Origin of the sequence: Bowmanella sp. JS7-9, from assembly GCF_004329715.1 — a bacterium.
In the GTDB taxonomy this organism is placed as follows: Bacteria; Pseudomonadota; Gammaproteobacteria; order Enterobacterales; family Alteromonadaceae; genus Pseudobowmanella; species Pseudobowmanella zhangzhouensis.
In genome coordinates this window covers 1-57331 of record NZ_JXSY01000021.1, presented here as the reverse complement: position 1 = coordinate 57331, position 57331 = coordinate 1, and the positions used below count along the sequence as shown (strand labels likewise).

Here is a 57331-nt window from a genome sequence, read left to right as displayed (position 1 = left end):
ATAAACAGCATGGCGTGCTGTTAGAGTTTTTTGACCACCACTGGACTCCTGCGCCTGATGGTAAGGGCCAGTTAATCGAACCGGGACATATGTTTGAATGGGTCTGGTTACTCCGTCGTTATCAGCGCCATACAGGTACAGAAACCGGCCATTACTGCGAACAACTGATTGAGCACGGCTTACACTACGGGCTAGATGCGCAGTCAGGCCTGATTTTTGATGAAGTAAGCCTCAGCGGTGAGATCACCAAGCCGACCAAACGAAACTGGCCGGTGATTGAAATGATTAAAGCCTATCTGGCTCAGGCCGAATTTGGTGTTGCCGGTGCAGAGCAACATGCGGCCGAAGCCATTGCCTTGTTATTCCGCTATTTTATCGAGCCTGCTAATCAGGGGTTATTTTTCGATCAACTGGACAGTCACAATCGGGTGGCCAATGACAGCGCCCCTGCCAGCATTCTGTACCACCTGATGCTTGCAGCCGTCGAAGCAACCCTGTATTGCAACAACGCCAACTAGCGAGCGCAGATTATTAAAGACCGGCGCTTTATTGCGCCGGATCAATACGGTTTTTTATCCCTTGATTACACTCACTGGCATTATGAACCTCAATATGACAACGCCATGCCAGCCAAAGAGTATTTCGACCCGACGTTATTAAATAAATACAATACCCAGGGACCACGATATACCTCGTATCCAACCGCGTTGGAATTTCATGACGGCTTCTATCAGCAGGATTGGTTACACGCGTTACAATCGTCACCCAATCGCGATCTGTCGTTGTATGTGCATATCCCGTTTTGTCACAGCCTTTGCTACTACTGCGGCTGCAATAAAGTGGTTACGCGGCACAGCCACAAAGCGGATGAGTACCTGGATGCATTGCAGCGCGAAATGCAAAATCGCAGCCGCTTTTTTGGTGCCTATAAAGTGCGTCAGTTGCATTTAGGCGGTGGTACACCGAGCTTTTTGTCACAAAAACAGATGCAGCGCCTGATGGATAGTCTGCGGGATTATTTTGATTTTGCCGCCGATGCAGAAATCAGCATCGAGGTCGATCCGCGCCGCGTACCAGAAGACTATCCCACACAATTAGCGGCCCATGGCTTTAATCGAATCAGTATCGGTGTACAGGACACGAATAGCGTCGTACAGGAGGCCATCAACCGCTTGCAGGATACCGCGTTTATCGCCCGACTTGTTGGCAGTGCCCGTCAGGCAGGTATGCGCTCGGTTAATCTCGATCTGGTCTATGGTTTGCCTCATCAAACACCAGAGCGATTCGCGCAAACCCTGCAAGACGTGCTTGCGATGGATCCGGATCGAATCTCGCTATTTAGTTACGCCCATATGCCACAACGCTTTGCCGCGCAACGTAAGATCAAGGATGAGTGGTTACCGGATATCAATGCCAAATTCGCCCTGATGCGTCAGGCCATCGAAACCCTGTGTGACGCGGGTTATCAATTTATCGGCATGGATCATTTCGCCAAGCCAAACGATGAACTGGCAATCGCCCAGCGCGAAGGCCGCCTGAACCGCAATTTTCAGGGCTACACCACCACATTTAATTGCGATTTGCTTGGCCTTGGCGTATCTGCCATTAGCCAGATTGGCGGCAGTCTTAGTCAGAACCACAAAGAGATGGCGGATTATTACGAAGCCATTGACTGTATTGGACACGCGTTGCACAAAGGTATCGCACTGAGCGCCGACGACATGTTGCGGGCACGGGTCATCAGCCAGTTAATGTGTAATTTCTCGCTGGATGTGCGCGAAATTGAGCGGCAGTTTGCCATTGTGTTTGCCGATTACTTTGCCGATGAGCTTACCCAACTGCACGACTTCGCTGCGGATGGGCTGTTAAGCCTGTCAGAGAATCGCATTGAAATCTTCCCTCGCGGGCGTTTGCTGGTGCGCAACGTGTGCATGCATTTCGATGCCTACCTGCAACGCCACGCCAAACTGCAACGCTTCTCGCGGGTTATTTAACCCGCCAGCCAGTGCTGCAGCGCGTCCCGCGCCGAACAAAACGCTAACTGATTGAGATCTATCTGTTCGCGCGCCACCCAATGGGCGGCGCGGACTTCCGCCACTTGCAGTGTCAACGATGGTTTGCTGGCAAGTGCGACCTCAAAATACACATCCTGAGTGTGATACAACACACCACCGTAAGGATACTGATTCGCCCAGGCACCCACATAATTAAGGGGTTGGGTAACCCGGATTCCGGTTTCTTCACTAATTTCTCTGATCAGCGCCTGCTCTGCAGACTCAAACGGGTCAACAAAACCACCAGGCAACCCAAGCTGCCCTTTGCCCGGCTCCTTACCACGTTCCAGCAATAACACCTCGTCACCACACACAATGATGGCGCCGACCGCCGTAGCCACGTTGTGAAAATAGGTGAATCCACAGGCGCTGCAGCGCAGTGCTTTGTGATTTTCCAGTAAAACCGACTGGGCACCGCAGCGCATGCAATAAAAATCAGAAAAATTTTCCATCCATTTAACCCCACAACGCTCCACTCCACCGTTATGGCTATGAGTGTAACGAAAAAGGAGCGCCACATGCACAGCTTAGCGATAGAACACACATTTCCGGCTAAACGGTTAATCAGCAGCATGGCAATGGCAGGTTTGGTGACCTTCTCGTTATTTGCCTTAATGCAGCAACTGATTAAACAGGACAATCCGCCACCGCCGGCACCCGATCCGTCTGTTTTCATCGATCCGGTGAATACCCCGCGAGACACACCAGTTGCGCCGCGTCCCGCGTTAAAAGCACCACCACCAGCCATCAAGGCACCGGCGACACCCCAGATGATTACCCCCTCATCAACCGAAGGGCCAACCATCGCCGTACACATCCCTGCACCGGGCATTAACCCGCCCGCAATTGAACCGGGTATCGGCGTCGGGGAGCGGGAAGCAACCCCTTTGGTCAGATATCAGCCCGATTATCCTGCCGATGCAGTACGCAATCATATTGAAGGCTGGGTAAAACTCAGTTTTGATATCAGCCCGGATGGGAGGGTAACCAATATTCAGGTCATGGATGCTGAGCCCAAGCGGGTATTCGACCGCAGTGCCCGCAAAGCGCTGGCACGCTGGAAATATCAGCCTAAAAAGGCCGATGGCGTCTTTGTTAGCCAGCCGAATCAGCAGATTGTTATAAGCTTTAGCTTAGATGATGTGGCACACTGAGTTCAGGAACAAGGAGCGCCTATGACATTGAGTATCGCCCTGCGCTCCCCATGGAGTGCCCAATTGAGTCCGGAAGACTTAATGACCGAATATGCCCAATCGGGCAATCCCCGCAGTCTGGCGCGTCTGTATGATGCGCTGGCTGATGATTTATTTCACTATTTGTGCAGCCTGACCGATTACCACTGCGCCAAAGATCTGGCACAACGCACCTGGTTACGGGTTATCGATAAACGGCATCTGTATCGTACTGGCGGACCGGTCAAAGGTTGGTTATTCCGCATAGCGCGTAACTTGCTGATCGATGAAATCCGCAGTCAGGCCAAGTGGATCGCAGAATTGCCTGAACAGGCTGCTGATAGCCCTGATTTGGCCAACGTGCTCGACGCCGAAGCCGCATTTGATATCGCCATGCAGGCATTACCCTTTCATCAGCGTGAGGCAATCATTCTGCAACAGGAGGGATTTAGCCTGAGTGAAATTGCGGATATGTGCGGCGAACAACAAGAAACCATCAAAAGCCGCTTACGTTACGCGCGAAATAAACTGCAGCAGGTACTGGAGGCCTACCGTGACTAATCATGATCCCATTAATCAGGCCTATCAGGCGCGTAAACGCCGTCATCGCGCACCGGCAAGCTCTAAGTCACTGCTGATGGCACGGGCGCAGAAACACGCGAACGCGGCGAACAGCGGGTCTAATCTGTGGAACTGGAGCTTAGGTGCCGTGGCCGCCAGCGGTCTGGTGATCCTTTATCAGCTGGTCAGTTGGCCACAGGGGCTGATTGAACACGATCAGGTAGTATCAAATATGATCGAAATACACCAGATCGCGGATGAGAACGTCTCTTTGCAAGAGCCGCTGCTGGCACGCCAGCAGGCGATAGCCCTGGAATATCAGGCAGTACAGCAGGAATTCAGCGAACGCCAGCAAACCCTCGTCGCCCACCATATGCGCGAAGCGATCCTGCTGAGTACTGAGCACGGACTGCGTCTGCAAACCTGTGACAATACGTTATTAGTAATCAGTCCAGCGTTAACTCAAGCATTACAGCAACAATATCGTCTGGAGTTCGGTGAACAAGATAAGCATGTTGCGATTTCATTTGATCAATCGGGACGCATCATCAGCATTTATCCGTCAGATCATCGTTGTACATAGGTCTTTTCACCTCGCAGAGGCGGCTATTTTAAGCAACCGCCTCAAAATTATTCGAGTTTGTTTTATCCTGCCGTAGTTCCTGATAAATTGAAGACATTATTCGCATATCCAGCTGCGCTATCTGCCACGGAAAGGATTGAACATGAAGAAAATATTGCTTGTTGCTGTACCCACATTGCTCATCGGCTGCACCCAGCCATCGCCCCAGGAACACTTAAATAAAGCGCAGCAATACGCCGCGAACAAAGAAACTGCGGCCGCAGTAATCGAATTAAAAAATGCAATACAACAAAACCCCGAATATGCGGAAGCAAGATTTCTTTTAGGCAAGCTCTATATGGAGCAGAAGGATTACCCTAGTGCGGAAAAGGAATTTTCCCGCGTACTTGAGCTCGGTTATAAAACTGAAGAAGCCTTACCGCTATTAACGGAAGCGCTAAGTTACTCAGGCTCTGACGTGGCCATCGCCAATTTGGATTTCTCCAAGTACAGCGTGCCTTCACAGGAAGCCGTTAAACTCGATTATTTACAGTTAAAGTCGTTACTACGCCTGGATAAAGTCGATGAAGCACAAACGCTTTTTGAAAAAATCGCCGCTTACAATGTCGACTCCATCTACAAATCGTTAGCGCAAGCATATCAATTGGCCATGGATCAGAAGTTAGAAGATGCATTGGTATTAGTCGACAATGCACTTACGACTGCTCCAGGAAATGAATACGCGTTGCAGCAGCAGGCAATTCTGCTTATTCAACTAGACCGCAAAGAAGAAGCAATCGCTGCTTATCAGAAACTATTAGACTACAACCCTGACAACCTGGAAGTAAAATTTGTCCTGACAAAAATGTTGGTGGAAGCTAATAAGCTGGATAGAGCAGAGAAACTGGTAGACGAGCTATTAACGGTCAATAACGAACATGGTCTCCTGAATTACTATAAGTCGTATATTCTGTTCTCGCAGAAATCATTTGATGAGGCTATGTCTCATATTGAAAAAGCGTTACATACCAATACCTCATCGACGCTATACCATCTGCTTGCTGGTTACATCAATTACGCGCAAAAAGATTTCAAAAATGCGCAGGAACATTTCTCTCTGATTGCATCTAACCTGCCCAATGGACATCCAGCGTTAAAATTGATGGCCGCCACTGAATTAAAAGCAGGAAATGTAGCTGCCGCTAGCGATGCGCTGACGCGCATAAGCAATCCGAGTGATGGCGACCTTGAACTTTTTGCATTAACCAGCTTTGAACTAATCAAAGATGGTCATCTTGAAAAAGCAAAAGAGTTGATCAGTCAATCCGAGAGTGTGGCGGGTAATCCCAGTGATTTAGAGCGCCTGGGTATTCTGAAGTTATCAGTTAACGATCTTGCAGGTATCGATACGCTTGAAGAAGCTATTGAGAAGGACCCTACGCTTCAAACTGCCAAGTTAACATTAGCGACGGCTTACCTCAAAACACAGCAATACGATAAAGCTATGTCATTGGCTCAAGATTGGAGAGCAATGGATGCTAACGATAGCCGTCCTTTACTCATTGAAAGTTTAGTTGCAAAAGCTCAGAACGATTTCAATCAGGCACTGGCAAAACTTGATGAAGCCAGAAAGATTGATCAAGCCAATCCGGCAATCAACGTATTGCAGGCAGAAATTAGTGAGCAACAAGGTAATACAGACGCCGCGTTAGCTACTTTGACTAGCACGATGGATGCCTACCCGACTTACTTCCCAGCAATTAGCCGTTTTATTGGTATCAAAATGAAGACGGGAGAATTGACCGATGCAATTCAAACCGTGTCAAAGATACAGAAGGCAAATCCAGACAATCAATATTTGCGCTTACTAACCGCAACAACCCTGACCATGAATCAGCAATTCAAAGAGGTAATCTCATTGTTAGAAGCTGATAAGTCAGAGAATAAGCCTGAATTACTGCAACGCTTATTGGGTAATGCGTACATGAAAAATGGCAATATCCAGAAAGCTGGTGAGCTATATGAACAGTGGTATCTGCAGCAACCTGACAACGAATTCGCCATGTCTGGCAAGCTGACCATCATGCAAATGAAAGGTAATTTTAGCGATGCACTGGATTTATTGAATCATTACGCAGCACAAGTAGGCGAAAGTCAGTACACACACCTCATGCGGTCCGCCCTTAGCTTCCGCACGAATAAAATCGACCGCGCGTTAGCTGAATTGGCTTTATTGAGTGAAAAAAATCTAAACACTCCGGTTGGGCATAGCTTGCAAGCCCAGGCTGCTTTCGTAAACAAGGACTTCGAAAAGGCCTTAAACGAAGGAAAAATCGCCTATCAGACACAGCCTGACCCATTGCATACAAGAATTATCATGGCGAGTCTGGAACGTCTGGGCAAAGCTGATGAGTCTGAACAGTTCTTACAGAACCATCTGAAGCAATTTCCTAATGACCAATCCGCGTTACTCCTTAGCGCAGAACGATCAATCGCAAACTCCACGGATGAAGCGATTACAAAATATGAAAATATTGTAAAAGCGAATCCTAAAAATGCCGTCGCACTGAATAACCTCGCTTATCTATACAAGGAACAAAAGCAATTAGATAAAGCACTTGGATTGGCAGAAAAAGCAGTTGAACTGGTACCTAACAGTCCGGAGATCTTGGATACATACGGTGAGATCCTGCTGCTCAAAGGCAATGCGAAACAAGCCGTTGAGGTGCTGGAAAAAAGCGCATCTTCGCCTTCCGCCAGTGAAACAGTCAAACTCCACTATCTGCAAGCACTGGTGTCAAATGGACAGACGGATATGGCTAAGCGCAAAATCAAGCAATATCAGTTTGTCACACCGGCAATTGTCGAGCAGATAAAAGCGCTCGAGCAAAAACTCTAAACACTAAAAAAGCAGCCGATTGGCTGCTTTTTTGTTTGATGCGTTATCCCGCAAAGGTATCGATATATAACTGGGTCAACGCGGCTTTATCTACGCCCAGTGCGACCTTGGAGTATGGACCGCTATCCCACGGCGGACGGAAGCCTTTATCTTTGTGGCAAAACGCGGTTTGTCCGCGGGTCAGTTCGTCAGTACTGACCACCATCTTGCCCAATTTGATATCGAACAATTCCGGTGCAACCAAATAGGCCAATGGTGTGGCATCATGGAAACAGCAGGCTCGGTCTTCGGTATCCTGCGAATAGAAATCCATATAGAACTGCGACGTTTCATCAATAAACTTGCCAAGCTTGGCATTGCCGTCGGTGAGTTTATCCAAAAACGCCTGATTGAAACGCAGGTTATTGGTGATATCCAGGCCAAACATCACGGTATCCCAGGAAGCTTCGAATACCATCTTGGCCGCGTGGGCATCATTCCAGATATTCGCCTCGGCAACCGGTGTAATATTACCCGGCACGGTGGCAGCACCGCCCATGATCACCACCTGTTTAACTTTATCCACAATGCTGGGATCCAGTTGCAGTGCAATAGCCAGATTCGTGAGTGGGCCAATCGCGGCGATCACCAGTTCACCCGGATACTGATTAGCCATATCAACGATAAACTGGGCAGAATGACGCGGGTCTAACTGACCTTTCGGCTCCATCGCCGCGACCGTGCCAAAGCCTTCTTCGCCGTGCACAAACTTGGCATAACCCGGTTTAGGGTGCAGGAACGGACCTGCCGCACCTTTGCACACAGGGATATTCTGGTTGGCCATTTCCGCCAGCACCAGTGCGTTACGCGCAGTTTTTTCCACTTCCACATTGCCAAACACGCTGGTTAAGCCGATCACATCAATTTGCGGATGCAGGAAGGCGAAAAAGATCGCCATGGTATCGTCGATACCCGGATCGGTATCGATTATGACTTTATGCTTCATTCAGTTACCTCTGCTAAAAAATCGTCTACCTCATCCAGTGAAGGAATAGACGTGCTCGCACCGGCTTTTTGCACAGAAAGTGCGGCCGCGGCGCAAGCTTGTTGAATGGCATCCTGCTCCGATTCATTTCTGCTCAGAGCTGCCAGGAAAAATCCAATAAAGGTATCGCCGGCTGCGGTAGTATCCACCACCTCAGTCTCAAACGCCGATACCTGTAATATACCTTTGTCACAAATCAGTAACGCACCGTCACCGCCTAGGGTGAGCACAACCATGGCGTGGGCCCAATTGGCAGCGAAGTAATCCACCTGTTGTTCCAGATCGCGCAAGCCAGTGATGGCTTCAGCTTCGGTTTGATTCACCACCAGTAAGTCCACATCGGCCGGATTGACCTGCTTTTCGATGCCGCAGGCCGGAGCCGGGTTATAGGCTGTTTTCAAGCCCTGTTTGCGGGCATATGCCAGAGCTTGTGGCACCTGACTGGTCTCATTTTGGGTCAGGAACCAATCTTCGTTACCGGCACCTTGCAGCGCGGCTTCAATATCGCCCATTTCAATTACCTGATTGGCACCACCGAACAGCACGATGGCATTTTCGCCTTCAGGAATCACCTGAATAATGGCATGGCCAGATGGCGTCGTGCCTTTGCGCAGACATTCGCAATCGACACCTGTTTGCTGGATCTGTTGCCAGAAATCCTCATCTGCCGTGTGCATCTGTCCGATGTGTTTCACGCTCGCGCCAGCCTTGGCCAGTGCCAGTGATTGATTTGCGCCTTTACCGCCAAGCACTCTGGCGTAATCCAGAGAGGCCAGCGTCTCGCCAGGGCGCACAAAGTGGGGTACCTGATAGACGTGATCGATGTTTACCGATCCAAGGTTAAAAATCGCCATATTTTTTTGTTCTCAATAATAGCAAGCCGGTCAGTTTAGCAAATTTAGCTGCCAAACCAGAAGCCTTGATTGCACAGATTCTAGTCACACCCTGCAAAGGCTCAAGTTATCTGTGCCAATAAAAAAGTCCGCTGATTTAGCGGACTTTTTAGTTAACTGTCAGGCTAATTCAATCGTGTTACCACGTTATTCGGTGGACTCTAACGGATCCGGCGAACCGGCCGGTTTATCCACCTCGACACTGTCAACACGCTGCAAGCCGCGAGGTAGTTTATTGCCTCGGCGACCCCGTTCGCCCTTAAAGTGCTCCAGATCAGCCGCACTCAGTGACATCGCGCGCTTACCTGAAATCACTTTAATCGCTGCGCCATCCGGCACAACGGTTAAGGTTTTCACATATTCTTCACGTGACTTGGCGCGCGCCGATGGAATACTGATGATCTTATTGCCCTTACCTTTGCCCAGTGATGGCAAATCTTTTAGCGGGAACATCAGCATCCGACCTTCAGTCGAGATCGCCAGACACCAGTCGGTATCCAGATTTTGCACCGGCTGTGGGTGCAACACTTTGGCAGCAGTGGGTAAACTCAGATAGGCTTTACCTTTACGGTTTTTGCTCACCATATCTTCAAACTTACCAACGAAACCGTAGCCGGCATCCGATGCGACCAGATACAACTGTTCATCCTTGCCCATCAACACATGGTCAAAGGTTTCTCCTCCGACAATATCAAAACGGCCGGTCAGCGGTTCACCCTGACTGCGCGCACTGGGCAGACCATGGGCATCACAACTAAACGCACGCCCTGAGGAGTCGAGGAATACCGCCTGCTGATTGCTGCGTCCTTTGGCACTGGCTAAGTACGCATCCCCGGCCTTGTAGCTTAACCCCGCGGCGTCCACATCATGGCCTTTAGCACAACGCACCCAGCCTTTTTGCGAGACCACCACAGTGACCGCTTCCGACGGTACCAGTTCTTTCTCTGACAAGGCTCTGGCTTCGCCACGCTCTACTAGGGGTGAACGACGATCATCCCCATACTTCTCGGCATCAGCGAGGATTTCCTTTTTAATCAGGGTTTTCAGACGCTGGTCGGAGCCGAGTAATAATTGTAATTTGTCACGCTCTTCTGCCAACTCATCCTGCTCTGCGCGGATTTTTTGCTCTTCCAGTTTGGCCAAATGACGTAACTTCAATTCGAGAATGGCTTCGGCCTGACGATCGCTCAGCCCAAAGACTTTCATCAGCTCCTGCTTCGGCTCGTCTTCGTAACGGATGATGCGGATCACCTCGTCAATATTCAGGAAGGCGATCATTAAACCTTCGAGAATATGCAGACGAGCCAGCACTTTATCCAAACGATATTGCAGACGACGGGTCACCGTATCTTTACGGAAAACCAGCCATTCGGTCAGGATGGTACGCAGATCTTTAACCTGTGGACGACCATCCAGGCCAATCATATTCAGGTTAACCCGGAAGTTTTTCTCCAGATCCGTGGTAGCAAACAGGTGTTGCATTAACTGTTCAACATCCACCCGGTTCGAGCGCGGCGTAATCACCAGGCGAGTCGGGTTTTCATGGTCTGACTCATCACGCAGGTCACTGACCATTGGGAGCTTCTTGGCCTGCATCTGCGCGGCAATTTGCTCCATGATCTTTGCACCGGAAGCCTGATGTGGCAGCGCCGTGATAACTATCTCACCCTGCTCTTCGGCAAACACCGCACGCATCTTGATCGAGCCGCGGCCAGTCTCATACAGTTTTTGAATATCCGCTTTCGGGGTAATAATTTCCGCTTCGGTCGGATAATCCGGGCCTTGCACCAACTGCAGAATATCGCTCAGTTCAGCTTTACTGTTATCCAACAACATGGCACAGGCATTAGCAAGTTCACGCACATTGTGGGGTGGAATATCGGTCGCCATCCCCACCGCAATGCCCGTTACCCCGTTGAGCAGAATATGCGGCAAACGGGCTGGCAGCACTTTTGGCTCTTCCAGCGTGCCATCAAAATTCGGCACCCAATCGGCAGTCCCCTGTCCCAACTCACTAAGCAGGACTTCACTGAAACGGGACAAACGCGCTTCGGTATATCGCATTGCCGCGAAGGATTTAGGATCATCCGGGGCGCCCCAGTTACCTTGCCCGTCTACCAGTGGGTAACGGTAGGAGAATGGCTGCGCCATCAATACCATGGCTTCGTAACAGGCGGAGTCGCCATGCGGGTGAAATTTACCCAACACGTCACCGACGGTACGGGCAGATTTTTTGTATTTGGCATTCGCCGACAGGCCCAAATCGGACATGGCGTAGACAATACGACGCTGAACTGGCTTTAATCCGTCTCCGATGTGCGGCAAGGCACGATCCATAATGACGTACATGGAATAATTCAGATAGGCATCTTCGGTAAAGCGGCTTAACGCCAGCTGCTCGGTGCCATCTGCATTAATTACAATATCCTGACTCATAGGCTCTTTTTATTTATCGTTCGACTGTCTCTGCCGGGGAAGTTATCCCACAAAAAGCAGGGCAAATGGAGTAGCGCTACTTTCGCATGATTTAGTCATGACTGTACAGCATCAGTAAAGAGCTCATTACATCAATTCGGCTCTGTTTTATTTGCCTATCTGTCTGTTTTGCGGCCAAAAGTGATTTTATCTGCCTATTTAATTGCGACGCGCAAATTGGTTATAGTAAGCAGATTATGCAAAATGAGTGCTGATATGTCGCTGGTAAGGCTACTGAGCCTGTTGTTGATTTGCCTGGTGTTACCGGTCGTTGCGCAGCAAACGCGCTACGATCTGAGTAATTTGCCCATGCGCTTCGACGTCAACAGCGAACAGGCCAGCGTACAACTCACCAACCTCGATGACACCCTGCGCGTCAATCGGCAGGTTCTGGTTTATCACGAGCCTGGCCAGAATCCCGTGGATATCACGGACATTATTAGTCAGCGCGATGCATTTAGTTACCCCATCGGCAACGACAGTAATTTTGGTTTCAGTGACCGTGCTATCTGGCTGCGATTGACTCTGAGTAATTTTACTCAACAACCGGATTGGGTTCTGAATATTCCATTTGCGCAGCTGGAAAAAGTCGACTTTTATCTGGTTCAAAACGACGCCGTCATTACCCATCAAACTCAGGGCAAAACCGGCCAACAAGCGTTTCGCTATCCCGCCTTTGCCTTTGCGCTGGACAACCCCAGCTTGCATGATGTGTATCTGCGTATTGAAAGCCGCCGCAACGCGCGTATCGTGCCATTGGATCTGCAAAACGACAGCAGTTGGTTTACTGCCACCCTGACCGATACCATTTTATGGGGAGCATTTTACGGCGCCTTAATGATGCTGGCGGTGTACAACATCACCCTTTACCGTGGTACCCAGGAAAGCGCTAGCTTCGCCTATGTATGGTATATGGCGAGCGTTATCGTATGGGAGCTGGTGTGGGGTGGCCACTTGCTGCAACTGGCGAATAACAGCGTAACCCGCTGGTTGAGTGACCACAGCGATATACTGTTCAATCTGGTTGGCATCACTGCCGCCTGGTTTACCTTGCGCTTCCTCAATACGCCCAAAACGGCACCGCGCAGCCACTTTGCTATCAAGGTTATTCTGGTAAGTCAGTGCTTACTGATAGTCTTTTCTTTGGCGGCAATTTTACCCACAGGTACGCAACAGAATCTGGTCTATCTGGTTAATATATTGGGTATTTTGGCCTATCTGCTCGCCGGCTTTGAAAGTTATTCCGCCAATTATCTGCCCGCCCGTTACTTTATTTTCGCCTGGAGCATTCTGCTGACGATGGCGCTGATTGGCCTGTTTAGCCTGATTGGGGTCATGCCATCAAATGCGTTTACCACCTATTGTTTTCAGATTGGCGTGGTCATTGAAGCGGCGCTGTTCTCCATTGCCATCGTCGATAAGTACCGCTTCGAAATGGAAAATGAAATTACCCAGATCACTGATGATATGCGTAACAATCTGGAGCTGATTGAAGAACAAAACGCCCACCTGGATATTGCCCGCAAAGACGCCGTGCGCGCCAGCGAGGTGAAATCGCAGTTTCTGGCCAATGTCAGCCATGAGATCCGCACGCCACTCAATGCGATACTGGGCTTCAGCCGTGAATTGCAATCAGCCGATATTGGCCGTGAGAAACGTGAACACGCGCAGATTATTAATGCCGCCGCTAACAACCTGTTAGGTATCATCAATGACGTGCTGGATTTTTCCAAAATCGAAGCCGGCAAAATCAATATTAACAGCGAACCCTTTTCTCCTGAGCAGATGCTTGAGGAGGTCATTGGCCTGATGAGCAAAACGGCCCATGACAAAGGTCTGCAATTTATTTATCAACCGGTACTATTACCTGCCAAGCTGATTGGCGATGCTTCCCGCATCCGCCAAATCCTGACCAACCTGATCGGCAATGCCATAAAATTCACGCCACAAGGCCATATAAAACTGACTGTTAATGGCGAGTATCGTGAGGGCAGCTACTGGCTGAGTTTTGCCGTACAGGATACCGGTATCGGTATCAGCAGTAATCAGCAAACTGTGCTGTTTAAAGCCTTTAGTCAGGTGGATGACGCTATGAACCGCCAGTTCCAGGGCACCGGTTTGGGACTGGTAATCAGCCGGCAGCTCGCCCGATTGATGAATGGCGACATCACCCTCGAAAGTGAAATGGGCAAAGGTAGTACGTTCACTGCCACAGTGCGAACCCAACTACTTAACAGCCAAACCGGCCAGATGCTCAGTCCCCAATGGGCTAATTCACGCATTCGTCTGATTGAACCGTATGCGCCAGCCAACCATGCCCTGCGCGCATTGTTTGCGCAAATTGGTGCGACGCTGCTGGAGCCTGACTCAACCGAAAATGCTGACTTCCTGTTCTACAGCACCGAAAAACCGCTGAATGACGAGCAATTGGCTGAAGTGGAACACGCCGCAGCCAAACATAAAATTTTGCTGCGCCCAAGCTGCCTGAGTCTGCAACAACATCCCGCCATGCGTGCCCATTTTGAGAGTTGTATGGAGAAACCCGTGTTGTACTCTCGCCTCGATGGACTGTTGCATAGCCATGAACACACTCAGCAGGATCAATATCAGCTGCAACTGGCCGCCCTGCCGCAAATCCGGGTTCTGGCCGTGGATGATATGGAATTAAACCTGCGCCTGATCAGCACCTGGCTGAAAGACACACCTGTGCAGCTATCGACCTGTTTGAGTGGAAAAGATGCGGTCAGTCGCTGTGACATGGAAGAATTCGACCTGATCCTGATGGATGTGCAAATGCCACATATGGATGGCGTGCAAGCCTCTAAACGCATCCGTCAGACGGACCTAAACAGCGGGACGCCCATTATCGCGGTAACCGCCCACGCCATGAAGGATGAACAGGACAGACTGTTATCCTCAGGTATGGATGATTACCTGCCAAAACCGCTGGAACTGGAAGATCTGGTGGATGTCATTCACCGCTGGTGCAGCCCGCCAGAATCCAAACAATCCGACGCGGTTGACTGGCAAAAAGCTTTGCAGGCCAGTAATCACAATGAGCAAATTGCTGCCGAGATGTTACGTGACTTCCTGCTTCAACTACCGGCGATGCAACGGGAAATTGTCGAACTGGCCCACCAGCACCAGTATCAGGCGTTACAGCAAGCTGTACACAGGTTGCATGGTGTGTGCTGCTACACCGGCGTGCCCGCCCTGCAAAATCTGTGTAACGAACTGGAAACCCTGCTAAAGAAAGGCTACCTGCAACATGCCCTGGATCTTATTCCTGAATTTAATGGCGAGTGTCAGGCAGTGCTGATGCAGGGCCATCAGCAATTAAACTCAGCCGGTGCTGCGCATTAAGTAACGCTATCACCCGTTCGGCTGGCATCGCCAAATCCTGTGTTTCGATAAATAAATCATACCCCAACGCCTCGCGCAGCTTACGCTGACGGTGGGCGAACATCGCCTGCAAGCCATGTAACCGACGCCCATTTGGCAACCGGTATTCATCATCTTCCAGCATACTGGCCGAATAACACTGTCCCGTCGGGCAGCTTTGCTCTGCCAGCAATAATAATGGACGTTGCTGCAACATCAGCCGGTTGGCCAGACGAGGCGTAATATGGCCGATAATACTGTGTGGATCCTTCAGGCGAATGGCTACATAGCTCAACGTCTGGTGCTCCAGGCCCTGCAGGACACGAGGCTGCCCGACACGCTGAATCGCCTGCCATGGCAGCGACCACTGCCCATATTTGTGCACATAGGTGAGCGTTTGCGCCCCCAAACGCAACGCCTGCTCTGGCTCGAATTGTTTCACCAACCCAATCAGCAGAGCGCACAGGCTTGCTATCAACCAGAAATAACCGACCAGCGGTGCCGGGTTGTCCGTCCAGCGCAAATACGCAATCGCCAGAATCCCGGACAACACTGCCAGTACACTCACCGTCAGTGCATTGCGCCGGCCTTTATTTGCAATACACAGGGAATCGTTTAAAACCATACCGTTAGCACCAGCACTAACATCAGTACTGTCCAGATGAACATCGCGCGCAATCGCTTACAACGCTCACATTCTGTGTGCCACCAGCGAGTCAGGCGGCTTTTTTGCGTCTTTTGTTCAGACACTCAGGATCTCCGCAAGCAAATTATTGTGTTATAACAGGTTTTACTCAGGATGCAGTGATCCAAAATACTGGTCATACAGAATAGTTGGATCATTACGACAGATTGGATCGACTATGAGCGAAGCATTAACGCAACACTACAAACATATCATCGGCCTGTTAGGCGAGGATATCAATCGCGAAGGGCTGCAGGACACCCCCAAACGTGCTGCCAAGGCAATGGAATTCCTGACTGGCGGTTATCACGTCGAGTTAAACAAGATTATCAACGGTGCGGTATTTGAGTCTGATACCGATGAAATGGTGATTGTGCAGGACATTGAGTTTTACTCGTTGTGTGAGCACCATGTGTTGCCCTTCATTGGCCGCTGTCACATCGCCTACATCCCTAACGGCAAAGTATTGGGTCTGTCCAAATTCGCGCGGATTGTGGACATGTTTGCCCGCCGTCTGCAGATTCAGGAAAACCTCACCAAGCAAGTGGCCAGTACGGTACAGGAAGTCACCGGCGCGAAGGGCGTGGGGGTAATTATGGAAGCCAAGCACATGTGCATGATGATGCGTGGCGTTCAAAAGCAAAACTCGTCAATGGTGACTTCCGTTATGCTCGGCACCATGCGCGACTCACAGGCTGCCCGCAATGAGTTTTTACGTTTGATTGGGAAGTAACTGTTCAGCCAAATCTTCTGCGCTGAATTGCTCTAACTGACCTGGCAGCAGTGCTGCCAGGTCGCCACTGACCCGAATCAGATCACGTAACATATCGGGTAAGGCCTGCTTCAATCCCCGCAGCTCTGCTTCAGATAAACCCGCGGTCAGATCCTGTTGACGCGCAAACACCTTCAGGCATTTTAGCGCACGCCGCACTCTCGCCTGCCAATCAGCAAACTCTGCGGGGCGTTTATGCTGCGCCATTTGCCAGGCTGATTTCCAACTCTCACTCAGTTGCCCCTGTGCCAGCAATACACCCGCACACCAATGGGCTAATTGCGCGTCGTCTGCCAGATAATCAGGCAAGACAAATGCATCATGCAGCTGCTGATCTAAATAGTCGCGCAATCTCAGCAGTAACTCATCGCCAAGCAACTGCAACTGCTCATCACCTAACTGACCCGGATGGGATGCCAGTGTCCACGGCCACCAGGTGGACGGCAACGGGATCTCGGGTGCAACAGCCACCGCAAAAATAATGCCGTCTATCGCAGCCGGTGGGCGCAAGAAAGGCAGGCTTTCATACAAATTTTGCAAAGGATTTGTCACGCAGATTCCCGTCAGTAAGGGCTGTAGCCTCTTAGCGAACACTATAACAAAGCCACGGTCTGACATAAATTATGACATTTTCAACGGTTGCCTTCGCTTTGAAATGTTATATTATCACATCACACTAATCACTTAATGTTATCCGGGTTGTAATGCGCACTGTCACTCTTATCGCTCTGACCGTTTCCTCCGCCTTTGCTTATGCTCAGCAAAGTACGCAGCGAGATGAAACAGAGGTCGAAAATATTGTCGTCACGTCATCCCCTCTGGGACGTTCCGTGCTGGAGTCGGCCACGCCGATTAGCGTGTTAAGTGGCGATGAATTGCAGCAAAATATGGCTGCCACACTCGGTGACACTCTGAATAATACGGTTGGCGTGCATTCCAGCTATTTTGGCCCGGTAGCCGGCAGCCCGATTATTCGTGGATTAGATGGCCCGCGCATAAAAGTTGTGCGTAATGGGCTGGATGTGTCGGATGCCTCCCGGGTTGGTCCAGACCATGCGGTAACCGGCGATGCCTCGACCGCTACTCAAATCGAGATCCTGCGTGGCCCTGCCACATTACTGTATGGGTCGGGTGCCATTGGCGGTGTGGTCAACGTGGTCGACAGCCGTCTGCCTCAACAACGTCAAACCGGTGTCAGTGGCAGCGTGACCACGCGTTACGCGAGCGCGGCTGATGAAATTAATCTGGCTACTAATCTGGATGGTGGTCAGGGTGAATTTGCCTGGCACCTGGATGGCTTCTATCGTCAGTCCGACGACTATCGCATTCCCGGGTTTGCCTCCAGTGCGCCCGATGAGGATGAGCAACCCGGTCGCCTGGAAAATACCGCAATTGATACCAATGGCTTTACCTTGGGTGCCGGCTGGATTGGCGAGCAAATCACCGCATCACTGGCCGTCGGTCAAATGAATAATCGTTACGGCGTGCCGGGACATCACGGTCACCACGAAGAAGAACAAGCAACCGAATTACCCGAAGAAGAGGGCACCCAGAGCGATCAGCAACAGGACAATCTGCAATTGCTGCTGGATTGGCGCAATCCGGGCTCGGCATTTAAAGCGATACATATGCGTGGCGCGTATACCGACTATGCCCACAGTGAAATCGAAGATGGCCAGATTGGCACGACCTTTATCAATAAAACCCAGGAAGGCCGTTTATGGGCAGAATTGCATGACATCGCGGGATGGCGCAGTGTGATCGGCACCCAATATAAACACACAGATTTTTCTGCCATTGGCGATGAGGCATTTACCCCGCCTACCGTAACCATTGAACAGGGCATTTACCTGCTGGAAGAAAACCAACAGGGTAACATGCTGTGGCAATTGGGCGGACGTATCGATCGGATTAAACACACAGTCGATGCCGCTAATTTCGCCGCCTTCCCTGTCGCGCCGGATAACAGCACATTTACCACCTATAGTGCGTCACTGGGCGGCGTTTATCGCCTCAATCCGGTCAGCACCCTGCATATTAACCTGGCGCATTCCGAGCGCGCACCGGATGCATCCGAATTATATGCATTCGGCCCACATATCGGTGCGGGTACTTATGAAATAGGCAGTAGTTTTACTCTCGGTGAGCAGAATGACATTGTGGTGATCAGTACCACCAATCAGTTTGAGAAAGAAAAATCTCTGAATCTGGATCTGGGGTATCGCGTGTCCGGCGATCACTGGCACCTGAATAGCAGTGTGTTTTATAACAACATTGCCAATTATATTTTTCAGCAGGACACCGGGTTGGTATTTGCCGATGGCGAAATTCAACACGAACATGACGCCCCTACCGATGAGCATGCCCATGAGGAGTTGCCGGTTTTCCAGTTCGCACAGCAAGATGCCACCCTGTATGGGTTTGAAGTCGAGTGGGATTATCACATCAATGACCAGTGGCGTACTCAGTGGTTCAGCGATTACACCCGAGCGAGATTAGCAGACGACGCCAATGTGCCACGTATCCCGCCATTGCGCCTCGGTGCCGAACTCCATTTTGAACAGGGCAATTGGCATGGCGAAATAAGCCTGGTACGCAATTTCTCGCAGAATAAGATTGCCGCCAGCGAAACCAGTACGGACGGTTATACCCTGCTGGATATCAGTGCCAATTATTATATGCCTTTGCAAAGTGTCGATCTGACCTGGTATGTCAAAGGATCCAACTTATTGAATGAAGAAGCACGGGTACATGCCTCCTTTCTTAAAGACAATGCGCCCTTACCCGGCCGCGGAGTTAGTGTAGGCGTTAAAGCCAGTTTCTAATCCAGGGCGCACTATGCGCCCTGTTTTTTATATGCCAGACTGGTGGCATGCAAAGACTCGAATTACTTATTCCGCCGCCGATTGTCGCCCTGCTGTGTGTCGGCATGATGTGGTATATCCATAGGTATCTGCCGGTCATCCCTTTGACCGTATGGTTACCGTTTAGCCTTGTGCTTGGTATCGTTGGAGGGATTTGTGGCGCATGGGCGCTGTGGTTATTTGTGCGTCAGCACACCACCATCAACCCGCACACACCTCACAAAAGCTCCCAATTGGTCACCCGGGGTAGCTATCGCATCACACGCAACCCCATGTATCTGGGAGTATTGTGTTTTTTGCTGGCGCTGACCACGGTCTGGCAAAATCTTGCGACGCTGGCAGGGCCGCTAATCTTTGTGCTGTATCTGAATCGCTTTCAAATCCAGCCGGAGGAACGCATTTTACGGGAACGCTTCGGCCAGGCCTATATGGACTATTGTGAACGGGTCAGACGCTGGTTATAGCCCCAGCGTTAATCCCAATTGATAGAGTTGATTCTTCTTCAGGTCATAATGGGCGGCGACCAATGCGGCCGCTTTCTTCAGAGGTAATTCCCCGCAAAGAGTGCGCAACAGGCGCTCCGCGTCGGCAGGGATCCCCTCCTCGCGAATCTTGGCCGGGCCAATCATCAACACAAATTCGCCTTTCTGATGCACCTCATCGGCGCGCAACCAGTCACTGATGGATGCTGCCGAGCCTGACTGAAAGGTTTCAAAGGCTTTCGTCAGTTCTTTCGCCAGAACGATGTGGCGCTCTTCGCCCAGCACCGCGCTGATCATCTGCATGGTATCCAGCACCCGGCGCGGGGCTTCGTAAAAAATACAGGTTTCCTGGCTATCCGCCAACGCGTTGAGGGCATCCTCACGTGCCTGCTGTTTCACCGGCAAGAAACCACAAAAACGGAATTTATCGGTTGGCAGACCACTGGCGCTAAGTGCCGCAATGGCTGCGCACGCGCCCGGAATCGGCACAACCCGATGCCCCGCCTGGCGGCACTGACTCACCAGACCATAACCAGGATCAGAAATAAGCGGTGTACCTGCATCGGAGATCAACGCGATTTGTTGCCCCTCGTCGAGCAGATCAATCAGCTGACGGGCGCGCTGCTGTTCATTGTGATCATGCAAAGACAACATGCGGGTTGTGATACTAAATTGCTGCAACAAGCGCTGGCTATGGCGGGTGTCTTCCGCGGCAATCAAATCCACCGATGCCAGAGTGTCTATCGCGCGCTGACTGATATCGGTCAGATTTCCAATGGGTGTTGCCACCACAAACAATGTACCTGTTGCTTTCAAACTGTTTAACCTCAGCCACGCATGGCTTACACTAGCCCCAAATGATTGAACTGCAATGGATAAATGGCATGACCCTGACCCGCATAAGCATAGTCAGTATTCTCAGCACTGTGTTGCTCGCTTGTGCCACTGGCCCCAAACCTGTGCCGCGGGTAGAACAACCCAAAGTCGACGACACGCCAGCCACGGCCACGCCCATTGCGCCGCAAGACTACCTGCAACAGGCCAAACAGGCAAACAACGAGAGCGAAAAACTCGAGTTATTACTGGACGCAGCGGACGCCTGGCAGCAAACCGATTGCAATAAAAGCCTGCGAATTATCGAAACCCTGCGTGACAGCCTGACGTTGGCAACACAACAGGGCCGCGCCACGTTAATTGAGGCAGAGTGTTTGTATCAGCACGATATGGGGCAACAAGCGATTGGGTTATTACTGGCCCATGATTTTGACTTGTCGCTGCAACCACGCTTACTGACATTGCGAGCTCATATGGCAGAGCAGGAAAATCGCGCACTGGATGCCGCCCGTCTTTACCAGCAACTGAGTCATTACGATGTCGCGGCAAATCAAAAAATCTGGCCGTTACTCAAACAGTTGTCATTAAAGCAGTTAGAACAGGCTGCCCTGCAACGTGGTGAGTTAAAAGCCTGGTTACAACTGGCGCTGATTACCCGTCACTTTGCTAACGATGCGCTGCTGATGGCCTCGCAATTACAACAATGGCGCGCACAATACCCCAATCACCCAGCCAATCTGACCTTACCGGAAGACCTGGATCAGGCGTTACAGACGCAAGGCTTCAAACCGCAACATGTGGCGGTACTGCTGCCGCTCAGTGGTCGCCTGCAAGCTCAGGGCGAGGCAATTAAACAGGGCCTGTTGGCGGCGTATTTCCCCCAATCTGGTCAGCGCCCGGTGATTCAGTTTTTCGATACCAACCGTCTGCCGATGGCGGAGATTGCGACCCAGCTGAATGAGGTGGATTTTGTCATCGGCCCCTTGTTAAAAGACAACATTGATGCGCTGGCGCCACTGATCGCAGATAAACCCATGCTGGCACTGAATCGTAGCGACGCCGCAAACCATGACGAGCATTATTTTTATGCGCTGGCCCCGGAGGATGAGGGCCAACAACTGGCGCGGTCTTTATTAGAGCGTGGCTTTCAGCATCCGGTATTAGCTATATCCAGTTCGCCGGCATTACAGCGCATGGCCGCCAGTTTTTCACTGCATTGGCAGTTACAAAAAGACAAGTTACCGCCTCAGGTGATCTTCGACTCGAACAAAACCATGCAGCAAGGCATGGAATCACTGCTGGAAGTCGACCAGAGCAACCAACGGATCAAAGCCATCCAAAGCATGTTCCCCGGCGAAGTACACGCGTTTCACCGTAACCGTCAGGATGTGGATGCCATCGTGTTATTTGCCAACCCGGAAGAAACCGAATTACTCGTGCCCATTATCGAGTCGAGCATTAGTCCGTTTTCGGCCATTATTCCGGTCTTCGCATCTTCGCGTAGTTTCAGTCACGACTTAAAAGCCAATTCACTACGCGACTTACACGACCTCAGTTTTATCGATATGCCGTGGATGTTGCCACAGCATGGCTGGGTTGGGGTTGAGCAGCAAAGCGAAGCATTGTGGCCAAATCGGCAGGACAGCCTCAAGCGATTGTTCGCCATGGGCTATGACAGCTGGCAGATGATCCCGCACTTACGTCATATGGCCATCTTGCCTGAGTTACGGGTAAAGGGTATGACGGGTGAGCTGGCGCTGGATGAAAACCAAACCATCCATCGCACTCTGAGCTGGGGTAAGATCCAGCAGGAGAAGGTAATTAAACTTGCCATGGAATAGCCCACGCTGGTCACGTTTGATTGGTCAAAACCATGAAAAACGTGCCTGTCAGTTTTTACAACAGCAAGGGTTGGCACTGGTACAAGCCAATTATCAATGCCGTCAGGGCGAAATCGACCTGATTATGCGCCAGCAGGACATGTTGGTATTTATTGAAGTCAAATACCGGCAATCGGCCAGTCATGGCGCTGCGGCAGAATATTTCCATACAAGCAAACGACAAAAATTTGAGCGGGCAATTGCTCACTACTTACACCAACAGGGCATTAACCCCAGTAGCCAGGCAATGAGGATTGATGTTGTCGCCATGACAGATGACAATATCGACTGGTTACAGGGTGTCTGAATTAGATTGAAATAACACAATGATTGAACATATACGCGCCAGTTTTACCGAAAGTATTCAAACCAAAATTGTGGCTACCGACACATTAGCCGAACCGATCGCCTATGCAGCACAAATGCTGGTCAGTGCACTGGTCAACGGCAATAAGATTCTGTGTTGCGGTAATGGCGGTTCTGCACTTGAGGCACAGCGCTTCAGCGCCACGCTGTTAAACCGTTTTGAACGGGAGCGTCCCAGCTTACCGGCCTTATCCCTGACCGCGGAAGGCGCAGCGCTGACCGCTATTTCCAACGATTATCAATTCGCTGAGGTGTTTTCCAAGCAAGTTCGCGCACTGGGCCAGCCCGGTGACGTGCTGTTAGCGATTTCCACCAGCGGCAACTCACGTAATATTATCCAGGCCATGGAAGCGGCGCTTAGCCGCGATATGACCATTGTGGCGCTGACCGGTAAAGATGGCGGCGAAATGGCCGGGTTGCTTGGCCCGAATGATGTCGAAATCCGCGTGCCATCGGCACGAACCGTGCGCATTCACGAAGTGCATATGTTGGCGATCAATGTCCTGTGTGAGTCCATCGATGATTACTTGTTTCCCGATCACAGTGAGGTGCAGCATGCTTAGAACAGGTTTAGTTTTGTGCGTACTCATGGCCCTGCAGGGCTGTGCAGCCGTATTAGTGGCAGGTGGCGTTGGCGTCGCCGCATCGGCCCATGACCGCCGCTCGCTGGGTACACAAATAGATGACAAGACTGCCACCAGCCGGATTTATCAGGCGATTGCAGCAGAAAAAGATCTGGATGATGCCAGCCATATCGTTGTGAGCGTATTTAACGGCGTGGTATTACTAACCGGCCAGACACCGACCGATGAGTTTAAGCGTCGCGCAGGAGAGTTAGCGGCGGGCGTAGAGAACCTGCGCAAAGTGCATAACCAAATCCGCATCAATCAGCCCACGGCACCAAGTACCCGCGCCTATGACATCTGGCTGGCGTCCAAGGTGAAAACCAAACTGCTGGCCGATGAGCGGGTCGACGGCTTACATATTGAAGTGGTAGTGGAAGACTCAGAAGTCTTTTTACTGGGACTGGTCAATGAAGATGAAGCGGCCATTGCGGTGGATATTGCCCGCAACGCCGATGGCGTCGCGCAAGTGATAAAAGCGTTCGAATACCGCAGCTAAATTTAAGGAAAGCCTGATGCAACAAACCCTACGCCTGATAATCGATTGCCCGGATCAAATTGGTCTGGTGGCCACTGTGAGCCAGTTTCTGGCCACACATCAGGCAAATATCATCGAGGCTAACCATCATACAGATCTGCAAACCGGGCACTTTTTTATGCGCCACGAAATCCGCGCCGACAGCCTGACATTGTCAGAACAGGATTTCGAACGCGCCTTTACGCCCATCGCAGCCAAATACCATATGAACTGGCGTATTACTGCGTCAGCACGCAAAGCCAAAGTGGCCTTATTGGCCAGCCATGAATCCCATTGTCTGGTTGATGTACTACATCGCTGGCACAGTGGAGAGCTGGATTGTGACATTGCCTGTATTATCGCCAACCACCCGCAAATGAAGCAATTTGCCGATTGGTATGGCGTGCCGTTTCATTTTGTTGAATTCAAAGCAGACAACAAACCCCAGGCATTTAATCAGATCGCCCAACTCATCAATGAGTATCAATCCGACCTGACCGTGCTTGCACGCTTTATGCAAATTCTGCCGGATAGCCTGTGCCAACAACTGGCCGGACGGGCGATCAATATTCATCATAGTTTCCTGCCATCCTTTGCCGGTGCCCGTCCTTATCAGCAAGCCTATGAGCGCGGTGTAAAACTGATTGGCGCAACCTGCCATTACGTCACCAGTGACTTAGACGAAGGGCCGATTATCGAACAGGAAGTGGTGCGCATCAGTCATAGTGACAGCGCCGCGGATATGGTGCGAAAAGGTAAAGACTGTGAAAAAACCGCGCTGGCACGCGGCATTCGGTATCATCTGGAAGATCGCGTCATCATCCATGGCAACAAAACTGTGGTGTTTGCCTGAGGCTCAGAATCGGGCGCGATAGGTCAGTTTCAGAGCGTGGTTGGTAAATTCTTGCTGCGGATTTACCAGCGAGTCCTGATCCGCCTGTAAACGGGTAGAGGATAATCTCAGTTCCAGATGGTCATCCCCCCACACATGTGCGGTACGAGCACTGACAAACACGCCTTCGCCCTGCTCCAGCACCAGATTGATGGCATTGCCAACATTTAAATCACCAGACAAATAGCGACGCACGCCGACACCAACCGTGCTGCTGGCTGTTAACTGCATCACTGGCATCATCTCAAGTGCCGCACTATTGAGACGGAACTGACACATGCCGCCTTCCACTTCATGACGACGCATTAGCAGACTCGCGTCCAGTGCAAAGCGGGGACTGAGACGCCAATCCAAATTCAGCTCTCGGCGTTTATCTTCCAGCCCGGCAAAGCTGTACTTTTGACTCGTCAGGGTTAATTTAGCCTGATCGCCCGGATTACCGAACCAGTGGCGTTGTTGGCTTTTCCAGATATCCCAGTCACCGGCATGGCTGGCGAAAGACAACATCGAACAAACAAGTAACAGTATTTTCATAACCGGCCTCTACAACATAATCAGGCGATAACCTGATACTACGAGAAACTGCCGAATTAACCAGTATGCAAACCCATACCCATCATGCCTAAAATATGAGCAAGTCGTTAACCATCTGTTTTTAAACCTCTTGTGTCAGCGATTACTGGTATTCGATTCGCGCTTTTTTTAGACTAGTCGTGATTGTGCTGGGAACTTGCTATGAAATTTTACCTTACTGCCCTATTCATATTGTTCATCTGCGCCTGTTCACCGGCCCCCGAACCCAAAAAGAGCCTGCTTGACTCACCAACCTATTTACAGCAACTACGCTGCGTAGACGCACATCAGCCGCAGCAGGCTGTTTCGCCAGCACCGCAAAGCTGCCAGCAGGACAGCGATTGTCAGGCTTGTGGCGATGGATGGCGCTGTACTGAAAACAGTTGCCATAACCATACGGACAGCCCAGTCGCGCTTATGCCCATGGCAGCGGGCCGGGTTGCTCCTTTGCAGCATCCAGCCAAAGATCTGAACACCAACCTGACGCACCCCGGCTGTTATCCTCAAATAGCCTGCCAGGGCCAGCCGCTTGCTGGAGTCTCCAGTGCAGAAACATGCCGCGCTCAAGGCGGTCACAGTTTTCAAGACACCCATACCTGTGTGAGTCTGCAACCGGCCGGTAACTAATTCCCGGCCGGGGGTAAAATTTGCTTGTTCGCGCGCGCATTCGCGGCTCCAAGCTCTCCCCTAAAATTAACAAATTCCATAAAAATCAAAAACTTAAACAAAATCATCCAATCTGGCACAACAATCGCATTCTCCTAAGCATGGCTGACTACTTCAGCCGCAACCATTCAGGAGGACATCATGTTAGGTTGGGCATTGACGTTTCTGGTTATCGCGCTTGTCGCAGCATTGTTTGGTTTTGGTGGTATTGCAGGTGCAGCAGCCGGAATAGCAAAGATTATCTTTTTCGTATTTTTAGTGTTGTTAGTAATTTCATTAGTCGCGGGTGCATTGCGCGGTAAAGCGCCGCTTTAACAAGGAGAAAGGATCATGAAAGTTTCAGTAACAAAATCGATTAAGCATGCATTGTTTATCGCTGGTTTGTCGTTAGGTATTGCAGCCTGTTCCGATAATGACGCGGAAGAAGCCGGTGAGCAAATTGACCAGATGGTCGATGATGCCGGTGACGCGATGGAAGATGCAGGTGACAGCATCAGTGATGCAGCTACCGATGCGGGCAACGCCATCGAAGACGCCTGTGAAGATGTAAAAGACAGTGTGGATGCAGAAGACAAAGATTGCTAATTGACTTCCCTGCTACCGGCCCTCTGCCGGTCCCTTATTAAGCCAGTCCTGCGACTGGCTTTTTTTTATTTCTCATCTGGCATACCTCGCGTATACAACACTCCGGCGCCAATAAAGGTGGCCATCACCCACAACACGTTTTCCTGCAATACGTCATGCAACCCCGCATAAATAAGCCCGCAGCAGATTAGCGCGAACCCGACCAGCGTATTCGCCGCTGCGACAAACTGTGTCCGGGTTTGCCCTTCGGCGATATCCAGCAGATAGGTTTTACGTCCGGTGCGGATCCCGGCATGGGCAACCGACAGCACAAAAAATCCACTGACTGCCGCCACATCGCCCCATTCGCGCATCAGATAAAATCCAGTACATGCCGATACCGCCAGAAGCCCGGCAATCAACAGCGTGAGCCGGGCACTGCGATCCGCCAGAGCGCCCCACACAGCTGACGATAAAAATGACGCCACAGCGCTTGCCACAATAAACCATGGAAGACTAAACGCATCGCCCTGATTGAGACTAATAAAATAAGGAGCGACCAGCGCCGAGTGCAACATCAACACCCTGCTGACAATAAGGCTTTGTAACGCATCATGGGATTTCACTGTTACCCACAAGGACGGACTGGCTGCGTCTTCATCACTGCGATACTGCATACTCAAGCCAGCCGAAAGCATCGCTGAGAGCGCAAACATACCGCCCGAAACCGCCAGTAACGCCACCAGCAACAGATGGGCAAAACTTTGCTGCCCCAACATCAGCATAACCGCCGTCAACACGGACAATGCGCCGGCCGCCGAACTGGCCCAGCCTACCAATTTCCCGCGTCGGCCTTTTTCAATCAGTGCCCCCTGAATATCTTTCATACTTAATGAGCAGACTGCCCGACCCACGCTCATCATTGCCAGCAATAGCAACACACACCACCCAGCGAACACAGGTGGTAACCACCATCCAGCCGCGGCCATAGCCAGTACCGCACTCGCTTGCGTGAGCATACCGCCGCGCCACAGCAGAATGCGGCGTTCAATCCCGGCACTGAACCGGCCAATCCACCATTGAGGAATCAGTGATCCCGACTCCCGAATGGGAACCAATAACCCCACCATCCATGTCGGTGCAGCAATCGTCTGTAGCAGCCAGGGCAAGGTGGTTTTCGCCGACATCAATAAATCTGCCAGCTTGCTGGCAACACTAATGAGCAGCAGTTGAATGAAGGTGCGACGCGGTTGCTGTTGTTCAGTCATTAGGTGTCCCGCTGCAGATGCCCCTGCGCATAGGTAAAGGTCTTTGTGAGTCCATCGGTATTTTTTTCAAAATTCCGCAACTGTTACCACCAGCATGCCATTTTAGATCACAAAAAGCATTACAAAACAATAACCTGGGCATTGGCACAGATTTGGCAATCTCTCTGCATAACCTTTCATTTCACGTTAATCTGAAGGAGTAACATGATGATTGCCTGGATCTCAATATTCATTGTTTTAGCCAGTGTTGCTGTCATTTTATCGGTTAGTGGCCTTACTCAAGGGAGTTTCCTGACCACATTTTTAGCCTCTGCGGGTATTTTGTTTCTATTGTTATTAATCGCTATGGGGCTGTTGGCACGTAAGTTTAAAAAACAATAAGGAGTTAACTACCGATGGATTCTCCACATCGTATGCCTATCCAGCATTTCTACGCCGCAGGTGCGCTGGGATGCGCGCTGATTGCCGCGACCCTGCCGGTTTATTTCAGCTGGATTCTGCTGTGGGGCGCCTTGTCACTGGCTGCGGTATCTCTGGCATATTATCTGGAGTTACCACATATCTTTCGTAAACGCGCTGATGGCTCGATTCCCTGGACAATTCGCTGGTTGTTTATTCCATTTTTATTCGGCGCACAGCTGTACAACAGTGTGGCACGCCGCCGCGATAGTGTACCTGCGTTACAGGAGATAGAGCCGGGATTATTTCTGGCCTGTCGATTGTTTCCTTCAGACGTGCCACAACTGCACAAACTCAACGTGGGCGCGGTGCTGGACGTCACTGCAGAGTTTGATGCGCTGGACTGGAGTCTGCTGGATACGCCAATCAATTATCTGAATGTCCCGGTACTGGATCATCAGGCGCCCGGGGTGGCAAAGATGCACCGGGCCATCAACTGGGTGGATCATCAACGACGTCAGGGCAAAGGCGTGGTAATCCACTGTGCGCTGGGACGCGGTCGATCGGTACTGATGATGGCGGCCTATTTGCTCGCTCGCCATCCAAAGCGCAGTGTCGATGAAGTCCTGACCCAGATTAATGCCATTCGCCAGACCGCCCGGCTGAACAAGCGTCAGTACAAGCGTCTGGCCGAAGCCCATCACCAGGGCTTGTTACGCTTACAGATCTCAGCCTGGCTGATTGCCAATCCTGTATCCGGGGGCGGCAAATTTGCTCAGTACCGTGCAGATATTGAAACCACCCTGAGTCCTTACTTCGATTTACAAATCTGTACCACCAGTAAGGAGCAAGGCGCTGATTACTACGCCCGACAAGCCCTGCAGCAAGGGGCCAAATTACTGATTGCCTGCGGCGGCGATGGTACCGTTAGCGAAGTTGCCGACACCTTAGTACGCGAACAAAGCGATGCCATTTTAGGCATTATTCCACTGGGTACAACCAATGCACTCAGCCACGCCCTGATGGGGCTGGATGCCAAACTCCTGCCGGTTGCCAGCGCCTGCCAGCACATTATTGATGGTCATGCGCGCAGCATGGACGTGGCCTGGTGCAACGAAAAACTGGCGATGCTGGTGATAGGCGTGGGCTTTGAACAACGCATGATTGAACTGGCGGATCGTGAGCGCAAGAATCAATTGGGTCAATTCGCCTATTTAAGCGGCTTATGGCAGGCTATTGATCAGAATCGTCACCTGACGTTACAGGTACAATTCGATGATGAGGCGCCGAGCGACATCGAGACGGCCAGCCTGACCGTGGCCAATTCCGCGCCGTTTACTACGTTACTGGCGCAGGGTAATGGCGAGCCGCAATGGGATGATGGTTTACTGGATGTGACCTGGCTGGCCAATGATCCAGACGGAGAAGAACGCCTGATCAGTCTGGCGGAGCTGGCGCTGGCCGCCACCAGCAGCATCAAACTCGGCGTCAATGTCCAGCACAGGCTTGCCAAACGGCTGCGTATATCTGCCGGACATCCACTGGATTATGTGATCGATGGCGAAACCTATCAGGCCGACAGTCTGGATATCACCATTCAACCCGGTGCGTTAAAAGTCTGTACCGCGATACCGGCGCATCTTAAGGACTAAGTCCATTGTACCTGTTACACTCCGGCTACTTTTTTATCAGTGAGCAGGTATCAATGAGCTATCCCATCGGCACACCAGGCACAGCCTGGGGAGAAACTGAAAAGCAACAGTGGCTGACCGCCCAGCAGATTAAACGCAGCTATCAGCAGGAGGTCGTCAGCGAGCTTCAAAGCATGCCGGCGCATTTCGAGGTCATTCAATATGGTGCATTGCCCTATGATGCCGCCCGTTACCCGCTGTTTATCCTCAAAAGTCACCCCTGGCACGCAGAGCTCCCCACCGTGCTGGTCACCGGCGGAGTGCATGGTTATGAAACCAGTGGCGTGCACGGCGCACTGGCATTTGCCAGATTGGCAGCGGGCGAATACCTGAGCCATTTCAATCTATTAGTCGCACCCTGTTTGAGCCCTTGGGGCTACGAAACCATCAATCGCTGGAATCCCATGGCGGTCGATCCAAATCGTTCCTTTTACCCGAATAGTCCGGCGCCCGAAGCGGCCTTACTGATGAACACAGTGCAGGCTTTGGGGGTAAGTATCTATGCCCATTTCGACCTGCATGAAACCACCGATACCGACAATTCTGAGTTTCGTCCGGCGCTGGCCGCGCGCGATGGCACCGTGCATGACAACTGGAATATTCCGGATGGGTTTTACGTGGTGGATGACAGTGTAAATCCTCAGCCTGCGTTTCAGGCAGCGGTGATACAAGCCGTCGAGAAGGTCACGCATATTGCCCCGGCTGATGAAAACGGCGAGATTATCGGTTCACCACTGGAGCAAAAAGGTGTGATCAATTACGCCAAAGCACGGCTTGGATTGTGTGGTGGATTTAGCCAGGCGAATTATGTCACGACAACGGAAGTGTATCCTGATAGCGCCAGCGCGACGCCACAAAACTGTATTGATGCGCAGGTCGCCGCCATCCGTGGCGGGCTGGATTATTTACTCAACCTTTAGTCGATTATTGACGCCCTAATTCAGGGCGTCGTCTTTCCAGTATTTGGTGCCTTTTACCGTGGCCTGTAACGCTAAACCGCTTTCGGTTAGCTGGTAAATGGTCATATTGTCGACGGTAAGTTCCCCACCTACCGCAGCACCCTGCTCACCCGCTTTCGCTGCCGCATCAGCCTGGCCACCAAATGCCCAACCCTGATCGACGAAACGTTGCATGGTGTCGCGATTATGGAACACAAACACCAGACGGAAGTCTTTTACGCCGGCACCTAATCCCACGCCCACCTCAGCCATTTTCATGTAGGTTTGCTGACCGCTGGCATTATCCTGTACCACACCGTAACCCCCGCCAAAGCTGGCCAGAATAAGGTTAACATTGGCATTGCTGAATACCGCATAGCCAGGCGCCGACTGAATCTGCGCACGGGTCGATGGTTTCTGCGCGTACAATTCATTAAGCACGTTGCTGCGCATGTCCTGCACCGCTGCACGTTTTTCAGCAACACTGCTGCCAGGGCTGGCACAGCCCGCCAAACCTATCACCAGCAAACTCAACATCATTAAGCGACTTATCATATCGTTCTCCTCATCATTCAATTGTCTCCGTCCACACTGCAGATATCGTGCCTGACAGTAAACGCAGGCCAAATCAGTCCTGAGCATAGTCACCTTTAAATCATCGGGTAAATTTCACCCTCGCAGTGGTAAAATTTACGGATTTTCGCCTCTCCTGCCCCAACTAAATTCAACCAACACCGCCATTTACGTGGTTTTGCTAACTGGCCTGATTTTTGATTCTCCCTGATGCAGTTCATCAAATGATGCGACGTACATGACTGTAATTATCGGAATTAAGGAGAAGATGATGTCGACAAAAACGTATCTGAGTCTCACGGCCGCGCTATTACTGGCCGCGTGCAGCAGTAACCAAGCGCAGGTTTACGCACCGGCCGACGAAGAAGGCGCGCAAGGCTACACAGAGCAGCAACTCACGGATAGTCAGTACCGAATCACCTTCACCGCTGACAAAGACACGGCAAGCAGCCAGATTCGTGACTACGCTATGTTGCGAGCCGCCGAACTGACACTGCAAAAAGGCCATGACTGGTTTATGTTGCAGGACAGCGACACCAGCCAGACCAGCCGTGAAGTGATGGAAGTGAAAGAAACCATCGGCCAGCGTCAGGTAGTCAGAGAGTGCGGTTTACTGGGTTGCAGTAGTTATGTTACGCCGGCTTATCAAGGTACCAGCATCAGCACCCGTAAAGTGGCGGGTAATATTTCCACTACCCTGACCATCAGTATGGGGGATGGCCAACCCACTAATCCTAATCAGGTCTTTGATGCCGCGCAGCTAGCCGATAATCTGCGTGCCAGCATGGATCGCAACGGCGTATAACGCCGAACGGAGTTGCTATGCGCCTGACCATTGCCAGTCTGCTGCTTTCACTTACCCTGCTTGGTGCCTGCAGTCAGACACCGCGGCCAGCAGACACTGACGCAACGGCGCCCGTTACCGTCTCCACACAACAGGGGACGGTCACCGTGCAACCCACCGTGGTCGGTTATCAGATTGATGAGGCTGACGATCCATTGGAAAGCATTAATCGGCCGATTTTTGCATTTAACCACGTGTTATACCGATATTTGCTCAATCCCATCGGCCGCGGTTATCAGGCAATCATGCCAGACCCTGCCAAACAGGGCGTGAGTAATTTCTTTGCTAACCTGCGCGAGCCTCTCAACCTGGTGAATAATTTTGCGCAGGGCGATGGATCCGGTGGCTTTACCAATTTGGGCCGTTTTCTGATCAACACCACGATTGGTCTGGCTGGCTTATTCGACCCTGCGACGGCCTGGTTTGATCTACCGGCGGATAAAGCCAGTCTCAATGAAACACTGCGCCATTATGATGTGGGGCGCGGCGCATTTGTGGTTATCCCCATTCTCGGCCAGTCGGATCTGCGTAACGGCGCATCCAGCTTTACCGAATCCATGTTTCATCCGGTGCACTACACCTTTGAAGATCCCACCGACGACCAGTTACTGGGCTTCAAAGCCCTGCATGACTTTAGTCCTCGGGTAAAAACCTACGATGAGCTTTACGATCAGGCCGAAGACCCCTATGTATTTTTCCGCAATCTCTATCTGCAGGGGCAGATGCGTGACGATGCGGCACAACAACCGGCAGAAGACGAGGTAAACAAGGACGCGACTGATGGCGGCCAGTAACCCCAGCGCGTTTGTGCTGCGTTTTCCGCGCACAGTGATCGTCGCCTTTATCCTGCTGAGCGTTTTGCTGGGCTGGTTTGCCCAGTATTTTCGCATCGATGCCAGTGCCGATACCCTGCTGAGTAAAGGCAATCAGCTTTATATCCAAACCCGTCAGATGGACCAACGCTTTGCTCCGCAGGAGTTTATCCTGCTGGCGTACCAGCCAACGGCACACGCGTTATTCAGCCAGACAACCTTCGATGATCTTGAAAGCCTTAGCCAGCAATTAGGTAAATTGCCAAGAGTGGCCGGCGTCACCCACATACTCAATGTACCGTTACTGTCCACCGCCGGCCAACTGGGCGGTGATATCAACCCGGATCAGTTTACCTGGCAGACAAAGCACTTCAGCCCCGAGCAGATGCAACAGATTTTTACCAACCATCCACTGTTTACTGATTTGCTGGTCAATCAGCAACAGACCGCCACGGCAATCCAAATTCTGTTTCGCGACGACGAGACGTTGCGAAAGATAGACAATCAAATCACCAATATTGAGAGCAAGCGGTTACAGGGTGAACTCAGTGAGCAGGACGAGCAGCAACTGGCCAAATTGAAACAACAGGCGGATCCCCTGCGTCAGGCTCTGGATAAACAACGTCAACAGGAAATCGAACAGATTTACCAGCTGATTAAACCCTATGAGTCACGCGCCCAACTGTATCTGGGCGGCGCCCACGTTTTGGGTTTTGAGCTAATCAATATTATCAGCGCCGATTTGGTTACCTTTGGCAGTGCCATTGCGGGTGCTATCTGCCTGTTGCTGTGGTGGTTCTTTGGCCACTGGCGTTGGGTGATATTGCCGATGCTGTGTTGCGCAGTGAGTGTAGTGGCGACCATTGGGCTGTTCGGGGCGTTTGATCTGCGCACCACCATTATTTCGTCCAATTTTATTGCGCTGCAGCTGATTCTGACATTGGCGATTGTGGTCCACCTTATTGTGCAATATCGCCAGTTAGCCAGTAACGCCGACGATGCCAGTCAGATGGAGCTGGTCAGTCAAACCCTGGCTGACAAGACCCGCCCGTGTCTGTATGCCGGCATTACGACCTCGGTTGGCTTTGCGTCATTGATTTTCAGTGGGATCCAGCCAGTGGTCAGTTTTGGCTATATGATGATTCTGGCCATGGGCATGTCGCTGCTGGTGAGTTTGTTGCTGTTCCCCGCCTGCTTGATGTTATTTAAGCGCGAAGCCCCCAGCAGCGCCAGCCAGCTAAGTCAGGCTTTCCTTGCCGGCGCCTTACGCCTGGTCAATGGCCGTCCGAAATTCATCCTCAGTGTCGGCGCAATGCTGGCGGTTATCAGTGTGGGCGGCTTATTACTGCTGAATGTGGAAAACAGCTTCCTGAACTACTTTGCCAAAGATACCCGCGTCCACCAGCAACTGAAATTTATCGACCAGCAATTTGGTGGTACGACCGCACTGGATGTGGTCGTGGACCTGCCGGATGATACAGCGAAAGACGGCGTGGAACTGAGCGCGCAAAGCGTGCTGACCCTGCAAAAAATTCAGGCAGTCCTGCGCCAGTATCCTGCCAGCGGCAATATCACCTCGGTAGTAAATTTCACCGAACTGGCACGACAGATTAATGATGACAAACCGCTCACTGAATATGAATTGAGCGCCTTATACCATCTGCTGGATAACGACCTGCGTGAACGCCTGCTCGGCGCCTACTATGACCCCGAACACCGTCAACTGCGCATCAGTACCCGGGTCAAAGACAGTACCGAGGGGTTACGCCGCGCCGACTACCTGGCTGGTTTACGCGAAGATTTTAACGCCAACGGCATTGATTCCGAACGCCTGACCCTGACCAACCTGTTTATGTTGTATCAGGACATTTTGCAGCGTTTGTTTGAGTCACAAATTCTGACCCTGGGGATTGTCTACGTTGCCCTGTATCTGATTCTGTGGCTGCTATTCCGTCATCCCAAAGTCGCGCTGATTGCGCTGGTGCCTAATGTGTTATGTACCCTGATGATTCTCGCCTTGATGGGCTATCTGGCAATTCCGCTGGATCTGATGACGATTACCATTTCCGCCATTGCCATGGGCATTGCGGTCGACGATACCATTCATATGGTGCACCACTATCGCCAGCAGAAAGATCAAAACGGCGACGCCATGGCGCACACCTTCGACCATGTGGGTCGCGCCATGCTGTATACCAGCAGCCTGATTGCCGTGGGCTTTTCCCTGTTGGCATTTTCTGATTTTGTGCCCAGTTTGCTGTTTGGCCTGCTCACCGCGGCGGCCATGCTATTCGCCCTGTTGACCGACCTGCTATTGCTACCTGTGATGTTGAAACGTTATCTGGCGTAATCCTTGCGCGGACACGGTAAATTTTACTGTGTCCGAATATCTACATCCGCAAGCTGTCAATTTAATGCCATATAATTCAGATAGTTAAGAACAGAACCAAACTGGCACAGGCATTGCGATAATCTGGATTTGCACGCGGAGGCAGTATGCAGATCCCCTCACTGGACAAAATCTGGCAATTAATCCACGACAAACTCTACAACTGGATGGAACTGGGTGCACAACACGTACCGAATATGGTGGTTGCACTGCTGGTTGCCGTGGTGTTTGCATTTCTGGCGCGCTTTATCGCATCCGGCACACAGCAAATCCTCAAACGTTCCGTCGATTCCCTGCAGATTGCCAGCTTGTTGGCTGCCATCGTTCGCATTCTGATTCTGGGTATCGGCCTGTTTATTGCGCTGGATTTTCTGGGCCTTAAGGGCACCGTCACCTCACTACTGGCGGGTGCCGGGATCGTCGGTCTGGCTATCGGTTTTGCTTTTCAGGATATGACGGAAAACCTGATTGCCGGCGTCGCCATGGGTATTCGTAAGCCGTTTCGGCCCGGTGATGTGATCGAAGCCGACGGCGTATTTGGCACCGTAGACACGATTAATTTGCGCAACACCCTGCTTACCAGTTTTTATGGGCAGCGCCTGATTGTGCCCAATAAAATGCTGTTTCAGAACAAGCTGACCAATTTCAGCGCACTTGGCGTGCGGCGCATTGAAGTGCCTGTCGGCATTTCCTACGCGGATGACCCGGATAAGGCCCGTGAGGTGTTGGTCGAGGCACTGAATCAATGTGATTTTGTTATCCGTCAGGACGAGACTCAGGTGTATTGCGAAGGCTTCGGTGCCAGCAGTATCGACCTGCTGGTATGGTGCTGGATCAGCTACCCGGGGGAAACTGGCTTTATGGAGGCGCGCCACCAAATCGTCAGCGTGATTAAACGTACCCTGGCTGATAATGACATCCTTATCCCATTCCCGATCCGCACGCTGGATTTTGGCATCCGTGGGGGCGTGGCATTACAGGAGCAACTGAGCGCAACGGCGCGCAAAGAGGGATCTGCGGCAAACGATCATGGCGACTGACTACCAATGTGAGTCGGAACGGGTTACTCTGGTTGCCTCTTTTTTGCGCACCATTAACTGGATCCGACATCGCGACATGGACAGTTCCCGAGCAGGCCGAAAACGTATTTATTACTGGTTTACCTTGGCAGCGCTGATTCTGGTGGTGCTGGCGGTCAATGCTGGTCTGGCAATGCAAACCGTGCGCGAGTTGACCGAAAGCCAGCGCAGCCTGGTAAATACCTCAGACGTGATCTCCAAATTAAAGGATTTGCACCAGAGCGTGCTGGCGGCGGAAAGCGGTCAGCGCGGATACCTGCTCACCCAGGATGAAAGCTATCTGCAACCCTATGATAATGCGCTGTCGGTGCTGGATGGCCAGGTAGAAAAGGTCAAGCAAATCTCCACCGAAATTGACGGTCAGCGCGAACGAATCGACCTGGTCCTACAGCTGATCGAACTGAAAAAGTTAGAACTGATTGAGACAGTCAATCTGGCGCTGAATGAAAAGCAACCACAAGCACTGAAAACCCTGCTGACTAACCGCGGCCGCAATCTTTACCGTGAAATTCATAGCCTGTTTCAGGATATCGAAGCCGCTGAATATACCTTGCGTGAACAACGCTTTAAACAACTGCAGCAGGCGCAAAATGAAGCGCAGCTGGTGTTTATCATTTCCGGCAGCCTGAGTTTTTTGCTGGTGATCACCCTGTTAGTGGTCGCGATGGTGAATATTCGTAAGGACATTCGCTACCGCGCGGCACTGGAACAGCAAAACATCGATCTGGCTGAACAGGTGGCCAAACGCACCCGCGAGTTGCAATTGTATTCCGATGAACTGAGCCGCTCTAATCGCGAACTGGAAGATTTTGCCTTTGTTGCCTCTCATGACTTACAGGAACCATTGCGTAAGATTCAGGCCTTTGGTGAACGGCTGGAAACGCAATTTAGTGCCAATCTCGGCGAGAAGGGTATCGACTACTTAACCCGCATGCGTAACGCAGCCGGACGCATGTCGCGGTTGATATCAGACTTATTGGAATATTCCCGGGTGTCGACCCGCGGTAAAGCCTTTGAAGATGTTGATCTGAACGAGACCCTGACCACCATTTTGGATGACCTGGAAGTTGCCATCGATGAAGCTGGCGGCGAGGTAAATAGTGACACGCTGCCAATCGTGCGTGCCGATGGCAATCAGATGTATCAGTTGTTACTTAATCTGATTGGCAACAGTCTGAAGTTTCATCGGCCTGATACGCCTCCCCGCGTGGTGCTTAGCTACCGCACAACCGAGGGGATTAAGCCCATGCATGAGGTAGTGATTCAGGACAATGGCATTGGCTTTGACCCACAATATGCAGAAAAGATCTTTGTGCCATTTCAGCGTCTGCATGGTCGGGATGAATACAAAGGAACCGGGATTGGTCTGGCTGTTTGCCGTCGCATTGCAGAACGGCATGGCGGCCACCTGATCGCCGAAAGTGAGCCGGGTAAGGGCACCCGGATGATTATTCAACTACCCATATTGGGAGTAACACAAGATGATGCAAGCGACCCCGATCACCATACTGATGGCTGATGATGATGAAGATGACCGGTTACTGACCCAGGATGCCCTGAAAGAATCCCGCGTACTGAATGAACTACGCTGCGTCAACGATGGTGTCGAACTGTTAGATTATCTGCGCCGTCAGGGCAAGTTCGCCGAACCCGGCAATGCGCCCCGTCCCGGATTGATTCTGCTGGACTTAAATATGCCACGCATGGACGGCCGCGAAGCTCTGCAGGAAATCAAACAAGACGTACAGTTACGCAGCATTCCGGTGGTTATCCTCACCACCTCTAAACAGGAAGAGGATATGATCCGCGGTTATGATCTCGGTGCAGCATCGTATATAACCAAACCAGTCACCTTTGAAGGGTTGGTTGAACTGATGGCCACTCTTGGCCGTTACTGGGTCGAATTTGTTGAACTGCCACGGGAGCGGGATAACACGCAATGACCAGTCAGCTCCCCCGGGTTCGGATCCTGCTCATCGAAGATGATGAAGACGATTACATTCTGACCCGCGACAGCCTCGAACAATTGCCACACTGGCAGGTTGAGGTAGTGTGGGCCAGCAATGCCGGCGAGGGATTGAATCAGCTCACCCATCAGCATTTTGATTTATGCCTGTTAGATTATCAGCTCGGGGCCCATACCGGCATTGACGTTCTTCGCCAGATAAATCAGTCAGATAGTGCGCCGCCGGTGGTGATGCTGACCGGTCAGGCAGACAGTCAGGTGGATGAAGCGGCGCTGGATGCAGGTGCTACCGATTATTTACTCAAAGCGGAAGTGGATAGCGGCCGTTTTATCCGCTCAATTCGCTATGCACTGGCACGGCGTGACATGCAAAGGGAAAAACTGGAGCGACTGCGCGCCGAATCCGAAAACCGCGCCAAGGACCGTTTTCTCGCCCACCTTAGCCACGAATTGCGTACCCCATTGACCGCCATGCTGGGTTACACCGAATTGCTGCTATCGCGCGCCCCCGCCGCACAGCCCCAGCAGGAATTACATGCCATCTTGCGTAACGGCCGGCATTTACTCAGCCTGCTCAATGATGTTCTGGATCTGTCTAAAATCGCCGCGGATAAGCTGGAGCTCAACCCCAGTCCGATGAATCTGGCCAGTATGCTCAGCGAAGTGATGGCCTTGACCCATGCGCTGGCACTGGAAAAAAATCTGGCACTTAATTTCGACTGCCCGGCCCCGGTACCGCAGATGATTCTGGTCGATGCGACACGCTTTCGGCAGGTGTTGATCAATCTGATTGGCAATGGGATTAAGTTTACCGAGCGGGGCAGTGTCACGTTGAAAATACGTTACCAGCCGGAACACACTAGTTGCCCATTACAACTGAGCGTGCAGGATACCGGCATTGGTATCGACAGCGCGCACCTGGACAAGATTTTCCAGCCCTTTGAACAGGTTGAAGATGCTGTCAGGAAAAGCACTCAAGGTACAGGTCTGGGCTTAGCCATCTGTGCCGAACTGGTGCAGCGCATGGGAGGTACCCTGAACGTCACCTCCGCTATCGGTCAGGGCAGTGAATTTTTTGTTAGTTTGCCGATCGGTGATATCCCCGACAATCCACTCCATGTGATTGATTTAACGGGTGAACGCGCCAACTGGCAGCGCCCCGCCCCACTTAAGTTAGAAGGAAGGGTGTTAGTGGTAGACGATATGCCAGACCTGCGCGATATGATGCAGGCGCAAATCCGCCATTTTGGTGTGCTCGCGGACACCGCAGCGAATGGTCAACAGGCCGTTGAACTGGCATTTGCCGCGTTGGATAACGGCCAGCCCTATGATGTTATTTTGCTCGACCTGCACATGCCACAAATGGATGGCTACCAGGCTATTCGGGCTCTGCGTCAGCGTGTCGACGATATTCCGATTCTGGCACTTACCGCTGCCACCTTAAAAGGCCGGGCGGAGCAACTGCATGCCATGGGTTTTACCGATATGCTGGCCAAGCCGATGGAAACCAATCAATTGGCCGGCGTCCTGCAACATTATCTGGCACCGGCCAGTGCCCGCCAATCTGAGGGCAACTGGTTATTGGTCGAAGATGATCCAGATGCAGCTGAAGCCACCGCTGCGATGCTGGAAATGCAGGGCATAAGCGTCGATGTGGTGCACAACGCGGAGGACTGTAAACAGCGTGCCAAACACCACAGTTATGCACGAATTATTGTTGATTTAGGCTTGCCCGATCAGGATGGCTTAAGCTTGCTTGAAGAGCTGCGTGCCAGCGATGAGCAGGTAGATTTAGTGATTCTTAGTGGCCGCGAACTGAGCGATGAACTGATTGCACCGCTGAATATCTCACTGGTCTTGCAAAAACCACTTTTTCTTGAGCAAATTCAGCAACTCAGTAAATTTTAAGGACCCCCATGAGCCCAACCTGGCTGAAAGACATTACCCTCGAGGGGCAACATGTTAGCCTGCAACCATTAACGCTGGATCATCGCGCGGCGCTGCTTGACGCGGCCAATGATGGTCAATTGTGGAAACTGTGGTACACCAGCGTGCCCGGTGAACATAACATTGATGCCTACCTGACGGCGGCCTTGCAGGATAAACATGCAGGGCTGGCTCTGCCTTTTGTGGTGGTCGATAAACACTCTGGCGATATCGTCGGCTCTACCCGCTATTGCAACGCCGTTGCCAAACATCGCCGGCTGGAAATTGGCTACACCTGGTATGCCAACCGGGTACAGCGCACCGCCCTGAATACCGAAGCGAAACTGCTGTTGTTAACCTATGCATTTGAGCAACTGGATTGTATCGCCGTCGAGTTTCGCACCCACTGGCACAATACCCGTTCACGCGCCGCCATTGCCCGGCTGGGCGCCAGACAGGATGGAGTGTTACGCAACCATATTTTGCTGGACGATGGCAGTGCGCGCGATACGGTGGTGTTTTCTATCACCAATTACGACTGGCCGGCTGCCAAACGTCATTTGAGCTTTTTGCTGGAAAGTCGCGAAACTACACAAGCCTGATTTAACCGGATTATTCACCACTGGCAGAAATGCTCACCAGCAACCACTCGCCACTTGTTTTAGACCATACCTGTGTACCACCCCCTGCCCCTGAGTGGGTGGTACCGTCTTTGAGCAATACGGTTTGTTGGTACTGATTGACCAGAATCGCCGTGTTGGCGTCAATGACCGAAATACGCACATTACTAAACGTCAGAGACTCAATTTTTGCTACCGCGTTAAAGCCCGGTTCAATCAGGGCTTTTAGGTCTGCAAACGAATTCCAGTTGCTACCATCGGCATTGAGCCCGACAAACTTGTCAGGATCGATTAAAGCAAAATAGCGCTCGGTGTCGAGCGCCTCAGACGCGGCGACCAACGCGTCGAAGGATTGCTGTATCTGTGTTTCAATCTGGCGGACTTGCGCCGGTGTCAGCGCCTGTTGTCGCTCACTACAAGCGTTTAAGCCTAACAACGTGAATACGACAAGAACTACATATTTGAATTTTTTGATAAATAACTCCTGATAAGCAACATATAGCATCAAGCAAAAAGCGGGATACGGGGGGGTATGGATGAGCAATTTCATTGTTTTAGCAGTACTTACTTAACACCCTTATTGGCGCTGCTCATCTTTACTTGCCACTGGTAAGAACTATCTTCTTTTGCGAGAAGCAGTTTATTTTCAATTTTTCCAGACTGAACACTAAGAATCCATATTTTGCTTGTCTGTACTGGGTGTCCCGCAAGCGCAGATAGCAATTTTAGAGGGCTGCTGAAAGAATTATATTCATCGCGAACCACCAAAACATCTATGCCATTTACATTTGATTCATAAAGGAACTCATTGGCTTCAAATATCTTATTACCTCGATATGATATGGCTCCGTCGGACATCAAATATTGCCCACTTTTTCTGTCTGTAATTGCTTCACCTTCTAAGAGGTCATTTCTCAGTTCAAATGAATCCAAATCTATAAAATATTTGTGATTTTTGTTCGCACCGACTTCAGTTAGTTCGACGCAAAGTGTCTGCGCATTAGCAAAATTTATGGCGGCTGAAAAAGCAAATACCAGAAGGCATTTCAAAACAGTTTCTATGGAAAGTAACGGATTGAAGATAGTGATAAGTCATTCCTTAATATTGTAATCCTTCTGCACTAAATCCTACGGTTTTGACGGAGGCAGCGGAGAGTCTGTTATAGGTTATTTAGCGCGTCGATTGAATCTACGAGATTGACTTTCTATTTCCATCGGTAGGAACGCGGCAAGCGAAAATGTTATTAGTAGGCCAAGCACAATAACAAGCAACAGGGTTGCGACGCTTAACGCTTTAAGTCCCATTACCACGCCAACTACAAAGACTATTTCGAGCGTGATAGCGAGCAGGAACGCGAAGCCTCGTTTAATTCGAAATTGAGTCCCACATTGATGACAGCGCAATGATAATCCAAACGGCAATGTTATGGATTTTCGCAATGTTGAGATCCCAGCTTTGTTGCAGGAAGGACAGTCCATGTTCTACCTCAAAATAACAACGATTACCGATGACAATAGTCTGCCGATTAAGCACCAATGTAGCGCTGAATGACATGTTGATTCAACAACAAGTAGCCCAACCGGTTTGGGCAGCTTTTTGCAGCGGGGTAACCGCGGTGCCAGAAACAAAAAAACGCCTGACGGCGTTTTAGCATTATTCAGGCGGTTGCAACTGTAACTGCGAGGCAATCAATACGGCCTGAGTGCGGTTATTTATTCCAAGTTTACGGAATATCGAGGTGACATGGGCTTTAACCGTGGCTTCCGCAATATCCAGCTTAAAGCCGATTTGCTTGTTTAGCAGGCCATCGCGCATAAAGCACAGTACTTTGTATTGGGCGGGGGTCAGACTGGAGACTTTGTCTGCCAGTGCGGCAAATTCGTCTTCATCATCCACGGCCTGTTCATCAAAGCCATCGGGTACCCATACATCGCCATCCAGCATGCTTTGCACCGCTTCGGCAATTTTGGCTGAGCCGGAGGTTTTAGACACAAAACCCAATGCGCCGGCACTGAGCACTTTACTGATGATAGAGGGATCTTCCAGCCCGGATACCACCGCGACCGGTAAATCCGGGTACAGCTTACGGATATGAATTAACCCAAACAGATCCCCGCTGCCGGGCATATGTAAGTCCAGCAACAATAAATCCACGTCCCCGTTGTTTTCGAGGATATCGATAGTTTGGGTCAGGTCACTGGCCTCAAGTAAATTGAGGTTATCCAGTGACATCGACAAGGCGCTGCGTAACGCATCCCGATACAACGGGTGGTCATCAGCGATGACAAGGGTAATCATCCCTACTCCAAAAAGTTCTACCTATTCAATCGGTTAGCGATGAGTGTATCAACTACAGAAGGATCTGCCAGCGTTGATGTGTCACCCAGGCTCTGATATTCGTTGGCAGCAATCTTACGCAGGATACGGCGCATGATCTTACCCGAACGGGTTTTCGGCAAACCGGTTGTCCACTGAATCATATCCGGTGTTGCAATCGGAGAAAGCTGTTCTCGTACCCAGGCGCGTACCGATTTGGTCAGCTCCTCGGTCACTTCTACCCCTTCTACCGGCGAGATGTAGACGTAAATGCCCTGACCTTTAATGTCGTGGGGGTAACCTACCACGGCGGCTTCGGCTACGGCTTCATGGGCTACCAGCGCACTTTCAATTTCGGCAGTCCCCAGGCGGTGACCGGATACGTTAAGCACATCGTCGACCCGTCCGGTGATCCAGTAATAACCATCCTCGTCACGGCGGGCACCGTCACCGGTAAAATATTGGTTGGCGTAGGTACTGAAGTAAGTTTGGATAAAGCGCTCATGGTCGCCATAGACAGTGCGTGCCTGACCCGGCCAGCTGTCTTTAATCACCAGATTGCCTTCCGCCGCACCTTCCAGTTCATTACCTTCGTTATCCACCAGCGCGGCATCTATGCCAAACAACGGACGGGTAGCCGAGCCGGGTTTGAGATCGGTAATCGACGGTAGAGGCGATATCATGATGCCGCCGGTTTCAGTCTGCCACCATGTATCCACAATTGGGCACTTACCCTTACCAAACACCGTGTGATACCAATGCCAGGCTTCCGGGTTGATCGGCTCACCGACCGAGCCCAGTAAACGTAGTGAAGACAAATCAGCCCCTTCGGCAGGCTTGTCACCGTGAGCCATCAGAGCACGGATCGCAGTGGGCGCGGTGTAGAGGATGTTAACTTTATACTTATCAACAATCTGCGCAATGCGGCGTACATCCGGATAAGTCGGTACACCTTCAAATAACACCATCGACGCGCCATTGGCCAGCGGGCCATACACAATATAACTGTGGCCGGTGATCCAGCCCACGTCTGCGGCGGCCCAGTAAATGTCACCTTCCTGATAATCGAACACGTATTTATGCGTCATGGCAGCGTACAACAGATAGCCGCCGCTGCTGTGCACGACGCCTTTCGGTTTACCGGTTGAGCCTGAGGTATACAGAATAAATAACGGATCTTCGGCATTCATGCGCGCCGGCTCACACTCGGTTGAGGCATTCTGGGTGGCCTCGTGCCACCAGCGATCTACTGGGTTCCAGCTCACCTCTCCACCGGTGAATTTACATACCACACAGTGTTTGATACTCGGACAGTTTCCATTCGCCAATGCTTTATCTACATTCGCTTTAAGTGGCACTTTGTTACCGCTGCGGCGACCTTCGTCGGCAGTAATCACCACTTTGGCATCACAATCATTAATACGGTCGGCAATTGCCTGCGCCGAGAAACCACCGAATATCACTGAGTGCACCGCACCAATGCGCGCACACGCCAGCATGGCATAGGCTGCTTGCGGGATCATGGGTAAGTAAATGGCAACGCGGTCGCCCTTACCAACGCCCATATCACGCAGCGCATTGGCAAACTTATTCACTTCATCCGAGAGCGTCTGGTATGTAATTTCCTGACTGTCATTGGGATCGTCGCCTTCCCAGTAAAACACCACCTGATTGGCCCGTGCTGGCAAATGTCGATCAATACAGTTAACCGCCACATTGAGTTCGCCGTCTTCAAACCAGCGAATATGCATATCGTCTTTGGCAAATGACACGTCCTTGATTTTGCTCGGGAAAGTCATCCAGTTCAGATTTTTCGCCTGCTCAGCCCAGAACACCTCTGGCTGCTTGAGGGCATCCGAGATCATCGCCTGATAGACTTTTTGATTGAGTAAAGTGCGCTGACGAGCGCTATCTGGTACTGGAAAAATCGCGTCACTCATGGGTAATTGTCCGTATTTTAAAGGTTATTCCCCTCACTCTAGCCAACCGCCAAGTGAAAGGAATGCGACTTTGGTCGCACACTCGGTTATCTGCGCAAAAACTATACGACTTTGGTCTGACAGACCAAAGGATAATTTGCAAAAACAATAAGTTGGACCAAATTAAGCCAGTCCCTACAGAACAACGACTACTGAGGATGGAACATGAAACTCAATAAAATTGCAGCACTCACTCTTGCACTAGGCACCTCTTGCGCTGTTCCGTTTGCCCAGGCAGACGAAACAACATTTAAATTCGGCGGCTATGTAAAAGCCGACGGTATGTGGAGCTCATACAGCGACGGTTCGCTCTCGGCTAACAATGCGGGACGCGATTTCTACATTCCCAGCCTGACGCCTGTCAGCGGCGCAGATAAAGACGCGCAGTTCGACGCACACGTCAAGCAAAGCCGTTTCAACTTAAGCTCTACCACTAAGTTGGACAACGGCGAAACCCTGAAAGCCTTCTTCGAGATGGACTTTATGCTGGCGCCAGGCGGTGACGAGCGTATCAGTAACAGCTATCAACCGCGCCTTCGTCATGCATTCCTGACCTACGGCAACTGGCTGGTTGGTCAAACCTGGTCAACTTTTATGGACGTAGGCACTTTGCCTGACTCGGTAGATTTTATCGGTACCACCGACGGCACTATCTTCGTACGTCAGACTCAGGTTCGCTACACCAACGGCAACCTGCAAGTGGCACTGGAAAACCCTGAGTCGACTATCACCGATGGTGGTCGCAAGGTGACAGACGACAACACCATGCCAGACCTGACCATGAAGTACACCATGAAGAAAGATTGGGGCTATTTCTCAGTGGCAGGTTTATTACGCCAACTGGCCTACAACAACGGCGCCGGTGTTGACGAAACGGTTAGCAGCTTTGGCGTCAGTGTTGCCAGCAAAATTATGATGGGCAAAGACGATCTGCGTCTGATGGTGAACTATGGCTCCGGCTTAGGTCGCTACATTGGCCTGAATACTAACAATGGTGCCGTACTGACGTCGTCCGGTGATTTAGAGACCATCGATTCTATGGGCTTTACCGCCGCCTATCGCCATGTGGTCAGCGACCAGACAGCCTTCAACCTGATCTACGCCATGTATGATGCGGATGATGGTGCCGAGCTGGAAGGCCTGTTAGTAAATAAACAAACCTGGAGTGCACGCGCAAACCTGATGTATTACCCAGTGAAGAACATCACAGTGGGTGTTGAATTTGCACATGCTGCTATCGAAAAAGCCAGTGGCGCGGAAGGCGATATGAATCGCTTCCAGGTCATGGCTAAATACGCTTTCTGATAAAGGTCAGAAACCTCGGTATTGCGCCGGCTTTATGTCGGCGCTTTTTTTATGCCACCTGATTCTCTGCATCTTCCGCGCTATACCAGGCGGCAGTTAATACCCGCTGCAATGCCGCACTTAACGCCTTATTCAAAGGCAATTCTTGCTGACTCAAACTGAAATCCAGCTGACGAATACGTTCTTTATCATGAGGAATCACCGGTACTCCCCCTTCCCCAAGCGCAATTAAACCGGCTGCGTATTTTTGTGGCACATCCTGTTTAATGGTTTTGCATACTGACAGTGTCAGCCCATGTTTGGCTTTGACCGCCGCGGCCCCAAACATCCGGCACACGCCCGGGCGATGGGCGTATTCCCCGCAATAGCCCTGGTTGCCATCCAAAGACTGGCGCACAAAGTGCAGACAACTGAAACCGTTGTACTCGGCTAATTTATCCAGCATAACCTCTGCCTGCCCACGGTCGAACAGGGACAAGGCCATGGGTAGCATTTCTAATTCAGTCGCTTCTATGTGAGGGTTGTTACAGCACGCGCCGCAACCTGACCGGCATTGCAGGCCGCTATCCTGCTGATATTTGCCGTAGGTATGATCGATGTCGTTGTACACAGCCTCAACAAGACGCGATAACTCTCGCAGTCGTTGCATTAAGACTCCGCAAAAAATGACAATAAAACAATCAAATAAAGAAGACCCAGAACTGGGTCACAGGGCATGATTTTATGCTGCTACAGCACTTTGCAGCAATAAGATTAAATGCAGTTTTTTCAGATACTTAAATAAAAAAGCCACCGGTTGGGCGGTGGCAAATAGTAGTGCAAGTCACGCTTAATGCAATGCAGCGAATTTGGTCCAGAGCGCCTCTTCAGATTCCGCGTGCGCCGGGTCTTTTTCAATACATTCGACCGGACATACCGCCATACATTGCGGCTCATCATAGTGGCCAACACACTCAGTGCAACGGGTAAAATCGATCTGATAAATCTCGTCGCCCATAGTGATTGCGTCATTGGGGCATTCCAATGGGCATAAATCGCAATTAATGCATTCGTCGGTAATGTGTAAGGCCATGGTTCACCTCCAGGTTGCTGAAGAGGACTATAGCCGAGGTAGTTTAGAAAGTTCTTAACCTGGATCAAAAAAGGCTGCGTTCGCAGCCTTTGAATAATCTGTCGCTAGTTATCGGCGGATTGCGCGCAACATCCACGCAGTCTTTTCGTGGATACGCATCCGATCTGACACTAACGCTGACGTCGACTCATCTCCCGCCTCTTGGGCCAGTTTGAGTACACTGCGGCAGGTTTTGACTACTTGTTCATGGGCCTTGGTCAGGTAATCCACCATGTCAACGGCCGCAGGAATCTCTTCTACCTCTTCAATCGACGAGAGCTTGGCGAAAGCTTTATAGGTACCCGGTGCAAACACATCCAAGGTGCGAATACGCTCTGCGATGTCATCCACGGCCACGGCCAGTTCGGTGTAGTGCTCCTCAAACATCAGGTGCAATTCACGAAATTGCGGGCCTGTGACGTTCCAGTGAAAATTGTGGGTCATCAGATACAGGGTGTACGAGTCCGCCAACAGCTTTTTAAGCCCGTCGGCTACGTCCAGGCGATCTTGCTCTTTGATTCCAATGTCGATGTGCGTCATTTACCTCTCCTTAATTGATGAGTGCGCTTACATGCTACATGCGCTGTCGTCATTTACTTTGATTCAGGATAGCTAATTGGCTAATTAAGTAAAATCGAATAAACCCATTGTTATGATTGATAAAATATGATGTTGCGCAAAGCCCGGTGGCTTCGTGTAAAATAGCGACCGTTCGGATTCATTTTGACGGTTTTGCGGTTCCGCCCAACATACCGAATAACAGGTTCTTATGATCAGATCGCTATATTCTGATCATCCAATGCGTGAAAAAAGCGTTTTTTGCACAAATAAACACCAATAAAAAGGAGTTTTTAGTGCTGAATTCCTGTATACTTCCGCGCGAATTTTTTCCCTTAACGATGAAGTGAAGCAATGGCTGATTTATCAAAATACAGAAATATCGGTATTTTCGCCCACGTAGACGCGGGTAAAACTACCACTACAGAACGTATTCTGAAACTGACCGGTAAAATCCATAAAACCGGTGAAGTACATGACGGCGAGTCAACAACTGACTTTATGGAACAGGAAGCTGAGCGTGGTATTACCATCCAGTCAGCTGCTGTTACCTGTGAGTGGAACGGTCACCGTCTGAACGTTATCGACACCCCAGGACACGTTGACTTCACTGTTGAAGTTTATCGTTCACTGAAAGTTCTGGATGGCGGTATCGGCGTATTCTGTGGTTCTGGCGGTGTTGAACCACAGTCAGAAACTAACTGGCGCTATGCGAACGACTCTGAAGTTGCGCGTGTTATCTTCGTAAACAAACTGGACCGTATCGGTGCAGATTTCTACCGTGTTGTTGAGCAGGTCAAAAAAGTATTGGGTGCAAACCCTCTGGTTATGACTCTGCCTATCGGTGTTGAAGAAAACTTCGTAGGTGTTGTAGACGTACTGAACAAGCAAGCCTATGTGTGGGATGACACTGGTCTGCCAGAAAACTACGAGATCAAAGAAGTTCCAGCCGACATGGTTGAGAAAGTTGAAGAATATCATCAGATGATGGTTGAGACTGCCGTTGAGCAGGACGACGACCTGATGATGGCTTATATGGAAGGCGAAGAGATTTCTGTTGAAGATATCAAACGCTGTATCCGTAAAGGTACCCGTGACCTGTCATTCTTCCCAACTTTCTGTGGTTCCGCATTTAAAAACAAAGGTGTTCAGCTGGTTCTGGACGCGGTTGTTGATTACCTGCCAGACCCAACAGAAGTTGATCCACAGCCTCTGACTGACGAAGAAGGTAACGAAACTGGTAAGTTCGCTATCGTATCTGCTGACGAGCCATTCCGCGCGTTAGCGTTCAAGATCATGGATGACCGTTTCGGTGCCCTGACTTTCCTGCGTATTTACTCTGGTAAGCTGAAGAAGGGTGACACCATCCTGAACTCTGCAACCGGTAAAACTGAGCGTGTTGGCCGCATGGTTGAAATGCAGGCAAACGAGCGTAACGAGCTGGAATCTGCCCAAGCCGGTGACATCATCGCTATCGTGGGTATGAAGAACGTTCAGACTGGTCACACCCTGTGTGATCCTAAGCACGAATGTACACTGGAAGCCATGGTGTTCCCAGAGCCAGTAATCTCAATCGCAGTTGCCCCTAAAGATAAAGGCGGCTCTGAGAAGATGGGTATCGCTATCGGTAAACTGGTTGCAGAAGATCCATCTTTCCGTGTTGAAACTGACGAAGATTCTGGTGAAACCATCCTTAAAGGTATGGGTGAATTGCACCTGGATATCAAAGTAGACATCCTGAAGCGTACTTACGGCGTTGAGCTGATTGTAGGTAAACCACAGGTTGCTTACCGTGAAACTATCACCAAAGCCGTTGAAGACAGCTACACGCACAAGAAGCAGTCTGGTGGTTCTGGTCAGTACGGTAAGATCGACTACCGCATCCGTCCTGGTGAGCCAGGTTCTGGCTTTACTTTCAAGTCAACCGTAGTTGGCGGTAACGTACCTAAAGAATTCTATCCAGCGATCGAAAAAGGTTTCGCAGGTATGATGAACCAGGGCGTTCTGGCTGGCTTCCCGGTACTGGACGTTGAAGTAGAACTGTACGATGGTGCTTACCACGCAGTTGACTCATCAGCTATCGCGTTCGAAATCGCTGCTAAAGGTGCATTCCGTCAATCGATTCCAAAAGCTGCACCTCAGCTGCTGGAGCCAATCATGAAAGTTGACGTGTTCACCCCAGAAGATCACGTTGGTGATGTTATCGGTGACCTGAACCGTCGTCGTGGCATGATCAAAGATCAAGAAGCGGGCGTAACTGGCGTACGTATCAAAGCTGACGTTCCTCTGTCTGAAATGTTCGGCTATATCGGCCACCTGCGTACTATGACATCTGGTCGTGGTCAGTTCTCTATGGAGTTCTCACACTACACTGCATGTCCAAACAACGTAGCTGAAGCCGTAATCGCTGAAGCCAAAGAGCGTAAAGCCAACAAATAAGTTGGGCTAATCGCAAAAAACCCGCCGAATGGCGGGTTTTTTATTACCGGTTGCCCAGCAATTCATCACACATTATTCACATATTGCCGAATTATCCGTAAACTGCTTGTCACGCAAAGCCAACCCTAACTGGAGCAGTATGCCAGCCGACAATTTTGACCAGGACGTTCCCAAGCTCGTACTCGATGAGGAAGATCGCGAGGCATATTTGCGTCAACGGCAACCGTCCAAGCAAAAAAGCGCGCCAGCAGAAGTAGAAATCAAGCCGGTTGCAAAACAGCGTAATGGCCTAGCATGGCTGGCACTGTTATTAGCCATTGGTGCAGGTGCCGGCGCCGGTTGGTTATATCACCTTGGTCAGTTACAACAGCAGCAACTGGCCGCCTATCAGGCACGTATCAGTGACCTGGAAAGCCGTTTGTCCGCCACCGGTGAGGAAATGGGCGAGTCGACCGTCGCGTTGCAGGTAAAGGTTAAAGAACTGGGTGAAAAGGCCGATCAGTTGTGGGAGCAAATGGATAAATTATGGGCGTCCGCATGGCGTCGTAACCAGGCTGATATTGAAGCAAACAAAACCCAGTTGAGCGCGCTAGATAAGCAAGTCACGGCCAATAAGAAGCAGCTCACCAGCAGCTCAAGCGCATTACAATCGGAGCTTGATAAGCAAAAATCCGCTGTCGCAACGGCAACCGAAGTTCAATCTGTGTTGCAACTGAATCAGGATGCCATGCTGGATTCGCTGCAGCGTCTGGCTAAAGACGTCAAAACGCTGGAAGGCAAACTCAAAGATGTAGATGCCAAAGCGGCCAATATGGATAGCCTGAATATGAACAACGCTGCGCTAATGCGCCGGGTTACCGAACTTGAAAATAAAATCACTAACTTGCAGAAGTTAATTCAAGGCCCTACCAGCTAATCAAAATGCCATCGGGTGCGCCTGCATTACGGTGGCAATTTCTTCCCGTTGTCGATCACTAAATTCCAGCGCAAATGCGGCAATATTCTCTGCCAGCTGGGCATCGCTCGTCGCGCCGATAATTGTGGAAGCGACCCCGACCTGTTGATTGACCCAGGCCAACGCCAATTGCGCTGGGGTGATATTAAATGCATTTGCTAATTCCGCGTAACCCGCGATGGCAGCCTGTGATTGTGGCGTGTCCCTAAACAGTCCATTGCGCTGTACCAGCGTCCAGCGCGAATTAGGCGGACGAGCGCCCCCCAAATACTTACCAGTGAGCGCGCCACCTGCCAGTGGCGACCAGGCCAGATAGCCGATGTTTTCTGCCAGGCATTGCTCCAGCACATAAGGGCAATCCTTATGGTGCAACAAATTATATTCATTTTGCAGCGATACAATTCGTGGCAGCTGATGTGCCGCCGCCAGACGCAAATACTGGCTGATGCCCCAGGGCGTCTCATTGGAAAGACCCAGATAGCGAATTTTACCAGCCTGTATGGCTTGCTGAGCTGCTTCGAGTATGGCTAGCATATCATCAGTGTCATAGTTGTTTGTGTCGCTTAAAAGACCGCTGTGGGGCCAGTGACGCGCAAAGTGTGGGTGTGGTCTGTTCGGCCAATGCAATTGGTAAAGGTCAATGTAATCGGTTTGCAGGCGTTTTAACGAACCGTCCAGTGCCTGTTGGAAAGTTTGCGCACTCATTTTACCGCCATCCCGGATCCAGCTAATGCCTGGCCCTGCAATTTTTGAGGCAATTATCCATTTATCTCGCGCCTCTGGTTGCTTAGCCAACCAGTTGCCAATAATCGACTCGGTGGCACCATAGGTGTCCTCAGACGGAGGCACGGCATACATCTCAGCCGTGTCGATAAAGTTAATACCTGCATCGGCGGCTATAGCTATCTGTTGTTCTGCCTCTTGCTGAGTATTTTGCTTACCCCAGGTCATCGACCCAAGACACACTGCTGAGACATTCAACGACGAACTGCCTAACTGACGATATTGCATTTGAACTCCATATTTATGCGGTTTTAACCGCCACTGGCTTGACGAAAATCCGACCAGACACTAAACCCATACTAACATTGAATTGGAATCACCAACATGCAGGCTGCAGCTGTTCAGACAGACCATAAAATACAAGCGTTAGAACTATCCGTAGACCCCGCCAAATTTTATCTTGAGATTCTTATTGAGTTAAACGAAACACTCAATGATGTGGTCGGCGAACAGGAATCCCATGGCCTTATTTCACTGGTGGCTGACAAAATTGGTCGCTACTTTGAAGGCATGTATCGCCATGCACTGGGTATGCAAAAATTTGATGTGGATACCCTCGCTGCCATCCTTATTGATCTCAAAAGGCGCATCGGCGGGGAATTTTATATTCACGATATCAAACCAACCCGTATTGAACTGAAAAATACCCGTTGTCCCTTCTCAGAACGAGTAGTAGGCCAAACCACACTGTGTGCCATGACGTCTAATGTGTTTGGCCGTATTAGTGCTGACTCACAAGGATACGCCGCTGTAGAACTCAGCAAAACCATTGCCCGAGGTGATGGCCATTGCCACGTTATCGTGCATTTAGACAGCCACCAGGAACGCAGCGATGACGTCATCGAATATTTCGACGTATCAGAGCTCTGACACCGCAACCACAATGGCACTGTCTGCTGAGCACATTATTAAAGCGCTGCAGTCACCGGTCATTCTGTTATCGCCGGATGGGCAAGTACTAAACATCAACAATAAGGCGCAAGCGCTAGTTGGCGGGCCAGTCACTCATCTGGCGGATGTTTTTATGCTGTCTAACCAGAAACAGACTCTGCAGACCTTGTATAGCCGTGTTCTCGCCAGTACTGCTGCGATACCGTGCAAACTCGTTCACGCACGCACAAACGACATCTACACCGCAGTCATCAGCAGTATCAGGAGTAATCCTGACTCACGGCGTCCCGATGCGATTTTGCTGCAATTCGATACGCGCTTACACGGCGTCACCAGCAAGATCATGCAATTAAACCAAAGCATTCATGAACAAGCGGCGATTATGCGCAAATTGCGTAACGAAGGCCTGCATGACACGCTGACAGGTCTGAAGAACCGCCGTTATGTCCAGTCGGTACTGGAAATGGAATGCCGACTGGCAACCCGCCACAAATCGCTGGCCTGCTGTGCCTTATTGGACATTGATCACTTCAAAAGCGTTAATGACACCCACGGACATAATCGCGGCGATGACCTACTTAAAGCATTGGGACGATTTTTACTCAGTGAAAGACGCAGTTCTGACATTGTCGGACGCTGGGGAGGTGAAGAGTTTGTATTGTATTTTCACGATACGGACATCGACCAGTGTTTTACCCTGTGCGATGAGATCCGCCAAAAGATTAATGAAGGTGCATTAAGTCTCGAGCCGCCAATCAATTGCACTGTCAGTATTGGTATCACGCAACTGGACTCTGGAGATACGTTGTCAGAACTGATTAATCGGGCAGATTGCGCTTTGTACGAAGCGAAAGAATCCGGACGGAACAAAGTCTGTTCAGCCCGGATTGAGAATTAGCGTACCAGTGTCACCGGTAAATTACGCTGCATATTGGCTGGCAGGTGGCTGACCAGAATGGCGCGTAATGGCGACCAATAGGCAGACAAAACCAGTAAGCTTGAACTGATGATAAATCCCGCCAATGCGAGGCCGTAGCCTACGGACCAGCTTTGCATCAAATGGCCAAAGGTATACAACACATATATCAATGCTGACACCATGATTGCACGACGGTCAATAATGATCGAAATCACCGCCAATATCAGATAAACCAGCGACACCAGAATGGCAGTATTGACATCCTGCGCACCACCCAACGGCGCGAACTGCTGAAACACCGGATGCACAATCAGTGGGGCGGCAAGTAAATGCAACCAGAACGCCACATCCGACGAACGTTTGCGTCTGGCTAAATCCCGCGAGTCCCAATACATGGCGAACAGGAAAACCAAAATACCTGCGATGAACAAAATCGTTAATTTGTGCTCAATCAGACCAGGAAAACGATTAATGATGATGCCAACGGTGGCAGTCAGAATACCTACCGTTGAGGCTGCTACGGTGATCGGTACGCGGAAACGTTGCCAGTGCACATAGGCCGCAATGGTCGAGAATAAGGCACACATCAGCAGGACGGTTGTTGTCGGGGTAACAAAAAAGGCCAGCGGTAGTGCGAATGCGGATGCGACAAAAAACACCAGCGACAAAATCGCCGGTAAGGCCATACGTTGTTTACGTACAAAGATTTCAGCAAATAGCCAGGCAGCTGCTGCGGTTAAAATCGTGGCAAGCGCCTTATCGTAATTGGCACCTAATACAAACAACGACACAAAAAACAGTGCGCCGGCGATACTGACAAAGATGTCATTGAAACCGGTGAGCAGCCGGAAACTTTCCTGATCGGCGGTTGCCTGCAGGGTAGTTTGGCTGCGGTGTTGACGCAGTGCATTCACATCATCCTGACGCAGGATCCCCTGCTGAACGGCATTATCTAGATCTTCTTCGCTGTACATAATGAATTTCCTTTAAGAGGGACCACTACCTACAGCAATAACTCGGCCAACTATTTATTGCATATATTTCAATAACTTAAATATTGCCAATGCTTGGTTTGATTTGCTAATTAGCCAATTCCGCTAACTTTTAGTTGGATATTTAACCAATAAAAAAGGCCGCCTAAGCGACCTCCAAGTACATGCCTTTAACGTGCAATTCGCAATAATGTTGAAGCAATTGTCTTTGGACGTAACAACAATATTACCGACATACCGAACTGCACCGTAGTAGCCCATATGGCTGCAATGTCTTGCGATTCAAAATAAAAAGGCTCGAGCTTCATTACCTCTTGCTTACTCAAGTTCCATATTGTTACCCAATAAACAGCATCCGCTATTGCGAAATAAAGCGTTAGCAAGGCAATACCTACGATGGCCACACTCAAAAATGTAATTGGCAATAATGGTTTTACCGGTTGCTCCAATTCAGGCGTTAGGATCGACTTAGCGGTAGAAAGAGGGAAACTCCATAACAAGATGGCAACAATCGTCAATATGATAATTGTTAGGACATCCACGAAATTGAACAAAGGGCTGCCTAACGTATCTTCGTTCCAAATTACCCCAAGGTAGAGGGCAAACCTTTCGAACGCCTTTAAGAACAGCGCAACTGAAAATAGCCTCACCATAATGGCAAGATAGTGGGTTGATCTCATCCTAAAACCTCAAATCCTTTTGCCCATAAAGTCCTGATATAAATGGAAAAACGCATTTATATCAAGTAAAAAATCAGCCCCTGTGGCGCCACAACAGCTCCTTGTTAGATGTCACATTTTTTACCACCGATAAACTTGCCAACGACGACCAATATTGCCCCAACAAATAAAGCCGGCAACCGAAATTGGACCCAATCGAATGAATTCTCAGAGGTAGGCACGACCTTTAAGTAAATATCGTCAGACGATGATTGAAATGTCTCAACCGGCAAGAAGTCTACCGCGAAGGCTGCGATAGCATATAAAAGAACTAAACTGCCAATGATGATTAGGGCTCTACTCACTTGGAAATGTCTCTTGTTATGTAATTACGCATAAACCAATATTCCCACAACTATGAACACCAAAAATTTAACAATAAGCGCCATTAAAGAGTGGCGCCATATGGATATGTCTCTATCTGGATTAGACCACTCACCAAGAGCATCGTCATCTAACGTGACAAGGTGACCGAGCGCCGCCCAACCAGACATGACAAGTGCCGGTACCCCAAGATAGACGGAAAGATCCGCATAACTATAGGTTTTTGCCACCAAAGCACTAAGCAATGACAGCACAAATATGCCTATCGCTATTCTAGTTATCATTATGCTTCCCTCTCATGACGTCCCTTGGACTTGCTTTGTTATACGCGGCTTTATTCACTGAAATGCTTAACTGAACTCCTGAGAAACTCTTCATAAATTTCTACATGCTCTTTTATTCGCGTTTCCCTTTCAGCTTCATCGTACTTCTGGATGATATTTAGTGCGTTATATCTAGCGGCGGCATATAGCATTGAAGAACTTGCTTGGGCATAGAAGTTTCATCCTTCACTTCATTCGCCTTAACGATGAATCTATTTACGATTTCCCAAAACTGTTGATTCATTGACGATTACTCATTAGCACAAAACATTTTAATAGTGCGCAATTGGAGTGTTTCATTCCAGAGCTTATCAATAGCAAATTTCTATAACGCTTACTAGCAATCACCGTCATCCACATCATGCTGAGTCGCTGATATGCAGAGTACGGCCACGTTACTCGGGCTATCCTGCCCTCGCCCTTCGGGCCAGCCTGACGGCTGTTCCAAAACGTTCCTGACGTTTTGGTCACA

The 57331-nt window shown here is 50.5% G+C and carries 57 protein-coding genes (1 of these 57 cut by a window edge); 35 read left to right on the top strand and 22 right to left on the bottom strand.

What is annotated here, in order from left to right; translation table 11 throughout:
* Together TK45_RS11710 and hemN are read left to right on the top strand one after the other, a co-directional pair.
* A protein-coding gene (locus TK45_RS11710; RefSeq protein ID WP_131259018.1) for an AGE family epimerase/isomerase crosses the window boundary here: on the top strand, nucleotides 1-518 show its 3' end. 643 nt of this gene lie to the left of the window's left edge; only the last 518 of its 1161 coding nucleotides appear in the window; its start codon lies beyond the left edge, outside the window; its stop codon occupies nucleotides 516-518.
* Nucleotides 519-623: 105 nt separating this feature from the next.
* Nucleotides 624-1994 (top strand): oxygen-independent coproporphyrinogen III oxidase, encoded by a 1371-nt coding sequence (hemN, locus tag TK45_RS11705; protein WP_131259017.1) that lies wholly within the window; start codon nucleotides 624-626, stop codon nucleotides 1992-1994.
* On the opposite strand, the gene TK45_RS11700 is transcribed toward hemN, so the two are convergent.
* The gene (locus TK45_RS11700; RefSeq protein WP_131259016.1) at nucleotides 1991-2506 is read right to left on the bottom strand and encodes an NUDIX domain-containing protein; all 516 of its coding nucleotides are present in this window, start codon (nucleotides 2504-2506) and stop codon (nucleotides 1991-1993) included. The genes hemN and TK45_RS11700 overlap by 4 nt on opposite strands.
* 66 nt (nucleotides 2507-2572) lie before the next feature.
* On the opposite strand from TK45_RS11700, the gene TK45_RS11695 reads away from it, so the two are divergent.
* The 4 genes from TK45_RS11695 to prsT all read left to right on the top strand — a co-directional run bounded on the left by TK45_RS11695 (nucleotide 2573) and on the right by prsT (nucleotide 7248).
* On the top strand, nucleotides 2573-3208 hold the full coding sequence (locus TK45_RS11695; protein ID WP_165490774.1) for an energy transducer TonB: 636 nt from the start codon (nucleotides 2573-2575) through the stop codon (nucleotides 3206-3208).
* 21 nt (nucleotides 3209-3229) lie between these two features.
* Complete coding sequence (locus tag TK45_RS11690) at nucleotides 3230-3787, top strand: RNA polymerase sigma factor (RefSeq protein ID WP_131259014.1); 558 nt, start codon at nucleotides 3230-3232, stop codon at nucleotides 3785-3787.
* Complete coding sequence (locus TK45_RS11685) at nucleotides 3780-4370, top strand: hypothetical protein (protein WP_131259013.1); 591 nt, start codon at nucleotides 3780-3782, stop codon at nucleotides 4368-4370. Before TK45_RS11690 ends, TK45_RS11685 begins: the two co-directional genes overlap by 8 nt.
* A gap of 142 nt (nucleotides 4371-4512) precedes the next feature.
* Nucleotides 4513-7248 carry an XrtA/PEP-CTERM system TPR-repeat protein PrsT gene (gene prsT, locus TK45_RS11680; RefSeq protein WP_131259012.1) on the top strand — a complete coding sequence of 912 codons (2736 nt, stop codon included), beginning with the start codon at nucleotides 4513-4515 and terminating at the stop codon, nucleotides 7246-7248.
* 43 nt (nucleotides 7249-7291) lie between these two features.
* On the opposite strand, the gene TK45_RS11675 is transcribed toward prsT, so the two are convergent.
* The 3 genes from TK45_RS11675 to parC form a co-directional block, all read right to left on the bottom strand.
* Nucleotides 7292-8233 (bottom strand): nucleoside hydrolase, encoded by a 942-nt coding sequence (locus TK45_RS11675; protein ID WP_131259011.1) that lies wholly within the window; start codon nucleotides 8231-8233, stop codon nucleotides 7292-7294.
* Nucleotides 8230-9126 carry a ribokinase gene (locus tag TK45_RS11670; protein WP_131259010.1) on the bottom strand — a complete coding sequence of 299 codons (897 nt, stop codon included), beginning with the start codon at nucleotides 9124-9126 and terminating at the stop codon, nucleotides 8230-8232. Before TK45_RS11670 ends, TK45_RS11675 begins: the two co-directional genes overlap by 4 nt.
* 186 nt (nucleotides 9127-9312) lie before the next feature.
* Nucleotides 9313-11601, bottom strand: coding sequence for a DNA topoisomerase IV subunit A (parC, locus tag TK45_RS11665; protein WP_131259009.1), 2289 nt, complete (start codon nucleotides 11599-11601; stop codon nucleotides 9313-9315).
* Between the two features lie 243 nt (nucleotides 11602-11844).
* Here parC and TK45_RS11660 point away from each other — a divergent pair, with 243 nt between their 5' ends.
* On the top strand, nucleotides 11845-15003 hold the full coding sequence (locus TK45_RS11660; protein ID WP_131259008.1) for a hybrid sensor histidine kinase/response regulator: 3159 nt from the start codon (nucleotides 11845-11847) through the stop codon (nucleotides 15001-15003).
* Here TK45_RS11660 and TK45_RS11655 read toward each other — a convergent pair.
* Both TK45_RS11655 and TK45_RS16405 read right to left on the bottom strand, forming a co-directional pair.
* Nucleotides 14933-15646 (bottom strand): DUF2982 domain-containing protein, encoded by a 714-nt coding sequence (locus TK45_RS11655; RefSeq protein WP_131259007.1) that lies wholly within the window; start codon nucleotides 15644-15646, stop codon nucleotides 14933-14935. The two genes, TK45_RS11660 and TK45_RS11655, sit on opposite strands and share 71 nt — an antisense overlap.
* A complete protein-coding gene (locus tag TK45_RS16405; RefSeq protein WP_256372532.1) occupies nucleotides 15637-15771 on the bottom strand; it encodes a hypothetical protein in 135 nt (44 codons plus the stop codon). The genes TK45_RS11655 and TK45_RS16405 overlap by 10 nt, the downstream gene beginning before the upstream one ends.
* 113 nt (nucleotides 15772-15884) lie before the next feature.
* Between TK45_RS16405 and folE the strand changes: the two genes are divergently transcribed.
* Entirely contained in the window at nucleotides 15885-16439 is a 555-nt protein-coding gene (folE, locus tag TK45_RS11650; RefSeq protein WP_131259005.1) for a GTP cyclohydrolase I FolE, read from the top strand.
* On the opposite strand, the gene TK45_RS11645 is transcribed toward folE, so the two are convergent.
* Nucleotides 16419-17030 (bottom strand): UPF0149 family protein, encoded by a 612-nt coding sequence (locus TK45_RS11645; protein ID WP_165490773.1) that lies wholly within the window; start codon nucleotides 17028-17030, stop codon nucleotides 16419-16421. The genes folE and TK45_RS11645 overlap by 21 nt on opposite strands.
* A gap of 152 nt (nucleotides 17031-17182) precedes the next feature.
* On the opposite strand from TK45_RS11645, the gene TK45_RS11640 reads away from it, so the two are divergent.
* Entirely contained in the window at nucleotides 17183-19303 is a 2121-nt protein-coding gene (locus TK45_RS11640) for a TonB-dependent receptor (RefSeq protein ID WP_131259001.1), read from the top strand.
* A 47-nt stretch (nucleotides 19304-19350) separates the two neighbouring features.
* Complete coding sequence (locus tag TK45_RS11635) at nucleotides 19351-19806, top strand: isoprenylcysteine carboxylmethyltransferase family protein (RefSeq protein WP_131258999.1); 456 nt, start codon at nucleotides 19351-19353, stop codon at nucleotides 19804-19806.
* Here the strand turns inward: TK45_RS11635 and rsmI are convergent.
* A complete protein-coding gene (rsmI, locus tag TK45_RS11630) occupies nucleotides 19801-20640 on the bottom strand; it encodes a 16S rRNA (cytidine(1402)-2'-O)-methyltransferase (protein WP_131258997.1) in 840 nt (279 codons plus the stop codon). The two genes, TK45_RS11635 and rsmI, sit on opposite strands and share 6 nt — an antisense overlap.
* Nucleotides 20641-20681: 41 nt before the next feature.
* Between rsmI and TK45_RS11625 the strand changes: the two genes are divergently transcribed.
* From TK45_RS11625 to purU, 5 genes are read left to right on the top strand one after another with little or no spacing between them, the layout of a single operon-like run.
* Nucleotides 20682-22499, top strand: a complete 1818-nt coding sequence (locus TK45_RS11625; protein ID WP_131258995.1) for a penicillin-binding protein activator — start codon at nucleotides 20682-20684, stop codon at nucleotides 22497-22499.
* Complete coding sequence (locus TK45_RS11620; RefSeq protein WP_131258993.1) at nucleotides 22486-22845, top strand: YraN family protein; 360 nt, start codon at nucleotides 22486-22488, stop codon at nucleotides 22843-22845. Before TK45_RS11625 ends, TK45_RS11620 begins: the two co-directional genes overlap by 14 nt.
* Nucleotides 22846-22864: 19 nt before the next feature.
* Nucleotides 22865-23467 (top strand): phosphoheptose isomerase, encoded by a 603-nt coding sequence (locus TK45_RS11615; protein ID WP_131258991.1) that lies wholly within the window; start codon nucleotides 22865-22867, stop codon nucleotides 23465-23467.
* Complete coding sequence (locus TK45_RS11610; protein ID WP_131258989.1) at nucleotides 23460-24026, top strand: BON domain-containing protein; 567 nt, start codon at nucleotides 23460-23462, stop codon at nucleotides 24024-24026. The genes TK45_RS11615 and TK45_RS11610 overlap by 8 nt, the downstream gene beginning before the upstream one ends.
* Nucleotides 24027-24042: 16 nt before the next feature.
* Nucleotides 24043-24897, top strand: coding sequence for a formyltetrahydrofolate deformylase (purU, locus tag TK45_RS11605; protein ID WP_131258987.1), 855 nt, complete (start codon nucleotides 24043-24045; stop codon nucleotides 24895-24897).
* Between the two features lie 3 nt (nucleotides 24898-24900).
* On the opposite strand, the gene TK45_RS11600 is transcribed toward purU, so the two are convergent.
* Nucleotides 24901-25470, bottom strand: a complete 570-nt coding sequence (locus TK45_RS11600) for a hypothetical protein (protein ID WP_131258985.1) — start codon at nucleotides 25468-25470, stop codon at nucleotides 24901-24903.
* Between the two features lie 201 nt (nucleotides 25471-25671).
* Between TK45_RS11600 and TK45_RS11595 the strand changes: the two genes are divergently transcribed.
* The 3 genes from TK45_RS11595 to TK45_RS11585 all read left to right on the top strand — a co-directional run bounded on the left by TK45_RS11595 (nucleotide 25672) and on the right by TK45_RS11585 (nucleotide 26760).
* A complete protein-coding gene (locus TK45_RS11595; RefSeq protein ID WP_131258983.1) occupies nucleotides 25672-26136 on the top strand; it encodes a hypothetical protein in 465 nt (154 codons plus the stop codon).
* Nucleotides 26137-26316: 180 nt separating this feature from the next.
* The gene (locus TK45_RS11590; protein WP_131258981.1) at nucleotides 26317-26490 is read left to right on the top strand and encodes a DUF1328 domain-containing protein; all 174 of its coding nucleotides are present in this window, start codon (nucleotides 26317-26319) and stop codon (nucleotides 26488-26490) included.
* Nucleotides 26491-26505: 15 nt separating this feature from the next.
* Entirely contained in the window at nucleotides 26506-26760 is a 255-nt protein-coding gene (locus TK45_RS11585; protein ID WP_131258979.1) for a hypothetical protein, read from the top strand.
* 65 nt (nucleotides 26761-26825) lie between these two features.
* Here TK45_RS11585 and TK45_RS11580 read toward each other — a convergent pair whose 3' ends face one another.
* Entirely contained in the window at nucleotides 26826-28007 is a 1182-nt protein-coding gene (locus tag TK45_RS11580; RefSeq protein ID WP_165490772.1) for an MFS transporter, read from the bottom strand.
* A gap of 204 nt (nucleotides 28008-28211) precedes the next feature.
* Here TK45_RS11580 and TK45_RS16245 point away from each other — a divergent pair, with 204 nt between their 5' ends.
* The 3 genes from TK45_RS16245 to TK45_RS11570 are packed head-to-tail and all read left to right on the top strand — an operon-like array spanning nucleotide 28212 to nucleotide 31017.
* The gene (locus TK45_RS16245; protein ID WP_165490771.1) at nucleotides 28212-28388 is read left to right on the top strand and encodes a hypothetical protein; all 177 of its coding nucleotides are present in this window, start codon (nucleotides 28212-28214) and stop codon (nucleotides 28386-28388) included.
* Between the two features lie 14 nt (nucleotides 28389-28402).
* The gene (locus TK45_RS11575) at nucleotides 28403-30058 is read left to right on the top strand and encodes a diacylglycerol kinase family protein (protein ID WP_254426601.1); all 1656 of its coding nucleotides are present in this window, start codon (nucleotides 28403-28405) and stop codon (nucleotides 30056-30058) included.
* Nucleotides 30059-30111: 53 nt separating this feature from the next.
* Nucleotides 30112-31017 (top strand): M14 family metallocarboxypeptidase, encoded by a 906-nt coding sequence (locus tag TK45_RS11570; protein ID WP_131258975.1) that lies wholly within the window; start codon nucleotides 30112-30114, stop codon nucleotides 31015-31017.
* A gap of 15 nt (nucleotides 31018-31032) precedes the next feature.
* Here the strand turns inward: TK45_RS11570 and TK45_RS11565 are convergent, their stop codons facing one another.
* Complete coding sequence (locus TK45_RS11565; protein ID WP_131258973.1) at nucleotides 31033-31590, bottom strand: YSC84-related protein; 558 nt, start codon at nucleotides 31588-31590, stop codon at nucleotides 31033-31035.
* A 289-nt stretch (nucleotides 31591-31879) separates the two neighbouring features.
* Between TK45_RS11565 and TK45_RS11560 the strand changes: the two genes are divergently transcribed.
* The 8 genes from TK45_RS11560 to TK45_RS11525 all read left to right on the top strand — a co-directional run bounded on the left by TK45_RS11560 (nucleotide 31880) and on the right by TK45_RS11525 (nucleotide 41226).
* Nucleotides 31880-32413: a hypothetical protein gene (locus TK45_RS11560; protein WP_131258971.1), complete on the top strand. Its 534-nt coding sequence runs from the start codon at nucleotides 31880-31882 to the stop codon at nucleotides 32411-32413.
* A gap of 17 nt (nucleotides 32414-32430) precedes the next feature.
* Nucleotides 32431-33246, top strand: a complete 816-nt coding sequence (locus TK45_RS11555) for a VacJ family lipoprotein (protein WP_131258969.1) — start codon at nucleotides 32431-32433, stop codon at nucleotides 33244-33246.
* A complete protein-coding gene (locus TK45_RS11550; protein ID WP_131258967.1) occupies nucleotides 33233-35614 on the top strand; it encodes an MMPL family transporter in 2382 nt (793 codons plus the stop codon). The genes TK45_RS11555 and TK45_RS11550 overlap by 14 nt, the downstream gene beginning before the upstream one ends.
* Before the next feature lie 146 nt (nucleotides 35615-35760).
* Entirely contained in the window at nucleotides 35761-36693 is a 933-nt protein-coding gene (locus tag TK45_RS11545; RefSeq protein WP_131258965.1) for a mechanosensitive ion channel family protein, read from the top strand.
* Between the two features lie 76 nt (nucleotides 36694-36769).
* The gene (locus TK45_RS11540; protein WP_131259222.1) at nucleotides 36770-38251 is read left to right on the top strand and encodes an ATP-binding protein; all 1482 of its coding nucleotides are present in this window, start codon (nucleotides 36770-36772) and stop codon (nucleotides 38249-38251) included.
* Nucleotides 38214-38675: a response regulator gene (locus TK45_RS11535; protein WP_131258963.1), complete on the top strand. Its 462-nt coding sequence runs from the start codon at nucleotides 38214-38216 to the stop codon at nucleotides 38673-38675. Before TK45_RS11540 ends, TK45_RS11535 begins: the two co-directional genes overlap by 38 nt.
* Nucleotides 38672-40606 carry a response regulator gene (locus TK45_RS11530; protein WP_131258961.1) on the top strand — a complete coding sequence of 645 codons (1935 nt, stop codon included), beginning with the start codon at nucleotides 38672-38674 and terminating at the stop codon, nucleotides 40604-40606. Before TK45_RS11535 ends, TK45_RS11530 begins: the two co-directional genes overlap by 4 nt.
* 8 nt (nucleotides 40607-40614) lie before the next feature.
* Nucleotides 40615-41226, top strand: coding sequence for a GNAT family N-acetyltransferase (locus TK45_RS11525; RefSeq protein WP_131258959.1), 612 nt, complete (start codon nucleotides 40615-40617; stop codon nucleotides 41224-41226).
* A gap of 10 nt (nucleotides 41227-41236) precedes the next feature.
* On the opposite strand, the gene TK45_RS11520 is transcribed toward TK45_RS11525, so the two are convergent.
* Both TK45_RS11520 and TK45_RS11515 read right to left on the bottom strand, forming a co-directional pair.
* Complete coding sequence (locus TK45_RS11520) at nucleotides 41237-41749, bottom strand: nuclear transport factor 2 family protein (RefSeq protein ID WP_254426612.1); 513 nt, start codon at nucleotides 41747-41749, stop codon at nucleotides 41237-41239.
* 59 nt (nucleotides 41750-41808) lie between these two features.
* Nucleotides 41809-42294: a hypothetical protein gene (locus TK45_RS11515; RefSeq protein WP_131258955.1), complete on the bottom strand. Its 486-nt coding sequence runs from the start codon at nucleotides 42292-42294 to the stop codon at nucleotides 41809-41811.
* Between the two features lie 376 nt (nucleotides 42295-42670).
* On the opposite strand from TK45_RS11515, the gene TK45_RS16400 reads away from it, so the two are divergent.
* Nucleotides 42671-42796 carry a hypothetical protein gene (locus TK45_RS16400; RefSeq protein ID WP_256372531.1) on the top strand — a complete coding sequence of 42 codons (126 nt, stop codon included), beginning with the start codon at nucleotides 42671-42673 and terminating at the stop codon, nucleotides 42794-42796.
* A gap of 102 nt (nucleotides 42797-42898) precedes the next feature.
* Here TK45_RS16400 and TK45_RS11510 read toward each other — a convergent pair whose 3' ends face one another.
* Nucleotides 42899-43543 carry a response regulator transcription factor gene (locus TK45_RS11510; protein WP_131258953.1) on the bottom strand — a complete coding sequence of 215 codons (645 nt, stop codon included), beginning with the start codon at nucleotides 43541-43543 and terminating at the stop codon, nucleotides 42899-42901.
* A gap of 17 nt (nucleotides 43544-43560) precedes the next feature.
* On the bottom strand, nucleotides 43561-45501 hold the full coding sequence (acs, locus tag TK45_RS11505; RefSeq protein ID WP_131258951.1) for an acetate--CoA ligase: 1941 nt from the start codon (nucleotides 45499-45501) through the stop codon (nucleotides 43561-43563).
* Nucleotides 45502-45705: 204 nt separating this feature from the next.
* Between acs and TK45_RS11500 the strand changes: the two genes are divergently transcribed.
* A complete protein-coding gene (locus TK45_RS11500) occupies nucleotides 45706-46845 on the top strand; it encodes a DcaP family trimeric outer membrane transporter (RefSeq protein ID WP_131258949.1) in 1140 nt (379 codons plus the stop codon).
* A gap of 49 nt (nucleotides 46846-46894) precedes the next feature.
* Here TK45_RS11500 and TK45_RS11495 read toward each other — a convergent pair whose 3' ends face one another.
* The 3 genes from TK45_RS11495 to TK45_RS11485 form a co-directional block, all read right to left on the bottom strand.
* Nucleotides 46895-47494 carry a YkgJ family cysteine cluster protein gene (locus TK45_RS11495; protein WP_131258947.1) on the bottom strand — a complete coding sequence of 200 codons (600 nt, stop codon included), beginning with the start codon at nucleotides 47492-47494 and terminating at the stop codon, nucleotides 46895-46897.
* A gap of 180 nt (nucleotides 47495-47674) precedes the next feature.
* Nucleotides 47675-47917 carry a YfhL family 4Fe-4S dicluster ferredoxin gene (locus TK45_RS11490; protein WP_131258945.1) on the bottom strand — a complete coding sequence of 81 codons (243 nt, stop codon included), beginning with the start codon at nucleotides 47915-47917 and terminating at the stop codon, nucleotides 47675-47677.
* Nucleotides 47918-48025: 108 nt separating this feature from the next.
* Complete coding sequence (locus TK45_RS11485; protein WP_131258943.1) at nucleotides 48026-48496, bottom strand: Dps family protein; 471 nt, start codon at nucleotides 48494-48496, stop codon at nucleotides 48026-48028.
* Nucleotides 48497-48868: 372 nt separating this feature from the next.
* On the opposite strand from TK45_RS11485, the gene fusA reads away from it, so the two are divergent.
* Nucleotides 48869-50953 (top strand): elongation factor G, encoded by a 2085-nt coding sequence (fusA, locus tag TK45_RS11480; RefSeq protein ID WP_131258941.1) that lies wholly within the window; start codon nucleotides 48869-48871, stop codon nucleotides 50951-50953.
* Between the two features lie 28 nt (nucleotides 50954-50981).
* Nucleotides 50982-51869 carry a hypothetical protein gene (locus TK45_RS11475; RefSeq protein WP_131258939.1) on the top strand — a complete coding sequence of 296 codons (888 nt, stop codon included), beginning with the start codon at nucleotides 50982-50984 and terminating at the stop codon, nucleotides 51867-51869.
* Here the strand turns inward: TK45_RS11475 and TK45_RS11470 are convergent, their stop codons facing one another.
* Nucleotides 51870-52919, bottom strand: coding sequence for an aldo/keto reductase (locus tag TK45_RS11470; RefSeq protein WP_131258938.1), 1050 nt, complete (start codon nucleotides 52917-52919; stop codon nucleotides 51870-51872).
* Between the two features lie 96 nt (nucleotides 52920-53015).
* On the opposite strand from TK45_RS11470, the gene TK45_RS11465 reads away from it, so the two are divergent.
* Nucleotides 53016-53561, top strand: a complete 546-nt coding sequence (locus TK45_RS11465; RefSeq protein WP_131258937.1) for a methanogen output domain 1-containing protein — start codon at nucleotides 53016-53018, stop codon at nucleotides 53559-53561.
* Nucleotides 53524-54480 (top strand): GGDEF domain-containing protein, encoded by a 957-nt coding sequence (locus TK45_RS11460; protein WP_131258936.1) that lies wholly within the window; start codon nucleotides 53524-53526, stop codon nucleotides 54478-54480. Before TK45_RS11465 ends, TK45_RS11460 begins: the two co-directional genes overlap by 38 nt.
* Here TK45_RS11460 and TK45_RS11455 read toward each other — a convergent pair.
* The 3 genes from TK45_RS11455 to TK45_RS11445 all read right to left on the bottom strand — a co-directional run bounded on the left by TK45_RS11455 (nucleotide 54477) and on the right by TK45_RS11445 (nucleotide 56820).
* Entirely contained in the window at nucleotides 54477-55475 is a 999-nt protein-coding gene (locus TK45_RS11455) for a hypothetical protein (protein ID WP_131258935.1), read from the bottom strand. The genes TK45_RS11460 and TK45_RS11455 overlap by 4 nt on opposite strands.
* 188 nt (nucleotides 55476-55663) lie before the next feature.
* Nucleotides 55664-56173, bottom strand: a complete 510-nt coding sequence (locus tag TK45_RS11450) for a hypothetical protein (RefSeq protein ID WP_131258934.1) — start codon at nucleotides 56171-56173, stop codon at nucleotides 55664-55666.
* A gap of 368 nt (nucleotides 56174-56541) precedes the next feature.
* Nucleotides 56542-56820, bottom strand: a complete 279-nt coding sequence (locus TK45_RS11445) for a hypothetical protein (RefSeq protein WP_131258931.1) — start codon at nucleotides 56818-56820, stop codon at nucleotides 56542-56544.
* Nucleotides 56821-57331 lie beyond the last annotated feature (511 nt).

Excerpts from the sequence above, each read along its gene's own strand:
- TK45_RS11575 (WP_254426601.1), top strand. The coding sequence starts at position 28,403 with ATGGATTCTCCACATCGTATGCCTATCCAGCATTTCTACGCCGCAGGT.
- TK45_RS11560 (WP_131258971.1), top strand. The coding sequence starts at position 31,880 with ATGTCGACAAAAACGTATCTGAGTCTCACGGCCGCGCTATTACTGGCC.
- TK45_RS11530 (WP_131258961.1), top strand. The coding sequence starts at position 38,672 with ATGACCAGTCAGCTCCCCCGGGTTCGGATCCTGCTCATCGAAGATGAT.
- TK45_RS11465 (WP_131258937.1), top strand. The coding sequence starts at position 53,016 with ATGCAGGCTGCAGCTGTTCAGACAGACCATAAAATACAAGCGTTAGAA.
- purU (WP_131258987.1), top strand. The coding sequence starts at position 24,043 with ATGCAACAAACCCTACGCCTGATAATCGATTGCCCGGATCAAATTGGT.
- TK45_RS11635 (WP_131258999.1), top strand. The coding sequence starts at position 19,351 with ATGCAAAGACTCGAATTACTTATTCCGCCGCCGATTGTCGCCCTGCTG.
- acs (WP_131258951.1), bottom strand. The coding sequence starts at position 45,501 with ATGAGTGACGCGATTTTTCCAGTACCAGATAGCGCTCGTCAGCGCACT.
- TK45_RS11690 (WP_131259014.1), top strand. The coding sequence starts at position 3,230 with ATGACATTGAGTATCGCCCTGCGCTCCCCATGGAGTGCCCAATTGAGT.
- TK45_RS11445 (WP_131258931.1), bottom strand. The coding sequence starts at position 56,820 with ATGATAACTAGAATAGCGATAGGCATATTTGTGCTGTCATTGCTTAGT.
- folE (WP_131259005.1), top strand. The coding sequence starts at position 15,885 with ATGAGCGAAGCATTAACGCAACACTACAAACATATCATCGGCCTGTTA.
- TK45_RS11640 (WP_131259001.1), top strand. The coding sequence starts at position 17,183 with ATGCGCACTGTCACTCTTATCGCTCTGACCGTTTCCTCCGCCTTTGCT.
- TK45_RS11610 (WP_131258989.1), top strand. The coding sequence starts at position 23,460 with ATGCTTAGAACAGGTTTAGTTTTGTGCGTACTCATGGCCCTGCAGGGC.
- TK45_RS16400 (WP_256372531.1), top strand. The coding sequence starts at position 42,671 with ATGGATTTTCGCAATGTTGAGATCCCAGCTTTGTTGCAGGAAGGACAG.
- TK45_RS11655 (WP_131259007.1), bottom strand. The coding sequence starts at position 15,646 with ATGGTTTTAAACGATTCCCTGTGTATTGCAAATAAAGGCCGGCGCAAT.
- TK45_RS11695 (WP_165490774.1), top strand. The coding sequence starts at position 2,573 with ATGCACAGCTTAGCGATAGAACACACATTTCCGGCTAAACGGTTAATC.
- TK45_RS11570 (WP_131258975.1), top strand. The coding sequence starts at position 30,112 with ATGAGCTATCCCATCGGCACACCAGGCACAGCCTGGGGAGAAACTGAA.
- TK45_RS11595 (WP_131258983.1), top strand. The coding sequence starts at position 25,672 with ATGAAATTTTACCTTACTGCCCTATTCATATTGTTCATCTGCGCCTGT.
- TK45_RS11520 (WP_254426612.1), bottom strand. The coding sequence starts at position 41,749 with ATGCTATATGTTGCTTATCAGGAGTTATTTATCAAAAAATTCAAATAT.
- TK45_RS11490 (WP_131258945.1), bottom strand. The coding sequence starts at position 47,917 with ATGGCCTTACACATTACCGACGAATGCATTAATTGCGATTTATGCCCA.
- TK45_RS11525 (WP_131258959.1), top strand. The coding sequence starts at position 40,615 with ATGAGCCCAACCTGGCTGAAAGACATTACCCTCGAGGGGCAACATGTT.
- TK45_RS11615 (WP_131258991.1), top strand. The coding sequence starts at position 22,865 with ATGATTGAACATATACGCGCCAGTTTTACCGAAAGTATTCAAACCAAA.
- TK45_RS11700 (WP_131259016.1), bottom strand. The coding sequence starts at position 2,506 with ATGGAAAATTTTTCTGATTTTTATTGCATGCGCTGCGGTGCCCAGTCG.
- TK45_RS11475 (WP_131258939.1), top strand. The coding sequence starts at position 50,982 with ATGGCGGGTTTTTTATTACCGGTTGCCCAGCAATTCATCACACATTAT.
- TK45_RS11670 (WP_131259010.1), bottom strand. The coding sequence starts at position 9,126 with ATGGCGATTTTTAACCTTGGATCGGTAAACATCGATCACGTCTATCAG.
- TK45_RS11485 (WP_131258943.1), bottom strand. The coding sequence starts at position 48,496 with ATGACGCACATCGACATTGGAATCAAAGAGCAAGATCGCCTGGACGTA.
- TK45_RS11590 (WP_131258981.1), top strand. The coding sequence starts at position 26,317 with ATGTTAGGTTGGGCATTGACGTTTCTGGTTATCGCGCTTGTCGCAGCA.
- TK45_RS11550 (WP_131258967.1), top strand. The coding sequence starts at position 33,233 with ATGGCGGCCAGTAACCCCAGCGCGTTTGTGCTGCGTTTTCCGCGCACA.
- TK45_RS16245 (WP_165490771.1), top strand. The coding sequence starts at position 28,212 with ATGATGATTGCCTGGATCTCAATATTCATTGTTTTAGCCAGTGTTGCT.
- TK45_RS11555 (WP_131258969.1), top strand. The coding sequence starts at position 32,431 with ATGCGCCTGACCATTGCCAGTCTGCTGCTTTCACTTACCCTGCTTGGT.
- parC (WP_131259009.1), bottom strand. The coding sequence starts at position 11,601 with ATGAGTCAGGATATTGTAATTAATGCAGATGGCACCGAGCAGCTGGCG.
- TK45_RS11450 (WP_131258934.1), bottom strand. The coding sequence starts at position 56,173 with ATGAGATCAACCCACTATCTTGCCATTATGGTGAGGCTATTTTCAGTT.
- TK45_RS11675 (WP_131259011.1), bottom strand. The coding sequence starts at position 8,233 with ATGAAGCATAAAGTCATAATCGATACCGATCCGGGTATCGACGATACC.
- TK45_RS11600 (WP_131258985.1), bottom strand. The coding sequence starts at position 25,470 with ATGAAAATACTGTTACTTGTTTGTTCGATGTTGTCTTTCGCCAGCCAT.
- TK45_RS11495 (WP_131258947.1), bottom strand. The coding sequence starts at position 47,494 with ATGCAACGACTGCGAGAGTTATCGCGTCTTGTTGAGGCTGTGTACAAC.
- TK45_RS11625 (WP_131258995.1), top strand. The coding sequence starts at position 20,682 with ATGATTGAACTGCAATGGATAAATGGCATGACCCTGACCCGCATAAGC.
- TK45_RS11565 (WP_131258973.1), bottom strand. The coding sequence starts at position 31,590 with ATGATAAGTCGCTTAATGATGTTGAGTTTGCTGGTGATAGGTTTGGCG.
- fusA (WP_131258941.1), top strand. The coding sequence starts at position 48,869 with ATGGCTGATTTATCAAAATACAGAAATATCGGTATTTTCGCCCACGTA.
- TK45_RS11455 (WP_131258935.1), bottom strand. The coding sequence starts at position 55,475 with ATGTACAGCGAAGAAGATCTAGATAATGCCGTTCAGCAGGGGATCCTG.
- TK45_RS11540 (WP_131259222.1), top strand. The coding sequence starts at position 36,770 with ATGGACAGTTCCCGAGCAGGCCGAAAACGTATTTATTACTGGTTTACC.
- TK45_RS11470 (WP_131258938.1), bottom strand. The coding sequence starts at position 52,919 with ATGCAATATCGTCAGTTAGGCAGTTCGTCGTTGAATGTCTCAGCAGTG.
- hemN (WP_131259017.1), top strand. The coding sequence starts at position 624 with ATGCCAGCCAAAGAGTATTTCGACCCGACGTTATTAAATAAATACAAT.
- TK45_RS11585 (WP_131258979.1), top strand. The coding sequence starts at position 26,506 with ATGAAAGTTTCAGTAACAAAATCGATTAAGCATGCATTGTTTATCGCT.
- TK45_RS11660 (WP_131259008.1), top strand. The coding sequence starts at position 11,845 with ATGAGTGCTGATATGTCGCTGGTAAGGCTACTGAGCCTGTTGTTGATT.
- TK45_RS11580 (WP_165490772.1), bottom strand. The coding sequence starts at position 28,007 with ATGACTGAACAACAGCAACCGCGTCGCACCTTCATTCAACTGCTGCTC.
- TK45_RS11535 (WP_131258963.1), top strand. The coding sequence starts at position 38,214 with ATGATGCAAGCGACCCCGATCACCATACTGATGGCTGATGATGATGAA.
- prsT (WP_131259012.1), top strand. The coding sequence starts at position 4,513 with ATGAAGAAAATATTGCTTGTTGCTGTACCCACATTGCTCATCGGCTGC.
- TK45_RS11510 (WP_131258953.1), bottom strand. The coding sequence starts at position 43,543 with ATGATTACCCTTGTCATCGCTGATGACCACCCGTTGTATCGGGATGCG.
- TK45_RS11500 (WP_131258949.1), top strand. The coding sequence starts at position 45,706 with ATGAAACTCAATAAAATTGCAGCACTCACTCTTGCACTAGGCACCTCT.
- TK45_RS11460 (WP_131258936.1), top strand. The coding sequence starts at position 53,524 with ATGACGTCATCGAATATTTCGACGTATCAGAGCTCTGACACCGCAACC.
- TK45_RS11545 (WP_131258965.1), top strand. The coding sequence starts at position 35,761 with ATGCAGATCCCCTCACTGGACAAAATCTGGCAATTAATCCACGACAAA.